The 40,991-nt window shown below is 64.9% G+C and carries 36 protein-coding genes and 2 pseudogenes (1 of these 38 only partly in view); 16 read left to right on the top strand and 22 right to left on the bottom strand.

Annotated elements, in window-relative coordinates:
• The 4 genes and pseudogenes from Q0897_RS07575 to Q0897_RS07560 form a co-directional block, all read left to right on the top strand.
• Nucleotides 1-282 (top strand): transposase (locus Q0897_RS07575; RefSeq protein ID WP_299308625.1); only part of this gene is annotated, 282 nt, incomplete at its 5' end.
• An 11-nt stretch (nucleotides 283-293) separates the two neighbouring features.
• A pseudogene (locus Q0897_RS07570) lies at nucleotides 294-1,114 on the top strand (IS3 family transposase); the annotation flags it as partial.
• A gap of 254 nt (nucleotides 1,115-1,368) precedes the next feature.
• Nucleotides 1,369-1,626 carry a helix-turn-helix domain-containing protein gene (locus Q0897_RS07565; RefSeq protein WP_239805078.1) on the top strand — a complete coding sequence of 86 codons (258 nt, stop codon included), beginning with the start codon at nucleotides 1,369-1,371 and terminating at the stop codon, nucleotides 1,624-1,626.
• A 215-nt stretch (nucleotides 1,627-1,841) separates the two neighbouring features.
• A pseudogene (locus Q0897_RS07560) lies at nucleotides 1,842-2,258 on the top strand (transposase); the annotation flags it as partial.
• Between the two features lie 331 nt (nucleotides 2,259-2,589).
• On the opposite strand, the gene Q0897_RS07555 reads toward Q0897_RS07560, so the two are convergent.
• The 3 genes from Q0897_RS07555 to Q0897_RS07545 all read right to left on the bottom strand — a co-directional run bounded on the left by Q0897_RS07555 (nucleotide 2,590) and on the right by Q0897_RS07545 (nucleotide 4,508).
• Nucleotides 2,590-3,174 carry an LptA/OstA family protein gene (locus tag Q0897_RS07555; RefSeq protein WP_275588717.1) on the bottom strand — a complete coding sequence of 195 codons (585 nt, stop codon included), beginning with the start codon at nucleotides 3,172-3,174 and terminating at the stop codon, nucleotides 2,590-2,592.
• Entirely contained in the window at nucleotides 3,171-3,818 is a 648-nt protein-coding gene (locus Q0897_RS07550) for an LPS export ABC transporter periplasmic protein LptC (RefSeq protein ID WP_299308624.1), read from the bottom strand. Before Q0897_RS07550 ends, Q0897_RS07555 begins: the two co-directional genes overlap by 4 nt.
• 69 nt (nucleotides 3,819-3,887) lie before the next feature.
• Nucleotides 3,888-4,508 carry a ribonuclease D gene (locus tag Q0897_RS07545; RefSeq protein WP_299308623.1) on the bottom strand — a complete coding sequence of 207 codons (621 nt, stop codon included), beginning with the start codon at nucleotides 4,506-4,508 and terminating at the stop codon, nucleotides 3,888-3,890.
• Between the two features lie 79 nt (nucleotides 4,509-4,587).
• On the opposite strand from Q0897_RS07545, the gene Q0897_RS07540 reads away from it, so the two are divergent.
• The gene (locus Q0897_RS07540; RefSeq protein WP_299308621.1) at nucleotides 4,588-5,265 is read left to right on the top strand and encodes a uracil-DNA glycosylase; all 678 of its coding nucleotides are present in this window, start codon (nucleotides 4,588-4,590) and stop codon (nucleotides 5,263-5,265) included.
• An 11-nt stretch (nucleotides 5,266-5,276) separates the two neighbouring features.
• Here the strand turns inward: Q0897_RS07540 and hppD are convergent, their stop codons facing one another.
• Together hppD and phhA are read right to left on the bottom strand one after the other, a co-directional pair.
• On the bottom strand, nucleotides 5,277-6,386 hold the full coding sequence (hppD, locus tag Q0897_RS07535) for a 4-hydroxyphenylpyruvate dioxygenase (protein WP_299308620.1): 1,110 nt from the start codon (nucleotides 6,384-6,386) through the stop codon (nucleotides 5,277-5,279).
• Nucleotides 6,383-7,267: a phenylalanine 4-monooxygenase gene (gene phhA / locus Q0897_RS07530; protein WP_239805072.1), complete on the bottom strand. Its 885-nt coding sequence runs from the start codon at nucleotides 7,265-7,267 to the stop codon at nucleotides 6,383-6,385. The genes hppD and phhA overlap by 4 nt, the downstream gene beginning before the upstream one ends.
• Before the next feature lie 94 nt (nucleotides 7,268-7,361).
• Between phhA and Q0897_RS07525 the strand changes: the two genes are divergently transcribed.
• Nucleotides 7,362-7,838: an Lrp/AsnC family transcriptional regulator gene (locus Q0897_RS07525; RefSeq protein ID WP_338026389.1), complete on the top strand. Its 477-nt coding sequence runs from the start codon at nucleotides 7,362-7,364 to the stop codon at nucleotides 7,836-7,838.
• Here Q0897_RS07525 and Q0897_RS07520 read toward each other — a convergent pair.
• The 4 genes from Q0897_RS07520 to phaZ form a co-directional block, all read right to left on the bottom strand.
• Entirely contained in the window at nucleotides 7,807-8,277 is a 471-nt protein-coding gene (locus Q0897_RS07520) for a GNAT family N-acetyltransferase (protein ID WP_299308617.1), read from the bottom strand. The two genes, Q0897_RS07525 and Q0897_RS07520, sit on opposite strands and share 32 nt — an antisense overlap.
• 8 nt (nucleotides 8,278-8,285) lie before the next feature.
• Nucleotides 8,286-9,722 carry a glutamate synthase subunit beta gene (locus tag Q0897_RS07515; RefSeq protein ID WP_299308616.1) on the bottom strand — a complete coding sequence of 479 codons (1,437 nt, stop codon included), beginning with the start codon at nucleotides 9,720-9,722 and terminating at the stop codon, nucleotides 8,286-8,288.
• A gap of 13 nt (nucleotides 9,723-9,735) precedes the next feature.
• A complete protein-coding gene (gltB, locus tag Q0897_RS07510; RefSeq protein WP_299308615.1) occupies nucleotides 9,736-14,382 on the bottom strand; it encodes a glutamate synthase large subunit in 4,647 nt (1,548 codons plus the stop codon).
• Between the two features lie 229 nt (nucleotides 14,383-14,611).
• Nucleotides 14,612-15,856 carry a polyhydroxyalkanoate depolymerase gene (phaZ, locus tag Q0897_RS07505; protein ID WP_239805067.1) on the bottom strand — a complete coding sequence of 415 codons (1,245 nt, stop codon included), beginning with the start codon at nucleotides 15,854-15,856 and terminating at the stop codon, nucleotides 14,612-14,614.
• 210 nt (nucleotides 15,857-16,066) lie between these two features.
• On the opposite strand from phaZ, the gene Q0897_RS07500 reads away from it, so the two are divergent.
• The 8 genes from Q0897_RS07500 to ribA all read left to right on the top strand — a co-directional run bounded on the left by Q0897_RS07500 (nucleotide 16,067) and on the right by ribA (nucleotide 24,341).
• A complete protein-coding gene (locus Q0897_RS07500) occupies nucleotides 16,067-17,869 on the top strand; it encodes an ABC transporter transmembrane domain-containing protein (RefSeq protein ID WP_299308613.1) in 1,803 nt (600 codons plus the stop codon).
• Nucleotides 17,870-18,029: 160 nt separating this feature from the next.
• Complete coding sequence (locus tag Q0897_RS07495; RefSeq protein ID WP_299308611.1) at nucleotides 18,030-20,216, top strand: M13 family metallopeptidase; 2,187 nt, start codon at nucleotides 18,030-18,032, stop codon at nucleotides 20,214-20,216.
• Nucleotides 20,217-20,387: 171 nt separating this feature from the next.
• On the top strand, nucleotides 20,388-20,639 hold the full coding sequence (locus tag Q0897_RS07490) for a GlsB/YeaQ/YmgE family stress response membrane protein (RefSeq protein ID WP_299308609.1): 252 nt from the start codon (nucleotides 20,388-20,390) through the stop codon (nucleotides 20,637-20,639).
• Between the two features lie 96 nt (nucleotides 20,640-20,735).
• The gene (locus tag Q0897_RS07485) at nucleotides 20,736-21,050 is read left to right on the top strand and encodes a hypothetical protein (RefSeq protein WP_202082727.1); all 315 of its coding nucleotides are present in this window, start codon (nucleotides 20,736-20,738) and stop codon (nucleotides 21,048-21,050) included.
• Nucleotides 21,051-21,236: 186 nt separating this feature from the next.
• Nucleotides 21,237-21,404 (top strand): 50S ribosomal protein L33, encoded by a 168-nt coding sequence (gene rpmG / locus Q0897_RS07480; protein ID WP_066764720.1) that lies wholly within the window; start codon nucleotides 21,237-21,239, stop codon nucleotides 21,402-21,404.
• A 93-nt stretch (nucleotides 21,405-21,497) separates the two neighbouring features.
• Nucleotides 21,498-22,160, top strand: a complete 663-nt coding sequence (locus tag Q0897_RS07475) for an outer membrane lipoprotein carrier protein LolA (RefSeq protein ID WP_299308605.1) — start codon at nucleotides 21,498-21,500, stop codon at nucleotides 22,158-22,160.
• A gap of 295 nt (nucleotides 22,161-22,455) precedes the next feature.
• Nucleotides 22,456-23,250, top strand: a complete 795-nt coding sequence (gene xth / locus Q0897_RS07470) for an exodeoxyribonuclease III (RefSeq protein WP_299308603.1) — start codon at nucleotides 22,456-22,458, stop codon at nucleotides 23,248-23,250.
• Between the two features lie 11 nt (nucleotides 23,251-23,261).
• Nucleotides 23,262-24,341 (top strand): GTP cyclohydrolase II, encoded by a 1,080-nt coding sequence (ribA, locus tag Q0897_RS07465; RefSeq protein ID WP_299308601.1) that lies wholly within the window; start codon nucleotides 23,262-23,264, stop codon nucleotides 24,339-24,341.
• Nucleotides 24,342-24,347: 6 nt separating this feature from the next.
• Here the strand turns inward: ribA and recQ are convergent, their stop codons facing one another.
• Genes recQ through Q0897_RS07440 form a run of 5 tightly spaced genes read right to left on the bottom strand, consistent with a single transcriptional unit; the run spans nucleotide 24,348 to nucleotide 31,835 of the window.
• Nucleotides 24,348-26,129 (bottom strand): DNA helicase RecQ, encoded by a 1,782-nt coding sequence (recQ, locus tag Q0897_RS07460; protein ID WP_299308599.1) that lies wholly within the window; start codon nucleotides 26,127-26,129, stop codon nucleotides 24,348-24,350.
• Between the two features lie 5 nt (nucleotides 26,130-26,134).
• Nucleotides 26,135-28,762, bottom strand: coding sequence for a methionine synthase (gene metH / locus Q0897_RS07455; RefSeq protein WP_299308598.1), 2,628 nt, complete (start codon nucleotides 28,760-28,762; stop codon nucleotides 26,135-26,137).
• An 18-nt stretch (nucleotides 28,763-28,780) separates the two neighbouring features.
• Entirely contained in the window at nucleotides 28,781-29,842 is a 1,062-nt protein-coding gene (locus tag Q0897_RS07450) for a homocysteine S-methyltransferase family protein (RefSeq protein ID WP_299308596.1), read from the bottom strand.
• The gene (gene metF / locus Q0897_RS07445; RefSeq protein ID WP_299308594.1) at nucleotides 29,839-30,786 is read right to left on the bottom strand and encodes a methylenetetrahydrofolate reductase [NAD(P)H]; all 948 of its coding nucleotides are present in this window, start codon (nucleotides 30,784-30,786) and stop codon (nucleotides 29,839-29,841) included. Before metF ends, Q0897_RS07450 begins: the two co-directional genes overlap by 4 nt.
• Nucleotides 30,783-31,835 (bottom strand): metalloregulator ArsR/SmtB family transcription factor, encoded by a 1,053-nt coding sequence (locus tag Q0897_RS07440; protein WP_299308592.1) that lies wholly within the window; start codon nucleotides 31,833-31,835, stop codon nucleotides 30,783-30,785. Before Q0897_RS07440 ends, metF begins: the two co-directional genes overlap by 4 nt.
• A gap of 108 nt (nucleotides 31,836-31,943) precedes the next feature.
• On the opposite strand from Q0897_RS07440, the gene Q0897_RS07435 reads away from it, so the two are divergent.
• Nucleotides 31,944-32,255, top strand: coding sequence for a hypothetical protein (locus Q0897_RS07435; protein WP_299308590.1), 312 nt, complete (start codon nucleotides 31,944-31,946; stop codon nucleotides 32,253-32,255).
• 10 nt (nucleotides 32,256-32,265) lie between these two features.
• Nucleotides 32,266-32,472, top strand: coding sequence for a hypothetical protein (locus Q0897_RS07430; RefSeq protein WP_239805055.1), 207 nt, complete (start codon nucleotides 32,266-32,268; stop codon nucleotides 32,470-32,472).
• Here the strand turns inward: Q0897_RS07430 and arfB are convergent.
• The 8 genes from arfB to Q0897_RS07390 form a co-directional block, all read right to left on the bottom strand.
• Entirely contained in the window at nucleotides 32,469-32,885 is a 417-nt protein-coding gene (gene arfB, locus Q0897_RS07425) for an alternative ribosome rescue aminoacyl-tRNA hydrolase ArfB (RefSeq protein ID WP_202082746.1), read from the bottom strand. The genes Q0897_RS07430 and arfB overlap by 4 nt on opposite strands.
• A complete protein-coding gene (locus Q0897_RS07420; protein WP_299308588.1) occupies nucleotides 32,882-33,580 on the bottom strand; it encodes an RluA family pseudouridine synthase in 699 nt (232 codons plus the stop codon). The genes arfB and Q0897_RS07420 overlap by 4 nt, the downstream gene beginning before the upstream one ends.
• Nucleotides 33,577-34,788 (bottom strand): pyridoxal phosphate-dependent aminotransferase, encoded by a 1,212-nt coding sequence (locus tag Q0897_RS07415; RefSeq protein ID WP_299308587.1) that lies wholly within the window; start codon nucleotides 34,786-34,788, stop codon nucleotides 33,577-33,579. Before Q0897_RS07415 ends, Q0897_RS07420 begins: the two co-directional genes overlap by 4 nt.
• Nucleotides 34,785-36,566 (bottom strand): aminodeoxychorismate synthase component I, encoded by a 1,782-nt coding sequence (gene pabB, locus Q0897_RS07410; RefSeq protein WP_299308586.1) that lies wholly within the window; start codon nucleotides 36,564-36,566, stop codon nucleotides 34,785-34,787. The genes Q0897_RS07415 and pabB overlap by 4 nt, the downstream gene beginning before the upstream one ends.
• A 56-nt stretch (nucleotides 36,567-36,622) precedes the next feature.
• A complete protein-coding gene (locus tag Q0897_RS07405; RefSeq protein ID WP_299308584.1) occupies nucleotides 36,623-38,038 on the bottom strand; it encodes an ATP-binding protein in 1,416 nt (471 codons plus the stop codon).
• Between the two features lie 4 nt (nucleotides 38,039-38,042).
• Nucleotides 38,043-38,780 (bottom strand): response regulator, encoded by a 738-nt coding sequence (locus Q0897_RS07400; RefSeq protein WP_299308583.1) that lies wholly within the window; start codon nucleotides 38,778-38,780, stop codon nucleotides 38,043-38,045.
• Between the two features lie 39 nt (nucleotides 38,781-38,819).
• Entirely contained in the window at nucleotides 38,820-39,353 is a 534-nt protein-coding gene (locus Q0897_RS07395) for an EF-hand domain-containing protein (protein ID WP_299308582.1), read from the bottom strand.
• A 221-nt stretch (nucleotides 39,354-39,574) separates the two neighbouring features.
• Nucleotides 39,575-40,991, bottom strand: partial view of an aminopeptidase P family protein gene (locus Q0897_RS07390; protein ID WP_299308581.1) — the 3' portion only. 398 nt of this gene lie beyond the right edge of the window; the window shows 1,417 of its 1,815 coding nt (coding positions 399-1,815); its start codon lies beyond the right edge, outside the window; it ends in the stop codon at nucleotides 39,575-39,577.

Raw genomic sequence — 40,991 nt, 5'->3', positions numbered from 1 at the left:
CCAGAAGGCGCAACACTGCTCGGTGACAAGGGCTATGACAGCAACGCCATCCGCGAAGCCGCTGCCCGCAAGAACGCGTGGGCCAACATTCCGGCGCGATCCAACCGCAAGCAGCGCTTCACTTTCTCCGGTTGGGTCTATCGCCAGCGCAACCTCGTCGAGCGCTTCTTCAACCGCATCAAGCACTTCCGTGGCATCGCCACCCGCTATGACAAGTGCCCCGACAACTATCTCGCCGCCGTCAAGCTCATCTGTGCACGAATCTGGTGCGCCGCGTTATGAGTCTACGGCCTAAAAAAGGCCACCGCGTATTTCGCCAGAAATGCAAAGTGAGATACGCATTTGTTGCTGAGCATCGTGATCGTTTTGGCGTGCGGGCGATGTGCCGCTGCCTCGCCGTGCAGCCCAGCGGTTACTATGCCTGGCAGAAGAGCCCGCTTAGCCAGCGGGCTCGGGAAGATGCCCCGCAGACCGATCTGATCCGCAAAGCTTGGAACGACAGCAGCAAGGTCTATGCCTACCACAAGCTGCACGATGACCTTCTGGATCATGGCGAAACCTGCTGCCCCAACCGCGTTGCACGGTTAACCAGGCTAGCGGGTATCAAGGCCCAGGTCGGCTACAAGCGCCGGCCTGGCAGCTATGGCGGCAAACCTTCCCTGGCGGTCGACCAAAAGCTGGATCGCCAGATCTTTACTCGCGCCGCGTGGTGGGTTGGTCGATGCAGAACCGCCAGACTACTGATGGGGTGCTGCAGGCGCTGCACATGGCGGTATGGCGGCGCAAGACGAAGCATCGGGTGCTGATCCACTCGGATCAGGGCTCGCAGTTCACCAGCATGGATTGGGCTTCCTTCATCCGGGCTCACAATCTTGAGCCTTCGATGAGCCGGCGCGGCTACTGCCATGACAACGCCGTCGCCGAGAGCTTCTTCTCCTCACTCAAGCGTGAGCGCATTCGGCAACGCACCTACAAAACACGCGAGAAAGCCCGGCAGGACGTGTTCGATTACATCGAGATGTTTTACAACCCGGTCCGCAAGCAGGTCAGGAGAGGGATGCGGTCACCCGCACAGTTCGAACGGCAGCACATTTTGAAAGCAGAAGACGTCTAGAAAACTAGGGGCTACTCACAGACCTATAATCTGCTCTTCCGAAAACGTTGAACGCTTCATCGTCTGCCCTTCCTTCAGGCCAGACCTGACGATGATTCACTGCTGTGGATTCCCAAGCTGCTGAAAATCTGATTCGGTAGCGCAAGCAGATGGAGGCTTACGATGGCGGCGGCGATTGTTGATCGATCAAATTACCTATCATTGGAAATGCGCCGGTTTGCCCGGCAATGCAGTGATGCAGTCGGCCTTTAGCGGTGGCCGCGATTCTGGGCAGCGGGAGCCGGAGCGAGGCAGCGAAGTTGGCCGGCGTGACCTTGGAGATCGTGGGAGATTGGGTGCTGCGATTCAATGATGGCGGTCCCGGCGGCCTGGCGAAACGCAAGGAGCCGGGGCGCGCCTCGCTTCTGAAAGATGCACAGCGCGCCCGGCTCTCCGAGATGGTCGAGACCGGCCCGATCCAGCTATCGATCACACGCCACACCATCGGGCGCGAACTTCGCGCGATGGGCTAACGCAAGCTATCGGCGCGGCCCCGCCATCGCGGCCAGAAGCCTGCCGGCATAACCATTTCTAAAAAAGTTCGCTGCCTGCCAGAGGCAAATCAGACGCAGCCTCCCGAAAGAAACGCGTGTAGAGCTGTGGTGGCAGGATGAAGCCCGTATCGGTCAGCGGGCCAAGCTCACTCTCCGCCGGAAAAGTATGACAAAAGACCGTCGCCGCTGAAGATGAGACACGATCATCAGCTTGGCTCTTTGTTGCGATCTGTCCTGCTCAGGGCAATGCTGCCGGCATCGTCATGCTCCGGTGCAACAGCGAGGCGATGAGTATGCATCTGGAGGGCATCGCTCTCCACATTGCGTCGAGGGCCAATGCCGTATCAAATCCTGAAAAGGCAGGATGGCAGGGACCGGCGGGACTGGTCGTCCCCTCCAGCATCACGCTGATGACGCTGCCGCCACGATGCCCCGAACTTAACCCGGTCGACAACTTCTGGCAGTTCATGCGCGACAACTGGCTGTCGAACCGCACCTTCAAATCCTACGACGACATCGTCGACCATGGCTGCTTCGCCTGGAAAAGGCTCGCTAATCAGACTTGGCGCACCTTGTCCATCGGACGTCGTCGATGGACCCATGGGTCATGATCAACGCGCCTTGGTATTAGTCGGTTTCGTGGAGGGTCTCGATACTACCCGAATGCCTACCGCCCCTGCAGGATCCGGCAATAGTCTAATCCAGTTGAAGAGATTGCAGATATCACTTAATTTTGGAAATGCGCTCATGACATTCTCGCTGGCTCTCGGCGCAGCAGAAGTTCTGAACCGACCCTCAGGCGCGATGAACATTCTACAAAAGCAATCGTGCGTGCAAAGAATGCGTTGAGTCCGAAACGCGTCTTTGCCTTCCGGAAAGTGCTAAATAAATCTCATCTTTTTGCACCTTATGCCCGCAACTGGGCCGCATGCAATGCGGCGGCTATTGCTTCGGAACAGAAAAACTTCCGGTCACGCGGCCACTATTGCGGCGAACCATCCCACCTTCGTTAGCTATCGCCGCGGAACTAGCCGTGCTGCCATTAACGCTGGACACGCCGGTATTGAGATCGATTGTAAGCCGTTCGCCGTTTAACGTGTCGGACCCGCGGCGCAGAGCAACGTCGCCTGTCAACGTAATTATTCGGCGGTTGAAATCATAAACGCCCACGTCCCCGCTCGCGGTTTCGGTGGCGCGCATAACCCGCACGCCGCCCGTCGCCGCGATCCGCTGAATACGCAAGGTACCGGTGTCGGAGTAATTGACGATGGTGCGTTCCGCCGTCAGCCGCAAATCTCCCTGATCGATGACGACATCACCCGACAGGACGACGCGGTTCGAACGGTCCTGCAATTCGATGCGATCGGCGGCATAATTGACTGGCTGATCCGAATTAAAACCTGCGATGGACTGCGCCGACAAGGGTGAACCGGCGAATGCTGCGACACCGGCAAAGGTAAGGGCGAAGGCCGCCACGCCCGCCTGAACCGGTGTCGGAATGCGCGAAAGTATTTTCGATCGGATCATTGCGGAAGCCTCAATTCGCCCGGAACCATGCGCAGGCGTGCATCGCCGATAAGCGAAACCGTGCGGTCCTGCAAATCCACTTCGAGGCGATCGGCGCTGAACCGGCCCGACGGAATTTTGCCCTCGATCCGCCCTTCGCCGACGAGCGATTGGGAGGCGAGATCGATGGACACATTGCGCGCCATCAACCGATAGCCGTCCGCCGCGGTGAAATTCACCACTCCGCCGACGTCAATGCGCTCGTCCCCGAAATCGTAAAGACCTCGGCTCGCCGTCAATTGGGCCGGCCCCTCGTTCAACAAGATACGCGCGATGAGCGAATCAAGTTCGACCTCGCGAATCGCTTCGGTACGCTGCACCGCTTCGCCCGCATTGATGGAGAACGGGCGCCCCTTGTCATCCGCCCCGCGATACATCGCCCGTTCCACCGCCATGCGGTTGTCAGTCAATGCAACCTTGTTGCGATCGAGCAGGAAGCTGATCTCGCTGCGCGGGGCGAGCGGGGCGAGCACCATGAGCGCGGCCACCACGCCGATCGCGATGGGAAGCGCGAACAGCAGAACCCGGATCAGCCGGTCATGCCCGCCACCGGGACGCGCCACGTGGCGGCGTTTGTCGCGGATGAGTTCGGCCTGTGCGGTCATGACGATCCATATGGGGGCGGGGCGGCGGATTGAAACCTGCGACCCGGGAGGGGGCGGCGCCGGCTATCCTCAGGCTTCGTGGCTGAATATATCCTTGTCTTCCCACCCGGCGATGTCGAGCAGCGCGCGCGTCGGCAGGAAATCGAAACAGGCTTTGGCCATGGCGGTACGGTTTTCGCGCTCCAGTCTTTCGCGAAAAATCTCTACCATCGCGTGCAGGAAGCGGACATCAGAGGCGGCATAATCCTTCTGTGCATCGTTGAGCGTCGGCGCGCCCCAGTCGCTTGATTGCTGCTGCTTGGAAATATCCTTGTTCAGCAATTCATTGACCAGATTCTTGAGCCCGTGCCGGTCGGTGTAGGTCCGGGTCAGCTTGCTCGCGATCTTGGTGCAGAATACGGGCGCGGCCATCACGCCGAGGTAATACTGGATCGCGGCGAGGTCGAAGCGGGCGAAATGATAATATTTCTCCCGCGCCGGATCGGCCAGCACCGCCTTGAGGTTCGGCGCGTCATACCGGCTGTCGGGCGCAAACCGCACGAGATGTTCGTCGCCGTTGCCGTCCGCGATCTGCACGACGCAGAGCCGGTCGCGCCGGGTGACGAGCCCCATGGTTTCGGTATCCACCGCGATCGGGCCGGGGGTGAGCACGCCTTCGGGCAGGTCTTCTTCATGAAAATGCACTGTCATGCCCTTGCCCTTAGGCCGATTGGCGAAAGAGGGGAAGGGGGGTGGCGAGCGCCGCGTCTGATGGCTAGGCATACGAGCCATGACCGACCATGCCGTACCGCCCGCCTGGGCCCCGATCCTCGCGCCCGTTCTCGACCGGCCGGAGGCGCGGCAACTCGGCGGCTGGCTTAGGGCGGAGGAGGATGCCGGGCGCACGATCTACCCGCCGCGCGGGCAGCGGCTGCGCGCGCTCGAACTCACCCCGCCCGACGCGGTGCGGGTCGTGATCCTGGGACAGGACCCCTATCACGGGCCGGGGCAGGCGAACGGGCTGGCGTTCTCGGTCGCAGGGTCGCAGAAGCTGCCGCCCTCGCTCCGCAATATCTTCAAGGAGCTGGAGGCGGATTGCGGGACGCCCCCGCCACCCGGTGGCGATCTGACGCGATGGGCGGAGCAGGGCGTGCTCCTGCTCAACAATGCATTGACGGTGGAGGCAGGGGCCGCCGGCTCGCATCAGAAACGCGGGTGGGAGCCGATTACCGATGCGGTTGTGGCCGCCGTCGCGGCGCAGGGCGCGCCGACCGTCTTCATCCTGTGGGGCAGCCACGCGCAGGGCAAGGCGGACCGGATCGGCCTGTCGGACGATGGCCCGCACTGCGTCATCCGGTCGCCGCATCCCAGCCCGCTTTCAGCGCATCGCGGCTTTTTCGGCTCAAAACCGTTCAGCCGCGCCAACGCGTTCCTCTCCGAACACGGGCGCGGCCGAATCGACTGGTAAAAGGGCGGGGTTCAGGCGGTTTCGTCGATCTTCAAGGTGCCGCGCCGCACTTGGTCGCGTTCCATGCTTTCGAAGAGCGCCTTGAAATTGCCTTCGCCAAAGCCTTCGTCGCCCTTGCGCTGAATGAATTCGAAGAACACCGGGCCGATGCTGGCCTCGGCGAAAATCTGGAGCAGGAGGCGCGGCTGGCCGCCCTCGGTCGACCCGTCGAGCAGGATGCCCCGCTTGCGCAATTCCTCCACCGCGACGCCGTGTCCGGGAAGGCGTTCTTCCAGCATCTCGTAATAGGTTTCGGGCGGCGCGGTCATGAACGGGACGCCGGTTTCCTTCAAACGGTCCCACGTCTCGAACAGATTGTCGGAGATGAAGGCGATGTGCTGAATCCCCTCGCCATTATATTCGCGCAGGAATTCCTCGATCTGGCCCTTGCCGCCGTCGCCTTCCTCGTTGAGGGGGATGCGGATCTTGCCATCGGGCGCGGTCAGCGCCTTGGACGTGAGGCCGGTATATTCGCCCTTGATGTCGAAATAGCGGATCTCGCGGAAATTGAAGAGCTTCTCGTAATAATCGGCCCAGAACGCCATGCGCCCGCCATACACATTGTGGGTGAGGTGATCGATCCGGTCGAGCGCCGCCCCGCGCGGAAACCGTTCGACGCCGGGCAGATATTCGAAATCGATGTCGTAGATTGAGAGCGCACGTTCGTCGCCCTTGTGATCAGGATCGTCATAGCGGTCGACGAGGTAGATGATCGCATTGCCGATGCCGCGAATGGCAGGCAGGCGCAATTCCATCGGGCCGGTTTCGACCTCGACCGGCTCCGCGCCGCGTTCGAGCAGCTCGGCATAGGCCTTCCCCGCGTCCTTGACCCGGAATGCCATGCCGCACGCGCTCGGCCCGTGTTCCCGGCTGAAGAACCAGGCCGGGCTGCGCGGTTCGTAATTGGTGACGAGGTTGATTTCGCCCTGGCGCCACAGCGCGACGTCCTTGGACCGGTGGCGGGCCACCTTCGTAAAGCCCATGGCTTCGAATACCGGTTCCAGCATGCCTTTTTCGGGGGCGGAGAACTCGACGAATTCGAACCCGTCGAGGCCGATGGGATTTTCGAAAAGATCGGTCATATAGTTTGCTCCTCGTGAGCTTTGGAGTGGCGGTAAGGCGAATGCACGCGGTCGCCATCCTGCACCTGTTCGGGCGGGAAGGGCGCGGCATCGCGGTATGTTTCGTAGACGGGTCCGAAATCCAGCCCGACGAGCTCGTCGATCAGCTGCTGCGTGCTGTCGAGCACGAAATAGACCTTCTGAAAATCGTCGATCGCATAGGCAGTGCGCATGACCCGCACCGGATCGAAATGCAGGCGCAGCACGTTTTCATCCTGCACCGAATAGACCGTTTCGCCCGAGGACGACACGATCCCCGCGCCGAACGCCTTCAGCCCCGCATCGGTCTGCATCAGCCCGAACTCCACCGTGTACCAGTATATCCGTGCCAGCATGTCGAGCGCGTCCATCGTCATCGCCTTCTCCCCCGCCTGTCCGTAGGCGGCAAGGAAATCGGCGAACACGGGATCGAGCAGCATCGGCACATGGCCGAAGAAATCGTGAAACAGATCGGGCTCGACCAGATAATCGAGCTCCTTCTCCTCGCGGATCCAGACGGTCACCGGAAAGCGGCGATGGGCGAGATGGTCAAAGAAATTGGCATCGGGAATGAACCCCGGCACGCCGACGAGGGTCCAGCCCGTCGCCGCCTCGATCACCGCGTTCGCATCCTCGAATCGGGGAATGCCGCCGGCGCAGTCCAGCCGGTCCAGCCCGGCGAGAAATTCCGGCGCGGCATGTTCGCGCACAATCGCGCTTTGCCGGGCATAGAGACGGCGCCAGCGGTCGTGCTCCGCCTCGCTGTAATCCTCCCAGCCCTGTGGCACGGTCCAGTCGTCCGCCGCTTGGCTGTAATCGCCGCGAAGGTCGCTGGTGCTCTTTGCTGTCGACGGTGTTTCCATGGTCCTCAAACTAACACGGACGGCAAAGGGTTTCCGTGCGCAATTGCCACGTCGACGGGCGGCGGGTAGGGGATTTCACCAATAATACGGATTTTTGAGGGGATTTTCGTTGGAACTGGACGCTTTCGACCGTGCAATCATCGCTGCCCTGCAAAAGGATGGGCGGATGTCCATCGCGCAGCTGGCCGAAACCGTCGCCCTGTCACCCACGCCGGTGAGCCGCAGGCTCAAGCGGCTGGAAGAGGACGGTCTCATCACGGGCTATGCCGCGCTGCTCGACGGACGGATGCTGGGCCTCGCGCTCGAAGCCTATGTGCAGGTGAACCTCGAACGGCACGAGGACGAGATCATCGCCCATTTCGAAGCGGAAATCGCCGCCAACCCACATATCATCACGTGCCATGCGGTGACCGGCGACATGGATTATCTGCTCCATGTCGTGGCGCGCGATGTCGATCATCTCAGCCAGATCACGTTGAAGACCCTGCTCCGCATCAGGGGGGTGCGGGACGTGAAATCGGTCATCGCGCTGGAGGAGGTCAAGCGGACCCGGGCGCTGCCCCTGCAATAGGGCGCATCGCGGCATAGGCGGTCCGCAGGCCGGGCCGGAAACCGGCGCTTTCGTAAAACCGGTAAACGCGCGGGTCGGCCCGCCCGCTTTGCAACAGCACCTGATGGCAATCGAGCGTCCATGCGTGAGCGAGCGCCGCGGCCACGACCGACCGGCCAAGACCGCGCCCGCGCCATGCGGGGTGCGTCATCACGTTTTCGAGGAAGGAGTGGGAGCGTCCCTCGCGCAGGATGTTGGGCGCGGTGACGAGCATGGATGTCGCGGCAATTTCCTGCCCTGCGACCGCGACGAAGACATGCGCGAAACGGCTGTCCATCGTCTCCTGCCAGATCGCCGCGGCCCGCGCAGGGGGCCGCGCTGCCGGGCTGACTTCGCATGTCGCGAAGAGCGCCAGCAGCGCGGGAAGATCGTCCATCCGCGCGAGGCGGGCGGGCGCCACCGGCCGCGTTACCGGGGCAGGTCGGTCCGCCCCATCAGCGCCTCGTCCACGCTGCGCGCGCACTGGCGGCCTTCGCGAATGGCCCATACGACCAGGCTCTGCCCCCGGCGCATGTCGCCGCATGCCCAGACGTTTTCGTCGCTGGTGCGGTAATCGATGGTGTTCGCCTTCACATTGCCGCGCGCGTCATGCTCGACCGCGGCTTGGTCCAGCATCCCGGTCTTGCGCGGGCCGGTAAAGCCCATGGCAAGCAGGATGAGGTCGGCGGGAAGCGTGAAATTGCTGCCCTCGACTTCCTTCATCTCGCGCCCTTCCCATTCGAGGCGCACGCATTCGAGGCCTGTGACCGTGCCGTTTTCGCCGACGACACGCTTGGTCAGGACGGAGAAATCGCGATCCACCCCTTCCTCGTGGCTCGACGATGTCCGCATTTTCAGCGGCCAGTGCGGCCAGGTCAGCAGCTTGTCTTCCTTCTCCGGCGGCTGCGGCATGATTTCGAGCTGGGTCACGCTTTTCGCGCCCTGCCGGTTGGACGTGCCGACACAGTCGGAGCCCGTATCGCCGCCGCCGATGACGATGACATGCTTGCCCGTCGCGGTCAGCGTGCCGCGCGGGGCGGCGCGCTGTTCATCGTCGCCGGCGTTGCGCTTGTTCTGCTGCGTCAGGAATTCCATCGCCAGCCGCACGCCGGACATTTCGGCGCCCGGAATGTCGAGCTGACGCGCTTCCTCCGCCCCGCCCGACAGGACGACGGCATCGAAATTCTCCTTCAGCGTCTTCATCGAAATATCGACGCCCACCTCGGTCGAGGTGCGGAAATGCACGCCCTCGGCCTCCATCTGCCCGGCGCGGCGATTGATGAGGTGCTTCTCCATCTTGAAGTCGGGAATGCCATACCGCATCAGCCCGCCGACCCGGTCGTTCTTCTCGAACAGGGTGACGGAATGCCCCGCGCGGGCGAGTTGCTGTGCGCAGGCCATGCCGGCGGGGCCGGAGCCGACGACGGCGACGGTCTTGCCCGTGCGCTGTTTCGGCGGCTGCGGCGTGATCCAGCCTTCTTCCCATCCCTTGTCGACGATGGCGCATTCGATCGACTTGATCGTAACCGGCGCATCGGTGATGTTGAGCGTGCACGCCGCCTCGCACGGGGCGGGGCAGATGCGGCCGGTGAACTCGGGAAAATTATTCGTCGAATGGAGGTTGATCAACGCCTCGCGCCATTCGTTGGTATAGACCAGATGGTTCCAGTCCGGGATGATGTTGTTCACCGGACAGCCGTTGTGACAATACGGAATCCCGCAATTCATGCAGCGCGAAGCCTGGCCTTTCAGCTCGCCCTCGCTGTGCGGAATCGTGAATTCCTTGTAATGCTGCAACCGCTCTTCGGGTGCGGCATAGCTTCGGTCCTGCCGGTCGAGTTCGAGGAAGCCTGTTTCCTTGCCCATGTCTAATGCTCCCTTATTCCGCCGCGACCGTTTCGGCCTGCTGGGCCTCGGCTTCCAGCATCTTCAACGCGTTTTCATAATCGAGCGGCATGATCTTCACGAACTTTTTCAGCGTTGTGTCGAAATCGGCGAGCAATGCGGCGGCCTTGCGGCTTCCGGTGTGGAGCTGATGCCGTTCGAGCAGGATGCGGATGCGTTCGGCGTCGTGGTAGAGCGGATCGCCCATGCCGAAATCCTCTACCCCGTGGCCGCGCTGTTCCGGGCGGTGGCCGGACATGTCGTCGTCCTGACCCACGCTCCCGATTTCGCGCAGGTCGACCATGTCGGTGTTGCACCGCTTCGCGAACTGTCCGTCCTCGTCATAGACATAGGCGATGCCGCCGCTCATCCCGGCCGCGAAATTGCGCCCGGTCCGGCCCAGCACGCAGACCACGCCGCCGGTCATATATTCGCAGCCATGATCGCCGGTGCCCTCGACCACCGCGATGGCGCCGGAGTTACGCACGGCAAAGCGTTCGCCGGCCACCCCGTTGAAGAACGCCTCGCCGGCGATCGCGCCATACAGAACGGTGTTGCCGACGATGATGTTCTCGCCCGGATCGCGTGACAACCCATCGGGCTGCTTCACGATCAGGCGCCCGCCCGACAATCCCTTGCCGACGTAATCGTTGCAATCGCCGGTCAGCTGCATCGTCACGCCATGGGCCAGCCATGCGCCGAAGCTCTGTCCGGCCACGCCGGTGAAATCGATGCGGATCGTGTTGTCGGGAAGCCCGGCATGGCCGTACTTCTTTGCAATCTCGCCCGACAGCATCGCGCCGGTCGTCCGGTTGACGTTGCGAATCTCGCGCGAGATCTGCACCGCCTCCTGCCGGTCGAGCGCAGGGGCCGCGTCGCGGATCAACGTGCGGTCGAGCGCGGCATCGAGCCCGTGATCCTGTTCGTCCGTCTGGAACAGCTTCGTCCCTTCGGCCGGTTCGACCACGTGCAGCAGGCGCGACAGGTCGACGCCATCCGCCTTCCAGTGGCGGATCGCCTTCTTCATGTCGATGCGATCGACACGGCCGACCATTTCCTCGACGGTGCGGAAGCCCATCTCGGCCATGATCTTGCGCAGCTCCTCGGCCACGAAGAAGAAGTAATTAATGACATGCTCGGGCGTGCCCACGAAACGCTTGCGCAATTCGGGGTTCTGCGTCGCGACGCCGACCGGGCAGGTGTTGAGGTGGCACTTGCGCATCATGATGCAGCCCGCCGCGATCAGCGGGGCGGTGGCAAAGCCGAACTCGTCCGCGCCGAGCAATGCGCCAATGGCAACGTCGCGCCCGGTGCGCAGGCCGCCATCGACCTGCACCGCGATCCGGCTGCGCAGATTGTTGAGGAGCAGCGTCTGCTGCGTCTCGGCAAGGCCGATTTCCCACGGGCTGCCCGCATGGGTCAGCGACGTCAGCGGCGACGCGCCGGTCCCGCCCTCGTATCCCGAAATGGTGACATGGTCCGCGCGCGCCTTCGACACGCCGGCGGCGACCGTGCCGACGCCGACCTCGGACACCAGCTTGACCGAAATGCGCGCATCCGAATTCACGTTCTTCAGGTCGTGGATCAGCTGTGCCAGATCCTCGATCGAATAGATGTCATGATGCGGCGGCGGCGAGATCAGGCCCACGCCCGGCGTCGAATGGCGCACCTTGGCAATGGTCTTGTCGACCTTGTGGCCGGGCAATTGCCCACCTTCGCCGGGCTTTGCACCCTGCGCCATCTTGATCTGGATATCGTCGGAATTGACGAGATATTCGGTCGTCACGCCAAACCGGCCCGATGCGACCTGCTTGATCCGGCTGCGCATGGTGTCGCCATTGTCGAGCGGCTTGAAACGCGCAGGCTCCTCGCCCCCCTCGCCGGTGTTCGAACGCCCGCCAATGCGGTTCATCGCGACCGCCAGCGTGGTATGCGCCTCCCAGCTGATGGAGCCGTAGCTCATCGCGCCGGTGCTGAACCGCTTGACGATTTCGGCGGCTGGTTCGACCTCCTCGATCGGGATGGCGCCGTCGGCCTTTTTCAGGTCCATCAATCCGCGAATGGTGAGCAGCCGTTCCGATTGCTCGTTCACCGATGCGGCATATTGTTCATACGTGTCGAAATTCTTGCCGCGCACCGCGTGCTGCAGGTCGGCAATGTTCGACGGGGTCCATGCATGGTCCTCGCCCCGGACGCGATATTGGTAGATCCCGCCGACGTCGAGCATATTCGAATAGATCTGCTCGTCGCCATAGGCCGCCTCGTGCCGGCGCACGGTTTCGGTGGCGATTTCGGACAGGCCGACACCCTCGATCGTGGTGGCGGTGCCGGTAAAGAAGCGCTCGACGAACGCGCTCGACAGGCCGACCGCGTCGAAGATCTGCGCCCCGCAATAGGATTGATAGGTCGAGATGCCCATCTTGGACATGACCTTGCGAATGCCCTTGCCGATCGCCTTGACGTAGTTCTTCTCGACCTCCTCGCGCGATAGCGGGCTGTCGTTCTCACGGCGGATCTGTTCGAGCGTCTCGAACGCGAGATAGGGGTTCACCGCTTCGGCGCCATAGCCTGCGAGCACGCAGAAATGATGCACCTCGCGCGCCTCGCCCGTTTCCACGACGAGCCCCGTCTGCATGCGCAGCCCCTGCCGCACGAGGTGGTGATGCACCGCCGCCGTCGCCAGCAATGCGGGCATGGCGATCCGGTCCTTGCCCTGCGCCCGGTCGGACAGGATGAGGATGTTGCGATCCTGCAGGACCGCCTCGGTCGCGGCCCAGCACATTTCCTTGAGCGCCATTTCCAGCCCCTCGGCACCGGTCGCGGCGTCCCAGGTGATGTCGATCGTCTCGGTCCGGAACGCGCCGTCGAGCGCTTCCTCGACCGAGCGGATCTTGGCGACATCGGCATTGGTCAGGATCGGCTGCGTCACTTCGAGCCGCTTGTGCGTGCCGGCATCGTGGCCGAGCAGGTTCGGGCGCGGGCCGATCATCGACACCAGGCTCATCACCAACTCCTCGCGGATCGGATCGATGGGCGGGTTGGTGACCTGCGCGAAGTTCTGCTTGAAATAATCGTAGAGCAGGCGTGAACGCTGCGACAGCACGGCAATCGGCGTGTCCGTGCCCATCGAGCCGATCGGATCCTCGCCGGTATTGAGCATCGGCTCGAGGAACTTCGTCACGTCCTCCTGGCTGTAACCGAAGGCCTGCTGACGGTCGAGCAGGGTCGTTTCGTCGCCCTGCGGGGTATCGCCCGCCTCCGGCTCCACCGCGTCGAGATCCTTGAGCTTGTACTGCGACCGGTTGAGCCAGTCGGCATAGGGTTCGTCCGCCGAAAGCTTCGCCTTCAGCTCCTCGTCCTCGACGATGCGCCCTTCTTCAAGATCGATCAGCAGCATCTTGCCCGGCTGGAGCCGCCATTTGCGCACGATGTCCTCTTCGGCAAACGGCAGCACGCCGCTTTCCGAGGCCATGCAGACGAGATTGTCCTTCGTCTCCAGCCAGCGGGCGGGGCGCAGCCCATTTCGGTCGAGCGTGCCGGCGATCTGCCGCCCGTCGGTGAAGGCGACCGCGGCCGGGCCGTCCCACGGCTCCATCAACGCGGCGTGATATTCGTAGAACGCGCGGCGGGCCGGGTCCATTTCCTCGTTCTTGGCCCATGCCTCGGGGATGAGCATCATCATCGCATGGGCAAGGCTGTATCCGCCCGCCAGCAGCAGTTCGAGCGCATTGTCGAGGCACGCGGTGTCCGATTGCCCGTGCGGGATGATCGGCCACATCTTGTCGAGATCGGCGCCCAGCAGGTCCGATTCCATGGTGCGGCGGCGCGCGTTCATCCAGTTGACGTTCCCGCGCACCGTGTTGATCTCGCCATTATGAGCGATGAACCGGAACGGTTGGGCGAGCCGCCAGCTCGGGAAGGTGTTCGTGCTGAAACGCTGGTGCACGAGCGCCAGTGCCGACGTGCAATCGGGATCGCGCAGGTCGTCGTAGAACGAACCGACCTGGTTCGCGAGCAGCAGGCCTTTATACACCACCGTGCGGGTGGAGAAGCTCGGCATGTAAAGCTCGGTCAGGCCGGGCAGGTCATGCTTTTCCGCCAATGCGGCAAGCGGGTTCTGCGCCTGCTTGCGAATGGTCAGCAGCTTGCGCTCGAACGCGTCCTGATCGGCGCAATTGTCGCCCATCGCGATGAAGCACTGCCGGATGACCGGCATCTCCTCGAGCACCGTCTTGCCCAGCCCGTCGAGCGTGGTGGGCACGTCGCGCCAGCCGATCAGCGTCTGGCCTTCCTTGGCGATGAACTTCTCGAAATTGGCGATGGTGAAATCGCGGGATGGCTCGTCACGCGGCAGGAAGCACATCGCGACCGCATATTGCCCAAGCGGCGGCAGCGTCAGCCCCGCCCCCTCGGCCCAGCGGCGATAGAGCGCATCGGGCATCTGAATGAGCAGGCCCGCGCCATCGCCCAGCAGCGGGTCGGCCCCGACCGCACCGCGATGGTCCAGGTTTTCCAGGATGGTCAGGCCCTGTTTGATGATCGCGTTCGATTTTTCGCCTTTGATATGAGCAACGAAGCCCACGCCACATGCGTCATGTTCGTTACGCGAATCGTAGAGGCCTTGAACCGGCGGAAAACCCATAGTCACCTATCCTGTCGGAACCCGGGCCTGATTGCCCGGAAATCAGGCGCAACATATCGACCCACCCCGAAAGGCAGCGAAAAGTTGCGCGTTCAGCCCCCTTTGGCGAAAGGAAACTGTTTTTGCAACTATGCGGCGCGGGTTTTTCGGCAAGACGCGACGCATCTGCGGCAATTTTTCGCAGATGCGGCACGATCTGCCGGGTGGCGCGCGTGCGAATCGCCGGGCGTCAGGCGACTGCCTTCAGCGATTTGCGTCCGTTCGCGGCGATCCACTCCTCGACGATGGGCGCGATCTGGCCGCGCCATTTCGAGCCGTTGAAGATGCCGTAATGCCCCACGCCGGGATGCATGTGATACTTGCGCTTTTCCTCCGGCAGGTTGTTCACCATGTCGAGTGCGGCCTTCGTCTGGCCGATGCCGGAAATGTCGTCGCGCTCGCCCTCGATGCACAGGATGGCGGTGTCGGTGACCGCGTCGAAATCGATTCGCTCGCCCCGATGGGTGAGCAGGCCGCGCGGGAGCAGGTGTTCCTGAAACACGGCATCGACGGTCGAGATGTAGAATTCCGCCGTCATGTCGCACACCGACAGATATTCGTCGTAGAAATCCTTGGTCGCATCCGCGCTTTCGCCGTCGCCTGCCACCAGATGCTTGAACATGCCGTAATGGCTCATGATGTGGTTGCCGAGGTTCATCGACATGAAGCCGGCAAGCTGGAGAAAGCCGGGATAGACCTTGCGTCCGGCGCCCGCATACTGGGCCGGGACGGTCGCGATCAAATTCTGACGGAACCAGGCGAGCGGGCGTTTCGTCGCCATTTCGTTCACCTCGGTCACGCCTTCGCGGGTGTCGATGGGACCGCCCATCATGGTCAGCGTGGCGGGGCGGGCGGGGTTGCCGTCCTTGGCCATGATCGCGGTCGCGGCAAAGGCGGGGACCGAAGGCTGACACACGGCCATGACATGGGTGCCCGGCCCGATATGTTCGAGGAATTCGATGACATAATCGATATAGTCGTCGAGATCGAAGCGTCCCTCCGACAATGGCACGAGCTTCGCATCGGTCCAGTCGGTGATATACACCTCGGCGCTTTCGATCATGCGTTCGACCGTCCCGCGCAGCAGCGTGGCGTAGTGCCCGCTCATCGGCGCGACGATGAGAAGTCTGGGCGCGTCCTTGGGCAGTCCCTCGCGGCGGAACTGCTTCAGATTGCCGAACGGCTTGTGCAGCACGTCCGATTCGACGACCGGATAGTCCTTGCCGTCCACTTCCACGGTGTCGAGGCCGAATTCCGGTTTCCCGCGCGAGCGTGCGGCATGGGAAAACACCTCCAGCGCACTGGCCGCGGACGGTCCGAAACCGTTATATCCCCAGGGATTGCGCGGATTTCCGAGCATTTGCGCCGCGACCGACGCGGCCGCGCTCGCCGAGGACAAAAAGGCGCGTTGCAGTTCGTAGAATTGATACAGCACCGTAAAATTCTCCTGAAATTAAGCGGCGAGGGCGCGGGGAAAAGCAGCGCGCCTTCTCGATATTGCAATGCAGCACGGTCCATTTGGCTCCCGCAAGGGATATATACAAGTGTGCCGGGATGACGCGGCGATGATGCGTCGCGGCGCGCAACGAAAGAATAAGGCGCGCATACGGCTTCACCCGCCCTTCCGCTTCGGCTAGGGGGCGGCATGGCAAGCTCAAAGACCAGGGCCTCGCGCCTGCGTGGCGGTTCCACACCATCGAACGAACGTCCGCCGGCGGATACTCTGTCCCCGCTTTCGCTGCTGCTCGGCATGGCGCGGCAATATCCCGGGCGGCTCGCGGCCGCGATTGCCGCCTTGACCGTGACGGCGGCGGCAACGCTGGCGATCCCCTCGGGTTTCAAGCTGGTGATCGATCGCGGCTTTTCGGGCGATGGCGACATTGCGCGCTGGTTCGAATATCTGCTCGTCATCGTGGTCGTGCTGGCCATCGGCACAGCGCTGCGCTTTTACTACGTGTCATGGCTCGGCGAACGGATCGTCGCCGATCTGCGCGTGCGGGTGCAGGACAATCTGCTCTCGCTGCCGCCCGGCTTTTTCGAGGAAAACAGCCCGGCCGAGATTTCGTCGCGCATGACGTCGGACACCGCCATTATCGAACAGGTCGTCGGCAGCACCGTATCGGTCGCGCTGCGCAACGTGCTCATGGCGGTGGGCGGCACGATCTATCTCTTCGCACTGACGCCGGAACTGACCGCGGGATTGTTCATCCTCATCCCCATCGTCATCGTGCCGATCGTGTGGTTCGGGCGGCGGGTGCGCAATCTCTCCCGGTCGAGCCAGGACCGCATCGCCGATGTCGGCGCCATGGTGTCCGAAGTGCTGGGCGCGATGAAGATCGTGCAGGGCTTCAACCAGGAAGACCGCGAACGCGCGCGTTTTGCCGCCGCCGTCGACCGCAGTTTCCAGACTGCGCGCCGCCGCATCATCATCCGTTCGATCATGACGGGCCTCGTGATCTTCCTCATCTTCACCGCGCTGACGCTGCTCATGTGGAAGGGCGCCTCCGACGTGGCGGCGGGGCGCATTACGGGCGGCACCATCGCCGCCTTCGTCATCACCGCCGGGCTGGTCGCGGGCGCGTTCGGATCGCTGACCGAGGTGTATGGCAATCTTCTGCGCGCGGCGGGCGCGGCGCAGCGGCTCGGCGAATTGCTGGCGGCGCGTCCCGCCATCGCCGCGCCCGCCCGTCCGCAGGCGCTTCCCGATCCGCCGCGCGGAGCGATCGCGTTTCGCGACGTGACCTTCCGCTATCCCACCCGGCCCGACGCCGCCGCGCTCGAGGATTTCTCGCTCGTGGTGGAGCCGGGCGAGACGGTTGCCATCGTCGGCCCGTCGGGCGCGGGCAAGTCGACCCTGTTTCAGCTCGTCGCGCGTTTCTACGATCCGCAGGCAGGCAGCGTGCGCGTCGACGGGGTGGAGCTGACCCGCGCGGACCCGGCGGAGGTACGCCGCCGCATCGCGCTGGTTCCGCAGGAAAGCACGCTTTTCGCCGCCAGCGCGCGCGACAATCTGCGCTATGGCCGCTGGGATGCGAGCGATGCGGAGATTGCCGACGCGGTCGAGGCCGCCAATGCGGCGGAGTTCCTCGCCGCCCTGCCGCAGGGGCTGGATACGCAGCTGGGCGAGGGCGGGGCGCGCCTGTCCGGTGGTCAGCGGCAGCGCATCGCGATTGCCCGCGCGCTTTTGCGCGATGCGCCGATCCTGCTCCTCGACGAGGCGACGAGCGCGCTCGATGCCGAGAGCGAGCGGCTGGTGCAGGGCGCGCTGGACGAGCTGATGCAGGGGCGCACGACGCTGGTCATCGCGCACCGGCTTGCCACCGTGCGCGCCGCCGACCGCATCATCGTCATGGACGGAGGCCGCATCGTCGAGGAAGGCACGCACGACAGCCTCAGCGCGTCGAGCGGGCTCTACGCCCATCTTGCCGGCCTGCAATTCGACAGTTGAGACCGGCAATTCAGCAGGCTTTCATTCGCCGCCTGTTAAAGGTAGCATTTGAAACCGGATTTCGCCGGTCCGTGCGTCATGCACCGCCACCGGCGCAGGGCTTTGGCCCGATAAGACACAGGGCTCTTGCCCGATAAAAGAGGATCGTATCTCCATGAGAATGTCAAAACTCGCACTGTCCCTGTCCGCCGCCGCGGCCGCGCTGACCGCGCATGTGCCGGCGTTTGCCCACGGGACCGACGGCCACGACAATGCGAATGGCCACGGCGCCCACGCGCATGTCATGCAGGATGCCGCGACGGGCGAAGGGGCGGCCGACGATACGCCGACGATGAATTTCGGCAGCTGGGGCATCGACCCGAGCGAGATCGACACCACTATCGACCCGGGCGACGATTTCTACGCCTACATGAATCGCAAATGGATGCAGGCGAACACGATTCCTTCGGATCGTTCGCGCTTCGGCTCGTTCGACCTGCTCGCCGTGCAGGCGGAGAAGGACCTGCGCACGATTGTGACCGACATGGCGGCGCAGGGCGGCTCGCTCGACACGCCGGAGGGGCGCGTGGCGGCGGCCTATGCGGCCTATCTCGACACCGACACGATCAATGCGAAGGGGCTGGCACCCGCGCGGCCCTATCTCGACGCGATCTATGGCGCGGGCGATCTTGCGGGGCTGATGCGGTTGTTCGGGACGCCGGGCTATCCCGCGCCGCTGGGCCTCGGCGTCACGACTGATTCCAAGAACCCGGATCAGTATATTCCCATCCTCGCCGTGGGCGGGCAGGGGCTTCCCGATCGCGATTACTACCTCAAGGATACCGAGAAGAACCTCGAGATCCGGGCGAAATATCGCGAATATCTGACCTTCCTCGCAAGCCAGCTCGACTATGCCGACCCCGGCGCCACCGCCGATGCGGTCTATGCGCTGGAACGCCGGTTCGCGATGGCGGACTGGGACAATGCGATGTCGCGCAATCGCAACCTGACCTATAACCGCCTGTCGCGCGACGAGTTGATGGCGCTGGCGGGCGATGCGCCGCTGGCCGCGATGCTGGATGCATCGGGCATCGATACGGATCAGTTCTGGGTCTATCACGTGACGCCCACGGCGGAGGAAATCGCGCAATACGGTCTCACCGTTGCCGATCTGGCCAAGCTTGGCGGCGGGGTGGAGCAGCAGCTCGAAATCCTGTCCGAAACCGACATGGCGACGTTGCAGGCATGGGCCGCGCTCCATCTCATCGACAATCGTTCCTCCGTCCTTCCCGAGGCGATCGACAATGCGAGCTTCGAATTCTACGGCAAGACGCTCCAGGGCACGCCCGAGCAGCAGGCCCGGTGGAAGCGTGCGCTGTCCGCGACCGAGGGGATGATGGGCGAGACGCTCGGCAAGGAATTCGTGTCGCGCCATTTCCCGCCGGAAAACAAGGCGAGCATGGACCAGCTCGTCGCCAACCTGCGCAAGGCGATGGCCGTCAATCTCGAAGATCTCGACTGGATGGGTGCCGAAACGCGGCAGGAAGCAGTGGCCAAGCTCAACGCCTTCACGCCCAAGATCGGCTACCCGGACGAGTTTGAGACCTATGACGGCATGGACATCGTGAAGGGCGATGCGTTTGCCAATGCGATGGCGTCGGATCGCTGGCACTGGAACGACATGGTGTCGAAGCTGGGGCAGCCGGTCGATCGCGGCGAATGGCACATGACGCCGCAGACGGTGAACGCCTATTACAACCCGACCATGAACGAAATCGTGTTCCCCGCCGCCATCCTGCAGCCGCCGTTCTTCAACGCGGGCGCCGACGATGCGGTGAACTATGGCGCGATCGGCGCGGTCATCGGCCACGAAATGGGCCATGGCTTCGACGATCAGGGCGCAAAGTCGGATGGCGAGGGCGTGCTGCGCAACTGGTGGACCGAGAAGGATCTCGCCAATTTCGAGGCGCTGACCTCCTCGCTTACCGAGCAGTACAATGCGTTCTGCCCGTTCGACGATGGCGAAACCTGCGTGAACGGGAGCCTGACGCTGGGCGAGAACATCGGCGATCTGGGCGGGCTGAGCCTTGCCTATCGCGCGTACAAGATGTCGCTCGGCGGAAAGGACGCGCCGGTCATCGACGGGCTCACCGGGGATCAGCGGTTCTTCCTCGCCTGGGCGCAGGTGTGGCGCACGCTGATGCGGGAGGAGGCAGCCCGCACCCGCATGGCCACCGACCCGCACTCGCCGAATCAGTACCGCGTGAACGGCATCGTCCGCAATTTCGACGAGTGGTACGACGCGTTCGGCGTCACGGCGGAGGATGACCTTTATCTCCCGCCGGAGGAGCGCATCCGCATCTGGTGATCCGCGGTTGGGCGCGCGCGTCGTCAAACGTGCGCCTTTTGGCGGACATTTGCAAACGCCGTCCGGTTCGCGCCGGGCGGCGTTTTGTCGTGGTGTGGAATCACGCCCGTCGGAACCATGGCACCCCTTGCCCGGTTGTAGGAGACGAACATACAATCGAAAGAAACGACGATGGGTATCATAATCGTGATCATTGTCGGTGCCATTCTCGGCTGGCTCGCCAGCATCGTCGTGCGCACCGGCGCCAGTCAGGACGCCGCCCTCAACATGGTGGTGGGCGTATCGGGTGCATTGATTCCCGCCCTGCTGTTCGCCGGGCCGGACATCGTCACGCGGTTGACCGCGGCGACCCTGCTTCTGGCCGTGGTCGGGGCGCTGGTGCTGTTGTCGACGGTGTGCATCTTTCGCCACCATCCGGCATGAGCTGCACGATCCGGCGCGGGTGGATCAGGAACCGAAACGCCGCGCCCGCGCTATAGAGGCAAAGCCCATCTGCCCATTTTTCCCGGAGCCTGTCCCATGACCACTACCCCCGCCCAGATCGCCACCGGCAAGCGCGACATGGAAGATGTCGTCGTCGGACGGTTTCGCTCGATGGGCGCGACCAACCCTGCCACCGCCGTCGATATCGTGCCGGCCGACCCGGTCGAGGCCGACCGTTTCGACCGCCTGCGCGCGCAGGGTGTGATTCGCGGATCCGGCGGCGGCTTTTTCCTCGACGAATCGGCGCTCGCCGAATTGCGGACGCAGCGCAAGGGCGCGCTCTATGGCGGGCTCGGCGGGGTGGCCGTGATCGGCGGATTGCTGACCTGGCTGCTGCGCCGCGGGCGTTGAGCCTTACCAAAGCTTGACTTATCGACCGGCCTGCCGCAAAGGCGCAGGCATTCGGGGCGGCGCTGAGATACAGTGCCGCCTCGCCTGCTTTATCCGGCGCGAATCGGATGGCGGGACATTTATCGAAGACCGAAACTGAGCGTATCCGGACTGACCGGCGCGCGAAGCAATTTTTAGGATAGCGCCATGGCGAAGCCCGCAACCGTCAAGATCCGGCTGGTTTCCACCGCCGACACCGGCTTTTTCTACGTCACGAAGAAAAACCCGCGCAACATGACCGAAAAGATGGTTCAGCGTAAGTATGACCCGGTCGTGCGCAAGCATGTCGAGTTCAAGGAAGCCAAGATCAAGTGATCGCGGCTTTCCCGCAATAGTTGCGGGAACGCATGTCCTCGGCATGGTTTTCGGTTCACGGCGCGTTCAATGCCGCAATGTGAAAAGACCGATATGATGACCATGAAAACAAAACTTTCCGGGATCGCTCGTGCCATGGGTGCGGGCGCTCTCATGCTTTCGGTGCCCGCCGCGATGACGGTTGCCGTGACCCCCGCGGTCGCTGCGACCGGCGATCTCGACCGGGCGGTGTCGGCCCTGCGCGCGATACAGACGATGCAGGCCGATTTCACGCAGGTGGGCCGCGGCGGACAGAGCGTCGGCGGGACGATGACCCTGAAACGACCGGGTAAGATCCGGTTTCAGTATCAGAAGGGCGTCCCCATGCTGATCGTGTCGGACGGTTCGCGTCTGACCATGCTCGATTACGAAGTTCGCCAGAAGCAGGTGTGGCCCGTCGCCAACAGCCCGCTCGGCGCGCTGCTCGATCCCGGCAAGGACGTCGCGCGTTACGGGCAGATCATGCCGAGCGGCAATCCCAACGTCACCAGCGTCAAAGTGAAGGATCCCAAGCACCCCGAATATGGCGCGATCACGCTGATCTTTCGCAAGAAGTCGGGCGCGCCGGGCGGCATGGAACTCGCCAGCTGGGTCGCGGTCGATGCGCAGAACAACGTGACCAAGGTGTTTCTCGACAATCACCGTTACGGCATGGCGGTCAGCGATTCGATGTTCCGGTACAAGGACGTCACCCCCGCCGCGCGCCGGGGCCGTTAAAAATAGGTCCGGAAACGGCGACAATCCGTGTCTCGCTGGCGCCGGGCCGAAAAGATCGGAATTTTTGTTCAGCAATCCGACAGCGAATTCCCCCTAGAACGGCAAAGACAAGACGGGCGGTCCACCGGGTTTCCCCCCTGTTGCCCAGGTCCGCCGGATCGTCTTGGCAAAGCGTGACGAACGCGAAAAGGAACCCTCGTCCCATTGCCCCCGGGACGAGGGTTTTTTGCTGTTTCCGGGCGATGTGCGGCCCTGTGAACTGGACATTGCGCGCGACCGCCCTATGGCCGTGCGCATGGTAAAGATCGCCACATGGAACATCAATTCGGTGCGCCTTCGCATCGACCAGGTCACCCGTTTCCTGAAGGAAGAGCAGCCCGACGTGCTGTGTCTTCAGGAGATCAAGGTCGCCGAAAATCTCTTCCCGCACGCCCCGTTCGAGGAATTGGGCTATACCCACCGCGCCGTGCATGGTCAGAAGGGCTATCACGGCGTCGCCACGATCAGCCGCCTGCCCTTGCGCGAATTGTCGCGCCACGACTGGCAGGACAATGGCGAGGCGCGCCATGTCGGCGTGGAGGTCGGCGGCGCGGCAAAGGGGATGCTGCTCGAAAACGTCTATATCCCGGCGGGCGGCGATGTCCCCGACCGGGCGGTGAACGACAAGTTCGGGCAGAAGCTCGATTTCCTCGAACGCATGGCGCGCTGGGCCGAAACGGTCGATCGGCCGAGCATGATCGTCGGCGATTTCAATATCGCGCCGCTCGAACATGACGTGTGGAGCAGCAAGTCGCTGCAGAAGGTCGTGTCGCACACCCCGGTTGAGCGCGAGGCGCTGGCCCGGTTCAAGGATGCGCATGGATGGGTCGATATCGGGCGCGAACATGTGCCGCACGATGAAAAAAGCTACAGCTGGTGGTCCTATCGCAACCGCGACTGGAAAAAATCGAACCGGGGTCGGCGACTCGACCATATGTGGGCGTCGCCCGAACTCGCGAAGCAGGCGACCGGGCACGAGGTTCACTTGGCCTGCCGGGACTGGGAACGGCCGTCGGATCATATCCCGCTCGTCACCCGCTTCGAATTGTGAGAGCCTGAACCATGAACGGCACCGCGTCATCCCGGCGGGCGGGGCAGGCGATCGACGCATTGCGCCACGGCTGGCCGATCCGGATCGAGGACAGGGTCACGCTGCTGCCGGCCGAAACCGGCTATGATGCGGGGGCGACCTCCCGGCTGCTGCTGATCTCTGCGGCGCGGGCGGTGACGTTGAAACTCGCGAATCAGAAGGACGCGGCGGCGCCCGATGCGCCCGCACTCATCCGTGCGGCGGAACCGTTCGCGCTGCGCAATGCGCGTGAGCTGGCCGACCCGGCGCGCGACCTCGCCAATCCGCTGGCCGGACCGTTTCGGGCGCAGCCTCTGGATTGGGAGGAGATCGCGGTCGCGGCGATGACGCTGGCGCGGATCGCGGGCTTGCTTCCGGCCTTCATGGTGGATCCCGCGATCCCGGGCGAAGACATCTGCGAAGAGGCCGTGCCCGTGTCGCTCGCCGATCTCGCGCAGTTTCAGGACAGCGCCCGGCTCACCGTGCAGGCCCGCGCCGCCTTGCCGACCGAGGCGGCGGACCATGCCGAGATCGTCGCCTTTCGCGCCCCGGACGACCTGCGCGAACATGTCGCGCTCGTCATCGGGCGGCAGGGGGATAGGCGCGTGCCGCTCGTCCGCCTGCATTCCGAATGCCTGACCGGCGATGTGCTCGGAAGCCTCAAATGCGATTGCGGGCCGCAGCTCGATGCGTCGCTGGCCGCCATGGCGGAGGAGGCGGAAAAGGGCGGCTGGGGCATTCTGCTATACCTGCGGCAGGAAGGGCGCGGCATCGGGCTGATCAACAAGCTGCGCGCCTATCGGCTTCAGGATCAGGGGTTCGATACGGTCGATGCGAACAACCGGCTGGGCCTGCCGACGGAGGCCCGCGATTTTCCGGTCGCGGCGCGCATGCTGCATCTTTTAAACGTCGATACGGTGCGCTTGATGACGAACAATCCGGCCAAGGTCGCGGCATTGGAGGAGGTCGGCGTGACCGTCACCGAACGCGTGCCGCACCAACTGCCCGCCAATCCGCACAATGCCCGCTATCTCGATACGAAGCGCGACCGGACGGGGCACCTGCTGCGCTAGGCCGGTTTACGCGAACCGGCGGATCACGTTGAGAAAGGCGGTGCCATAGGCGTCGAGCTTTTTCGCGCCCACGCCCGGCAATTGCGACAGTTCGCCCCGATTGGCGGGTTTCAGCCCGGCCATGTCGCGCAGCACCGAATCGTGGAACACCACATAGGGCGGCACGCCCGCCTCCTCGGCCAGTTCGCGGCGCAGAGTGCGCAATTCGTCGAACAGCGGATCGCCCACCGGGTTCAACGCCTGCCCTGCGCCGCGCGCCCGGCGGCCCCGCTCCCGCTTGGGCGGCAGCACGATTTCGAGCGTCTGCTCCCCTTTCAAAAACGGCCTTGCATCGGGGCCGAGCATCAGCCCGCCATGCTCGGTCGGCAACAGCGCGCCGCGCACCTGCAACGCGCGCTGCACCGGTTTCAGGAGCGCGGCTTCCTCGCCCTCGACAATGCCGAAGACCGACAGGGTGTCATGCGCGTTCTGGCGGCTGCGGTCGCTGGACTGTCCGGTGAGCACGCTTTCGATGTAGCCGCCGCCATACATTTGCCGCGTGCGCGCCACGGCGGACAGGTATTTCTGTGCCGTGACCGTCGCATCGACCGACTTGGGCGGGTTCAGGCAATTGTCGCAATTGCCGCAATGCTGCGCCGGGTTTTCACCGAAATGGCGCAGCAAGATCGCGCGGCGGCACCCCCCCGTTTCGACCAGCGCGCCCAAGGCCGACAGCCGCACCCGCTCGCTTTGCCGGCGGGTTTCGTCCACCTCCATGATGCGTTGATTGGCGCGGGCGAAATCGTCGGCGCCCCAGAACAGATGCGCGGTCGACGGATCGCCGTCGCGCCCCGCGCGCCCGGTTTCCTGGTAATATCCCTCGATGCTCTTGGGAAGACCGGCATGGGCGACGAAGCGTACGTCGGGCTTGTCGATGCCCATGCCGAACGCGACGGTCGCGCACATCACCATGTTTTCCGACGCAACGAAGGCGGCCTGGTTGCGGCTGCGCACCTCGGGCGGCATGCCGGCGTGATAGGCGCGCACCTCGCGCCCCGGCGTGGCCAGCGATTGCGCGAGCCGTTCGGTCGCGGCGCGGGTCGGTGCATAGACGATGCCCGGTCCCGGCTCTGCGTTCAGCAATTGCTGCAACTGGCGCGTCAGGCTGTCGCGCGGCGTAATGTGATAGCGGATGTTGGGCCGGTCGAAGCCGGCGACGATCATGCCATCCTCGGCAATGCCGAGCTGGGCGAGAATATCCTCCCGCGTGTGCTCGTCCGCCGTCGCGGTCAGCGCAAGCCGCGGCACATCGCCAAATTCGTCCAGAAGCGGGCGCAGCAAGCGGTAATCGGGCCGGAAATCATGGCCCCATTCCGAAACGCAATGCGCCTCGTCAATGGCAAAGAGGCACACGCGTGCGCTGCGCAGCATGTCGCGGAAATAGGGCTGGCTCGCGCGTTCGGGCGCCACATAAAGCAGGTCGAGCGCGCCATCGCGAAACCGCGCGATGGTTTCGGCGCGATTGTCGTCCGCACTGGTCAGCGTGGCGGCCCGAATGCCCACCGCTTCGGCGCTGCGCAGCTGATCATGCATGAGCGCGATGAGCGGGCTCACCACGACGCATGTCCCCTCCAGCATCAGCGCGGGCAATTGATAGGTCAGCGACTTGCCCGCACCCGTCGGCATGACGGCCAGCGTCGATTGCCCGGACAGGACGCGCGACACCACCGCCTCCTGCCGCCCGCGAAACGCGGAAAAGCCGAAGACGTCCTTCAATCGGGAAAGGGGATCGTCAATCGTATGCGGCAATGGGTTCAGTCCAGATTGGGGCGCAGCCAGCGTGTCGCGGTCTCCATATCGACGCCGCGCCGCCGCGCATAGTCTTCAAGCTGATCCGGGCCGACGCGGGCGACGCCGAAATACTGGCTCTCGGGATGGGCGAAGTAGAACCCCGACACGGCCGATGTCGGCAACATCGCCTGGCTTTCGGTCAGGGTGATACCGGCGTTGTCCTGCGCATTCAGGAGGTCGAACAATATCGGCTTCAGGCTGTGATCGGGACAGGCGGGATAGCCGGGCGCGGGGCGGATGCCGCGATATTGCTCCTTGATCAGCGCCTCGTTCGTGAGCTGTTCACCCGTCGCATAGCCCCAGAGCGTCGTGCGGACATGTTGATGCAACCGTTCGGCAAACGCCTCGGCAAACCGGTCGGCCAGCGCTTTCAGAAGAATGTCGGAATAATCGTCATGCGCCGCCTTGAACCGGGCGGAATGTTCGTCGATCCCGTGGATACCGACCGCGAACCCGCCGATAAAGTCACCATCCTTGGCAATGAAATCGGCAAGGCAGAAATTCGCCCGGCCCTTGCCATCGCGCCCTTGCGACTTCTTCACCTGTTGCCGCAGGAACGGCAGGCGCGTGCCATCGTCGAGCAGCACGTCGTCGCCATCGCGGCGGCAGGGCCAAATATTGCACACCCCCCGCGCGGTTAGCCATTCTTCCTCGACAATGCGGCGCAGCATGGCCTGCGCATCGTCATACAGCGCGCTGGCGCTGTCGCCGACGATCTCGTCTTCCAGAATGGCGGGGAAATTGCCGGCCAGCTCCCATGCGCGGAAGAACGGGGTCCAGTCGAACGTTTCGATCAGGTCGGACAGGTCCCAATTGTTGAACACGTGGAGGCCGGGCCTTGCCGGGGCGGGCGGCTTCTGCCCCATGTCGGCGGCAAATCCGTTGGCGCGCGCCTCGGCAATGGGGAGCAGCGCGCTCTGCCCCTTGTTGGCGCGGGTCACGCGCACCGCCTCGTAATCGTCCGCGGTCTTTTTGACAAAGGGATCGCGCTGCGTATTGGACAGAAGCTGCGATGCGACGCCGACCGCGCGGCTGGCGTCGAGCACGTGGATCACCGGCCCGTCATAGGCATTGTCGATGCGCAATGCGGTATGCACCTTGCTCGTCGTCGCCCCGCCGATCAGCAGCGGCATGGTCATCTCGGCGCGCTGCATTTCCTCCGCCACCGTCACCATCTCGTCGAGCGAGGGGGTGATGAGGCCCGACAGCCCGATCATGTCCGCGCCGGTTTCCTGCGCCCTGGCGATGATGTCGGGCCAGGGCACCATGACGCCCATGTCGATCACTTCGTAGCCATTGCATTGCAGGACCACGCCGACGATATTCTTGCCGATATCGTGCACGTCGCCCTTCACCGTCGCCATGATGATGCGGCCCTTCGCCTTGGCGCCCTCTTCCTTCTCCGCCTCGATGAAGGGGATGAGATGGGCGACCGCCTTCTTCATCACGCGGGCGGATTTGACCACCTGAGGCAGGAACATCTTGCCGCTGCCGAACAAATCGCCGACCACGTTCATGCCGTCCATCAACGGCCCTTCGATCACCTCGATCGGGCGGCCGCCGGCCTCGGCGGTGGAGCTCCGCATTTCCTCCGTATCGTCGACGATATGCGCGTCGATCCCCTTGACCAGCGCATGTTCGAGCCGTTTCGCCACCGGCCAGCCGCGCCATTCCGCGGCCTGCTTCTCCGCCTCGGGCGATTTGCCCTTGTAGCTTTCGGCGAGCGCGATCAGCCGCTCGGTCGGGGTTTCGTCGCCCCGGGCCGGGCGGTTCAGGATCACATCCTCGCACGCCTCGCGCAGGACGGGGTCGATCTGATCATAGACGTCGAGCTGGCCCGCATTGACGATCGCCATGTCCATGCCCGCGGGGATCGCGTGATAGAGAAAGACCGAGTGCATCGCCCGGCGCACCGTCTCGTTCCCGCGAAAGCTGAAGGAGAGGTTCGACAATCCGCCGCTGATGTGCACATGCGGGCAGGCGGCGACGATTTCACGCGTCGCCTCGATGAAATCGACGCCGTAATTGTCATGCTCCTCGATCCCTGTCGCGACGGCGAACACGTTGGGATCGAAAATGATGTCCTCCGCCGGGAAACCGATCCCGGTCAGCAGGGCATAGGCGCGCTTGCAGATTTCGACCTTGCGCGCCTTCGTATCGGCCTGGCCTTTTTCGTCGAAGGCCATGACGACGACCGCCGCGCCATAATCCATGCAGATGCGCGCATGGGTGAGGAACGCCTCTTCGCCTTCCTTCATCGAGATGGAATTGACGATGGGCTTGCCGGAAACGCATTTCAGCCCGGCCTCGATCACCTCGAACTTGGAGCTGTCGACCATGATCGGCACGCGGGCGATGTCGGGTTCCGCCGCGATCAGTTTGAGGAAGGTGGTCATTGCCTCCACCGCGTCGAGCAGGCCTTCGTCCATGTTGACGTCGATCACCTGCGCGCCGTTTTCGACCTGGCTGCGCGCGACCTCGACCGCGGCGGGGTAATCGCCCGCCATGATCAGCTTCTTGAACCGGGCCGAGCCTGTGACATTGGTGCGCTCGCCAATGTTGACGAAACGCGCGCTATTGCTGTTTGACATGTGTTTTCCGCTCGTGGCTCAACCGGCCATCACAAAGGGTTCGAGGCCCGCAAGCCGCATTTTCGTTTCGGGCGTGGGGCGTGTGCGCGGCGTCAGGCCGGCAACCGCCTTCGCCATGGCGGCGATATGCTCGGGACTGGACCCGCAACATCCGCCCAGCACGTTGACCTGCCCGCCATCCGCCCATTCGCGGACGAGGGTGGCGGTGGTATCGGGCATCTCGTCATATTCGCCAAGCTCGTTCGGCAGGCCCGCATTGGGATAGACCATGATGAGCGTATCGGCGATCTGCGAAAGCGTTTTGACATGCGGGCGAAGCTGCGTCGCGCCGAAACTGCAATTCAGCCCGACGGTGAGCGGCCGGGCATGGCGCACCGCGTACCAGAACGCCTCCACCGTATGGCCCGAAAGATTCCGTCCCGAAAGATCGGTCAGCGTCATCGACAGCATGATCGGGATTTCGCGGTTCAGTTTCCGCTCCACCTCGCGCACCGCCATGATCCCGGCCTTGGCGTTCAACGTGTCGAAGATCGTCTCGATCAAGATGAAATCCGCGCCCCCGTCGATCAATGCCTCGACCTGCTGCGCGTAGACCGCGGTGAGATAGTCGAAATCGATCTCCCGAAAACCGGGGTCGTTGACGTCGGGGGAGAGGGACAATGTCTTGTTCGTCGGGCCGATCGCCCCGGCGACGAAACGCGGACGCCCGTCGGCGGCGGCGAATTCGTCCGCGACCCGGCGGGCCAGCATCGCGCTTTGCCGGTTGATTTCGTCGACGAGGTGTTCCGCCGCGTAATCGGCCTGGCTGATGGTGTTCGCGCTGAACGTATTGGTGCAGGCGATGTCGGCGCCCGCCTCGAAATAGGCGCGGTGGATCGATTCGGGCACGTCGGGGCGGGTGAGGGCGAGAATGTCGTTATTGCCCTTCGCATCCTTCGCAAGGGCGAGATCGCCCATGTAATCCGCCTCGACCAGCTTGCGGTTCTGAATCTGCGTGCCGAAGGCGCCGTCGGTGATGAGGATACGCTTGGCCGCCTCGGCTTCGAAGCTTTGGCGGGCGGCGGAGGGGGTGATGCTCATGCGGCCTGCTCCGTCTGCTCGGCAGCGACCGGGCGGCGGCCCAGCAGGTGGCAGATGGCGTAGGACAGGTCCGCACGGTTCAAGGTGTAGAAATGGAAATCGCGCACGCCGCCTGCGTAAAGCCTGCGGCAGAATTCCGCCGCCAGCGTCGCGGCGACCAGCTTGCGCGCGCCGGGCCGTTCGTCCAGCCCTTCGAACAATCCGTCCATCCACGCCGGGATCTGCGCCCCGCACTGCGCCGCGAACTTGCGCGTCTGCGCCACGTTCGACACCGGCAAGATGCCGGGGACCAGCGGTGCATCGACGCCGTCCGCCGCGAGCCGGTCCCGGAAATCGAGGAAGCATTCGGGCCGGAAGAAGAATTGCGTGATCGCCCGGTCGGCACCCGCGTCCAGCTTGCGCTTCAGATTGTCGATATCGCTTTGCGCGCTCTGCGCCTCGGGATGGGTTTCGGGATAGGCGGCGACCGAAATCTCGAACGGAGCGATGGCCTTCAATCCGGCGACGAGATCGGCCGCGCCGGCATAGCCGCCGGGATGCGGTTCGAACCGCCCGCCCGGCGTGGTCGGATCGCCGCGCAGTGCGACGATATGGCGCACGCCCGCCTCCCAATATTGTTCGGCGACGCGGCGAATGTCGTCCTTGCTCGCCTCCACGCAGGTCAGATGCGCGGCGGCGGGGATGCGCGCCTCACGGATAATGCGTTCGACCGTCGCATGGGTGCGTTCGCGCGTCGATCCGCCCGCACCATAGGTGACCGACACGAATTCGGGCGCCAGCGGGGCCAGCTTTTCCACCGCGTCCCAGAGCTGCGCTTCCATCTTCTCGCTCTTCGGCGGGAAGAATTCGAAGGACACGCCAATATCGCCGGGCAGGCTGGCGAACAGGGGCACGCCATCGGCGGTGATGCAATCGGCAGGGGATACGGAAACGGGATCGGTCATCGGGACATGGCCTTCGCTGAAAAATCGGAGGTCGGGGTCATCAGGGGCATATCATCGCGAAGCCCCGTCCAGATGCGGACGGTGAGCTCCTTGCCCGGAAGGGTACTGTCGGCCGCAGGGGTATAGCCCGCATGCGTCAAGAGCTGGTGCATCTGCGTATCCGTAAAGCCGAGCCGGGCATGGGCATGGCTTTCGCGCAATTCCTCGTGCCGGTGGGCGGCGAAATCGACGATGGCGATACGCCCGCCGGGCCGGGTGACGCGCGCCGCCTCGGCCAGAACATCCTCCGGCGCCTGCGCATAATGGAGGACGAGATGGAACAACACCGTGTCGAACCGCGCATCGGGAAAAGGCAGCGCACGAAAATCCCCCTGCAGCAGGGTAAGCCGCGCCGGGGAAAGATTTTGCAGCCGCGTCCGTGCGAGGCGCAGCATCTCCGGGCTCTTGTCGATGCCTGCGACATGGGCGGCGGCGGGCGCGAACAATTCGGCCATGCGCCCGGTGCCCGTGCCGACGTCGAGCAGTTCGCCCAGGCTCGCCCCGTCGGCGGATTCGGCATCGTCCCTGCCGCCGACGCGCAGCAAGCGGGCGAGTTCCGCCTCCACCTCCCGCTCCGCGACGTGCAGGCTGCGCAGCGAATCCCATTCCTCGGCATGACGCTCGAAATAGCGGGCGGCGCTGGCCTCGCGCGCAGTGCGGATCGTGTCGAGGCGTTGGCGGTCGGCTGCGCATTCGGCGGCGAACGCGCTATCCTCGCGCTCCGCCGCGGCGAGGAGCCGGTCCGCCGCCGCGCGCATCGCCGCCGATTCGCCGCGCGCCGCGTCGAGCGGATCGTGCAGGCGGCTGCGCAAGAAGACCCAGCTTCCTTCCTTGCGCTTTTCGGCGAGGCCGGCCTCGGTCAATATGCGGACATGGCGCGAAATGCGCGGCTGGCTCTGATCCAGCACCTCGGCCAGTTCGCCCACCGCAAGCTCCATGCGCGACAACAGCCGCAGCAGCCGCAGCCGCGTCGGATCGTCGAGTGCGCGAAGAAGATCGCCGATGGTCATGGCGTCATCATATAAAGGAAGCTTTATATGTTTGCAACGATTGCGGAGACTCAGCGCGCGCATTAGGGGAATTGCGTCACAACCCCCTATCCGTGAAGGATCGAACCCATGAAGAAACTTGTTCTTTTCGCCGGCGTAGCAAGCTTCGCCCTGTCCGCCTGCGGATCGACCGACGATGCCGACGCGCCTGCCGAGGCCGACAATGTCGAGATGCCCGCCGACGAGGTCATGATGGAGCCCGGCATGGGCGAGGATCCCGCCGTCAATCCCGCGATGGCCGACGACATGGCCGGCCCCGAACCGCGCGAGACCCCCGAAACGGTCGAAACCCCCGCCGCCGAAGCCGTCGCCGACGATGCCGCCATGGCCGCCGACGACCTGACCGCCGCGATGAACGAGGATGCGCAGGACGCACGGTAAGGTCCGCGCCATGCGACGCATCCTGCCCGCCGTGACGATCGCCGCGATGCTGGCATCGTGCGGCGGGCAGGACACCACCCCCGATCCCGCCCCGCCGCAGGACGAGGCCGCGTTCCTCGCCGATGCGGCGGCGATGCTGCCCGCCGACGAAACGCAGGATGCCCCGCCCGCCGACCCCGCCTCGGCCGATGAAACCGGCCTCGACGCGCCGGACTAGTCCCAGCCGGTGACGCGCCCGCGTTTCTCCTTGACCGCTCCGCGTTCCTTCTTCTTCTTCAATCGCTGCACCTTGCCGATGCGGTTCACGCGGGTCTTCGCGCGCGTCTTGGGCTGCCGGCGTGCCTCTTCGAGCAAATCGGTCAGCCTCTGGCGCGCATCGCTGCGGTTGGCGTCCTGCGTGCGGTGACGGCGCGCGTCGATGAGCAGGTCGCCCGACTGCGTCAGGCGGCTTCCCGCCAGTTGCTTCAGCCGGTGAAAGATCGGCGGCGGCAGGCCGAGCGCATAGATGTTGACCCGCAACTGCACCGCGGTCGCGACCTTGTTCACGTTCTGCCCGCCCGGCCCCGACGCCGTGACGAAACGTTCTTCGGCCAGGGCGTGGGCGCGGTCGATGATCGATCCGCCGGTCACTCGGCCTCTCGCCGCGCCTCGTCGCGGGGGGCCGGTCCCGGATCGTCAAAGCCAAGATCCGCGAAGGCGCGCGGGAAGGGCGCGCGTGCCGCGATGGCGGGCTTGTTATCGCGGGGCACGCACAGCGCGGCGGCATGCAGCATCGTGCGGCGCGCGCGGGCGTCCGGCCGTCCATAGACCGGATCGCCCAGCAATGCCGCGCCCAGCCCGTGTTGTGCATGGATGCGGATCTGATGGGTGCGGCCGGTCTCGGGCCGGAATTCAACCAGGCTCAACCCGTCGCGCACCGCGATCCGGCGCCACCGGGTCAGCGCGGGCTTCCCCTTCTTCGCCGCGATCATGCGCCAGCCATCCTTCTCACTGCTGACCTTGCTCAGCGACAGGGCAATCTCGCCCTCCGCCTCGGCCAGTTCGGTGCTCACGATGCCGAGATAGGTCTTCTCCACGATCCGTTCCTCGAACGCGCGGGACAGCCGTTTCAGCGCCTTGGGATTGCGGGCGAGCAGCAGGCAGCCCGACGTATCGGTGTCGAGCCTGTGCACCGGCACCGGTTCCCGCGCAAAGCCTAGCGTCAGAGCGCCGAGCCGGTCCGCGAGCGAGGGCGCGCGATTGCGCGGCCGGTCCACCGGCAGCCCCGCCGGCTTGTCGATGATCAGCGCCTCGGCATCCTCGAACAGGATGGGAATGTCGGTCATAATGCGGCCACGGCCCTTTCCATGCGGGTGAGCGCCTCTGTGAGGCTGTCATCGTCGGCGGCGAAGCTGACCCGGAACCCCTGTATTCCGCAATGCGCCCCGCCAAATGCCGAGGCCGCGACCACCGCGACCCCATGTTCGAGCATGTGCAACGCCAGCGCATTGTCATCCTCGCAACCCTCGCCGATGAGCGGCGCGGCATCGACGAAGCAGTAAAACGCCCCATCCGGCACCGGGGTCGACAGGCCGGGAATCGCATTGATCGCCTCCACCACCCGGTCGCGCCGCGCCCGGAAAATCGCGCGCCAGTCGGACAGGAAATCCTGCGGCCCTTCGAACGCGGCGACCGCGCCGGCCTGGCTGATCGAGCAGGGATTGCCGCTGCTGTGCGACTGGAGCCGTTCCATCGCCCGGATCAGCCAGCCGGGCCCGGTCGCGACGCCGATGCGAAAGCCGGTCATCGCATGGCTTTTCGACACGCCCGACACGGTGAGGATGCGGTCCGCCAGATCGGGGCGCAGCGCCGCGAGCGTCGCATGCGGCGTATCGCCATAGCGCAGCGGCGCGTAAATATCGTCGCTCATCACCATGATACGCGCGTGCCGGTCCAGCACGTCGGCCAGCGCGCGAAGATCGTCCGCCGTGTACACCGCGCCGGTCGGATTGCCGGGGCTGTTGAGCAGGAGCCAGCGTGTCGCAGGCGTGATCGCGTTCGCAAGCTGCTCTGCCGAAATGCGAAAACCGTCCGCCGCCGTGGTCGGCAATGGCACCACATTTGCGCCCGCGAACCGCGCGATTTCGGGATAGCTCACCCACCACGGCGCGGGGATGAGCACCTCGTCACCCGGATCGATCGTGGCGAGCAGCGCGTGGAAGATCGCCTGTTTCCCGCCCGCGCTGACCGTGACGTCGGCGGGCGTCGCGGCGATGCCGAGATCGCGCGTGAAATGCAGCGCGGCGGCCCGCTTCATCGCCGCGGTGCCGCCCACCGGCGTATATTTCGTGGCGCCTTGGTCCAGCGCATCCTTCACCGCCTCGACCACATGGGCCGGGGTGGCGAAATCGGGCTCCCCCACGGAGAGCGACACGATGTCGCGCCCCTCGGCCCGCATTGCGGTGGCGCGGTCGGTCATCGCGGTGGTCTGTGACGGGGCGATGCGCGCCAGTGCGGCGGAGATCCGGTCCGCCGAAGCCTGCGCCTGCGTCATATCAGCCGTGCCCGCATCATGCCGCGAAGGGCGTTGCCAATGTGAAAACCGTCCTTCAGATCGTCGAGCGTCAATTCCGCCTCCCGTGCCACCCCTTCGTCGAGCAGTTTCTGCCGCATGACTCCCGGCAACAGCCCGAGCGATGCAGGCGGGGTCAGCCATGCACCATCGCGTTCGACAAAGATATTGGTGAAGCTGCCCTCGGTCACGCGCCCGTCATGCCGGACCAGCACCGCCTCCTCCGCGCCGAGACCCGCCGCCGCGAACCGCGCCGCATCGTATAAATCGCGCAGGCTGGTCTTGTGCGACAGGCGCCAGTCATCCGCCTCCACCGGCAAGTCGTGGGGCATGCAGGGCACCGGCTGCGTCAGCGGGTCGGGCATGGCGCCCCCCTCCAGCGTCCAGGATCCGTCCTGCGCCAGCATCACGCGCAAACGCGCCGGTTCGCGGTGGGTAAAGCAGAACGCTTGGATGTCGTTGCGAATGGCATGGCGGTCGCAGGCAAAGCCGAGCGCATGCGCACTCTGCTTCAACCGTTCGAGGTGGCGTTCGACCATCGGCACACCGATCAGCGGATCGAAATGCATCGTCTCGATCAGGTGGAAAGGCGCCAGATCCGCCGACGCGAACCGCCCCTTCACCAAGCATTCGTCCCATTCGGCCCGCGCATTGGATCCCGCGGTAATCGCCGAGCCCACGCCCAATATCGCATCGCCCCCCGCATCGAGGCGCAAGGTGCGGATCGCCACGTTGAACGCGGCATCGCCATCGGGGTCGAACCGCCCGACGGCTCCGCAATACACGCCCCTCGCCGCGTCCTCCTCCCGGTGGATCAGCTCCATCGCCCGGATCTTCGGCGCGCCGGTGATCGAGCCGCAGGGCATGAGCGCGCGCAGCACGTCGCCGGCGTCGCGGCCCGGCGCCAGATCCGCGGTGATCGTCGTTACCATCTGATGCACGGTCGGGTATGTTTCGATGGCGAAGGGGGCCGCCACGCGCACGCTGCCCGGCACGGCGACGCGGCTGATGTCGTTGCGCATCAGATCGGTGATCATCAGGTTTTCGGCCCGGTCCTTTCCGCTCTGGAAAAGTGCATCGGCGAGCGCGCTGTCCTCCTCCGGTGTGGCGCCGCGCGGGCGGGTGCCCTTCATCGGTTTCATCGTGACGGTGCCGTCCATGACCGCAAAGAACAGCTCGGGCGAGAAGGACAGCGTCCAGTCGGTGCCGTCGAACACGATGCCGCCGTGCCCCGCCGCCGCGCGCCCCCGGATCGCGGCATAGATGGCGAGCGGATCGCCGCACCAGCGCCCCGACAGCGGAAAGGTCAGATTCGCCTGATAGATATCGCCGGCCTCGATCGCGTCGCGCAGCGCGGCGAAACGGCGGGCGTATTCGTCGAATTTGCACGCGGGACGGAGCGGGGAGAGATGCGACGGCGGCAATTCGTTCTCCGCAATCCGCGCCGCCAGCCATTGCGGCACGTCGCCCGCCGGAATCGTGTCGCAGCGATCGAACGCGGCGAGCCAAACGAGCGGCGCATCACCTGCGCGGGTAAGCGGCGCCAGCCGCGGTTCGAGCGCGAGCCCGGCATCGTAGGCGATCTGGCCTGCGACATGGTGCCCGGCGACAAGCGCCTCGCGCGCGGCGGCAAGCGCCGGTGCGACCTCGTCCCCGCGCCGCGCGACGAACGTCGCCCGCGGCCCGCGATAGAGCCGCGCCGGAGCGGGATTTTCCGCCAGCGGACGCGCATCGTCGAGAAGGATGAAAGCTTCGCTCATGCCGCCCCCTGCATGGCGGCTGTCGCTGCGGGCGGCAAGGGCGAAGCGCTCGCGGCCTACACCGGCAGCGACAATTCCGCGCACAAGCCCGTCGCCCCGCCATCATCCGCGTCGCGATTGGCGAGGATGAGCGTGCCCCCGTGCTGCTCCGCGATCGCGCGGGCCAGCGTCAGGCCGAGGCCCGCGCCGCCGGTGCCGCGATTGCGCGACGGATCGCCCCGCGCGAACGGCTCCATCATCGCGGAAATCTGCCCGTCGGGAATGCCCGGTCCCCGGTCCATGACGCGCACGATGGCGCGATTGCCGCGCCGTTCCACCGATACGTCGGCACCGCCGGCATAGCGCACCGCATTCCCGATCAGATTGCGGAGCGCCCGGCGTAGCCATGTCGCGCGCAGCGGGAGCACGATACGCTGCGTCTCGCCCAGCTCGACCGGGTCGCCCATGTCCTCGAACTCTTCGACGACCGATACGACGAGCGCCGACAGTTCCGTCGTTTCGAGCGGGTCGGACGGCCGCCCCACCCGCGCGAGCGACAGGATGTCGTCAAGCGTGCGCACGATATCCTCGATCGTGGCGGCCATGCGGGCGCGCTCGTCCTCGTCCTCCACCGATTCGATGCGGACGCGCAGCGCGGCGAGCGGCGTCTTCAGATCGTGGCCGATCGCGCCCAGCATCACGTTCTTTTCATCGAGAAGCGCGCCGATCCGCTGTTCCATCCGGTTATGCGCGATGATCAGCCGGCGCGTGTCGGTCGGGCCGGCGGGCTGCACCCGCGCGTCGGCCGACATGGCGGGATCGCGCGAAAAATCCTCGACCCTGCCGGTCAACGCCTTCAACGGTCCGGTAATCCGGCGCAGCAGCAATGCGATCGCGCCGACCAGCACGATATAGGTCAGCACCGTCTGCAACAGCAGCAGGCGCACGAAACGCCCGGTGCGCGCAGGCGGAAGATCGCGCGCCACGATCCAGTGGCTGGCACCTGCGGGGCGCATCGCGGCGACGATCACCTGCGACCGGTCGGGCGGCGGGGAGGCGCCGAACCGGCGGCGAAGGAAATTCTGCGCCGGGGGGTCGTCGGCGAGCGGACGTTCGAAGACATCGAGCGCGGTAAAGGCAATGCCCTGCTCGCTCAGCACTTGCGCGAGGCGCTCCTGCAGATTGCCGCGCATGCGGTCCTGCGACGTGCGCGGCGAAACATTTGCGGAGACGAGCCCCATGGAGCGGCGCGTGCCTCTGCCTCGCATGCCGCGCATCGCATCCCGGCGCGCGTCGAAGGCCTGCGCCCCGATCAGGCGGAAGGCCAGCGTGTGGGCGATCGAATTGTCGGCCCGCGCAACCTCCGCGCGGTAGATGATGACCGCGCTGATCGCCTGACCCAAAAGCAGCGCGAGCGCGACCGCGAGCAGCATCTGCCCCTGCAGGCTGCGCGGCAATATCCGGCGCGACAGGATGGACAGCCGGCGGCGCAAGGGCTCAGCCAGACGCCGCGCGCGTCACATCGGCGGCCAGCATGTAGCCGCCGCCCCGCACGGTCAGGATGAGCTGCGGATCGGAGCGGTCGATCTCGACCTTGCGGCGCAGGCGGCTGATCGCATTGTCGACGGCGCGGTCGAACAGATGCGCCTCGCGCCCCTGCACCATGTCGAGCAGGCGATCGCGGTCGATCACCTGTCGCGGGCGGTCGCAAAACGCCTTGAGCAGGCGGAATTCGGCCGAGGAAATCGCCACCACCGCCCCTTCGGGATCGAGCAGCCGCCGCTTGAGCGGATCGAGCCGCCACCCTTCGAAACAGTAATCCGCCTCGGTCCCCGCCGGTGTCTCCGCCCGGCTCGCCCGGCGCAGGACCGAGCGGATGCGCGCGACAAGCTCGCGCGGCTCGAACGGTTTCACCACGTAATCGTCGGCCCCGATTTCGAGGCCGACGATGCGATCGGTTGCCTCCCCCCGCGCGGTGAGGAGGATGACCGGCACGCGCTGCGTCTCGACGAGATGGCGGGTGAGCGACAGCCCGTCCTCCCCCGGCATCATGATGTCGAGCAGGACGAGATCAGCCGCCTCGGATTTCAGCATGGTGCGCGCGGCGGCGGCGCTTTCGGCCTGCCGCACGGCGAAACCCTGTTTCGTGAGATATTGGCAAAGCGGCGTGCGCAACGCCTCCTCGTCATCGACGACGAGGATCCGGTCGGGCACGGTTTCGGGCGCGTCGGCCATCAGCCGCCGCGCCCGGATCGGTATGCGGGATGTTTTGCGTCAGCCTGCATCGCCGCTCCGCTGCCGGTGCATGGCGCGCATCGCGTCACGGGCGGCCTTTCGCTCCGCTGTGGTGACGGTGCCGTCGCCATTCGCGTCCATGCGGGCAAAATGGCTTTTCGCCGCGGCGCGCATTTCGGCGCGGGTGATTGCATCGTCGCCATCGGCATCGGCCATTTTTACCATGCCCATACCCCTGCCGGCGCCGCGATGCGCCATCGGTCCGCGCCCTTCGCGCTGGCCGCGTGCGGCGAATTCGGTGCGGCTGATCTGCCCGTCATTGTCGGTGTCGAGCCGGTCGAACATGGCGTCTTGCCGAGCCTGGCGGTCGGCGGCGTCGATCGTGCCGTCGCCATTGCGGTCCATCCGGTCGAACAGGGCGAGCGCACGCGCCTCCGCCGTGGCGAGCGTCATGGGTTCCATCGTGGGATGGTCGCGGTCCTGCGGCGCGGCGCGGGCGATATCGGGGGCGGCGACGGCCACGGCGCCAAGGCCGATGACGGCGATCCCCGCGGCAAGAACGGTCTTTTTCATGGTCGATCCATCCACTTGCAAAAAGGGTGAAGCCGCGGCCAGCGCATCGGGCCTTGGGGAGGGGACATCAGGGGAAAACCCGAATGATGCGCCGTCCGCGACTTCGTGAAACCCTTATAGCGGCCCACCTGTCGCAGGATTATGCCAGAAGCGGGAAGAATTGTCGCAACAGGTATCAGGGACCGGCCCGCGTTCATCGGCGCGCAAGGACCGGCGCCCCGTCACCCCTCCAGAGGCGCGCATTGCGCCGCGACCCAGGCCAGATCGCCCGCATCGTCCATCACCGATTTCGCGATCTCCAGCGTGCGGGCATGGTAATCGTCCACCCACTTTCGCTCCGCCTCGGTCAGCATCGCGACATCGATGAGCCGCCGGTCGATCGGCACGAAGGTCAGCGTCTCGAACCCCAGCACGTCGAGTTCGGCGCCGGGCACGTCCTTTTTCACGGTCAGGATCAGGTTCTCGATCCGGATCCCGTATTCGCCCGCCTTGTAATAGCCCGGCTCGTTCGAGAGGATCATGCCGGCATGCAGTTCCTGCGCCGTGCCGGCCTGCCCGCCGCCGGGCTTCGCGATGCGCTGCGGCCCTTCGTGCACGCCGAGATAGCTGCCGACGCCGTGGCCGGTGCCATGCGCGTAATCGACGCCCGCCTGCCACAGATATTGTCGCGCGAACCCGTCGAGCTGGCCGCCCGTCGTGCCTTGCGGAAACAGCGCGGTGTCGATGGCGATATGCCCCTTCAGCACGCGGGTGAAACGGTCGCGCACCTCGTCATGCGGGGCGTCCGGCCCGACCCAGATGGTGCGGGTGATGTCGGTGGTGCCGCCCGGATATTGCCCGCCGCTGTCGACGAGATAGACGCTGTTCGGCTCCAGCTTGCAGTTGCTCTCCGCATTCACGCGGTAATGCGGGCTGGCGCCGTTCGGCCCGGCGCCCGATATGGTGTCGAAGCTGGTATCGCGCAGGTCGCCGCTCTGTGCGCGTTCGTTATAGAGCCTTTCCACCGCGGCAAGCTCGTCGATGTCGCCCTTGGGCGCTTCTTCGTCGAGCCATTTGAGGAAGCGGGACACCGCCCGCGTATCGCGGGCCTGCGCCTCGCGGTGGCCCTTCACCTCGGCGGCGTTCTTGATCGCCTTGGGCAGCATGATCGGATCGGTGAGCGTGACGGGCGTCGCGCCGGCAATCTCCAGCACGTCGTAGATGGCCGCCACCCCGCTGTCGGGATCGACCGCGACACGCTTGCCGCCAAGCTCGTTGAGCCCGGCCTCGATCTCGTCACGCCCGCGCAACGTGACCTGATTGCCGAGATGTTCGCGAAGGTCGCCATCGACCTTTTCGGGTGCGACGAACCATTGCGCGGTCCCGTCGGCGGCGACGATGACATAGGACAGCGCGACCGGCGTGTGGCTGACGTCCGCGCCGCGAATGTTGAGCAGCCAGGCAATGGAATCGAGCGCGCCGATCACCGCCGCATCGCAGCGATTTTCCTTGAGCCAGCGGGCCACGGCCTCGCGCTTGTTCGCGCTGGTCTCGCCGGCGAGATCGTTGGCGTAGGGCTGTGCCTTGGCCGGGGACGGTTCGGGCCGGTCCTGCCACACCGCGTCGATCGGATTGCTGTCGAGCGGGACGAGCTCGGCG

The organism is uncultured Croceicoccus sp. (genome assembly GCF_947496385.1).
In the GTDB taxonomy this organism is placed as follows: Bacteria; Pseudomonadota; Alphaproteobacteria; order Sphingomonadales; family Sphingomonadaceae; genus Croceicoccus.
Note: the sequence above shows the minus strand (reverse complement) of the source record. Positions and strands in the feature narration are given on the sequence as shown.

Coding starts and splice junctions, on each gene's coding strand:
- Q0897_RS07555 (WP_275588717.1), bottom strand. CDS start 3,174: ATGATCCGATCGAAAATACTTTCGCGCATTCCGACACCGGTTCAGGCG.
- Q0897_RS07550 (WP_299308624.1), bottom strand. CDS start 3,818: ATGACCGCACAGGCCGAACTCATCCGCGACAAACGCCGCCACGTGGCG.
- Q0897_RS07545 (WP_299308623.1), bottom strand. CDS start 4,508: ATGACAGTGCATTTTCATGAAGAAGACCTGCCCGAAGGCGTGCTCACC.
- Q0897_RS07540 (WP_299308621.1), top strand. CDS start 4,588: ATGACCGACCATGCCGTACCGCCCGCCTGGGCCCCGATCCTCGCGCCC.
- hppD (WP_299308620.1), bottom strand. CDS start 6,386: ATGACCGATCTTTTCGAAAATCCCATCGGCCTCGACGGGTTCGAATTC.
- phhA (WP_239805072.1), bottom strand. CDS start 7,267: ATGGAAACACCGTCGACAGCAAAGAGCACCAGCGACCTTCGCGGCGAT.
- Q0897_RS07515 (WP_299308616.1), bottom strand. CDS start 9,722: ATGGGCAAGGAAACAGGCTTCCTCGAACTCGACCGGCAGGACCGAAGC.
- gltB (WP_299308615.1), bottom strand. CDS start 14,382: ATGGGTTTTCCGCCGGTTCAAGGCCTCTACGATTCGCGTAACGAACAT.
- Q0897_RS07500 (WP_299308613.1), top strand. CDS start 16,067: ATGGCAAGCTCAAAGACCAGGGCCTCGCGCCTGCGTGGCGGTTCCACA.
- Q0897_RS07495 (WP_299308611.1), top strand. CDS start 18,030: ATGTCAAAACTCGCACTGTCCCTGTCCGCCGCCGCGGCCGCGCTGACC.
- Q0897_RS07490 (WP_299308609.1), top strand. CDS start 20,388: ATGGGTATCATAATCGTGATCATTGTCGGTGCCATTCTCGGCTGGCTC.
- Q0897_RS07485 (WP_202082727.1), top strand. CDS start 20,736: ATGACCACTACCCCCGCCCAGATCGCCACCGGCAAGCGCGACATGGAA.
- rpmG (WP_066764720.1), top strand. CDS start 21,237: ATGGCGAAGCCCGCAACCGTCAAGATCCGGCTGGTTTCCACCGCCGAC.
- Q0897_RS07475 (WP_299308605.1), top strand. CDS start 21,498: ATGATGACCATGAAAACAAAACTTTCCGGGATCGCTCGTGCCATGGGT.
- xth (WP_299308603.1), top strand. CDS start 22,456: ATGGTAAAGATCGCCACATGGAACATCAATTCGGTGCGCCTTCGCATC.
- ribA (WP_299308601.1), top strand. CDS start 23,262: ATGAACGGCACCGCGTCATCCCGGCGGGCGGGGCAGGCGATCGACGCA.
- metH (WP_299308598.1), bottom strand. CDS start 28,762: ATGTCAAACAGCAATAGCGCGCGTTTCGTCAACATTGGCGAGCGCACC.
- Q0897_RS07450 (WP_299308596.1), bottom strand. CDS start 29,842: ATGAGCATCACCCCCTCCGCCGCCCGCCAAAGCTTCGAAGCCGAGGCG.
- metF (WP_299308594.1), bottom strand. CDS start 30,786: ATGACCGATCCCGTTTCCGTATCCCCTGCCGATTGCATCACCGCCGAT.
- Q0897_RS07440 (WP_299308592.1), bottom strand. CDS start 31,835: ATGACCATCGGCGATCTTCTTCGCGCACTCGACGATCCGACGCGGCTG.
- Q0897_RS07435 (WP_299308590.1), top strand. CDS start 31,944: ATGAAGAAACTTGTTCTTTTCGCCGGCGTAGCAAGCTTCGCCCTGTCC.
- Q0897_RS07430 (WP_239805055.1), top strand. CDS start 32,266: ATGCGACGCATCCTGCCCGCCGTGACGATCGCCGCGATGCTGGCATCG.
- Q0897_RS07420 (WP_299308588.1), bottom strand. CDS start 33,580: ATGACCGACATTCCCATCCTGTTCGAGGATGCCGAGGCGCTGATCATC.
- Q0897_RS07415 (WP_299308587.1), bottom strand. CDS start 34,788: ATGACGCAGGCGCAGGCTTCGGCGGACCGGATCTCCGCCGCACTGGCG.
- pabB (WP_299308586.1), bottom strand. CDS start 36,566: ATGAGCGAAGCTTTCATCCTTCTCGACGATGCGCGTCCGCTGGCGGAA.
- Q0897_RS07400 (WP_299308583.1), bottom strand. CDS start 38,780: ATGGCCGACGCGCCCGAAACCGTGCCCGACCGGATCCTCGTCGTCGAT.
- Q0897_RS07395 (WP_299308582.1), bottom strand. CDS start 39,353: ATGAAAAAGACCGTTCTTGCCGCGGGGATCGCCGTCATCGGCCTTGGC.